The sequence below is a fragment of the Acinetobacter sp. ANC_7654 genome (assembly GCF_056779855.1).
In genome coordinates this window covers 288,358-346,028 of sequence record NZ_JBWYIR010000002.1, presented here as the reverse complement: position 1 = coordinate 346,028, position 57,671 = coordinate 288,358, and the positions used below count along the sequence as shown (strand labels likewise).

General features: G+C 39.5%; 57 protein-coding genes and 4 tRNA genes (2 of these 61 only partly in view). 22 read left to right on the top strand and 39 right to left on the bottom strand.

Going from position 1 to position 57,671, the window contains the following annotated elements; genetic code table 11:
- From AC1M86_RS03890 to AC1M86_RS03870, 5 genes are all read left to right on the top strand, one after another.
- Nucleotides 1-526: the 3' portion of an esterase/lipase family protein gene (locus tag AC1M86_RS03890; RefSeq protein WP_092766675.1), read on the top strand. 458 nt of this gene lie to the left of the window's left edge; only the last 526 of its 984 coding nucleotides appear in the window; its start codon lies off the left edge, out of view; the stop codon is at nt 524-526.
- 221 nt (nt 527-747) lie between these two features.
- The gene (locus AC1M86_RS03885) at nt 748-1,737 is read left to right on the top strand and encodes a lipase family alpha/beta hydrolase (RefSeq protein ID WP_481607273.1); all 990 of its coding nucleotides are present in this window, start codon (nt 748-750) and stop codon (nt 1,735-1,737) included.
- Between the two features lie 158 nt (nt 1,738-1,895).
- The gene (locus AC1M86_RS03880; RefSeq protein ID WP_481607272.1) at nt 1,896-2,870 is read left to right on the top strand and encodes a lipase family alpha/beta hydrolase; all 975 of its coding nucleotides are present in this window, start codon (nt 1,896-1,898) and stop codon (nt 2,868-2,870) included.
- Nucleotides 2,871-3,120: 250 nt separating this feature from the next.
- A complete protein-coding gene (locus AC1M86_RS03875; RefSeq protein ID WP_481607271.1) occupies nt 3,121-4,077 on the top strand; it encodes a lipase family alpha/beta hydrolase in 957 nt (318 codons plus the stop codon).
- Nucleotides 4,078-4,219: 142 nt separating this feature from the next.
- Nucleotides 4,220-5,200 (top strand): esterase/lipase family protein, encoded by a 981-nt coding sequence (locus AC1M86_RS03870; RefSeq protein ID WP_481607270.1) that lies wholly within the window; start codon nt 4,220-4,222, stop codon nt 5,198-5,200.
- A gap of 61 nt (nt 5,201-5,261) precedes the next feature.
- Here the strand turns inward: AC1M86_RS03870 and rplS are convergent, their stop codons facing one another.
- The 12 genes from rplS to ispH all read right to left on the bottom strand — a co-directional run bounded on the left by rplS (nt 5,262) and on the right by ispH (nt 16,018).
- Nucleotides 5,262-5,633, bottom strand: coding sequence for a 50S ribosomal protein L19 (gene rplS / locus AC1M86_RS03865; RefSeq protein ID WP_004787066.1), 372 nt, complete (start codon nt 5,631-5,633; stop codon nt 5,262-5,264).
- 179 nt (nt 5,634-5,812) lie between these two features.
- Complete coding sequence (gene trmD / locus AC1M86_RS03860; protein ID WP_481607269.1) at nt 5,813-6,553, bottom strand: tRNA (guanosine(37)-N1)-methyltransferase TrmD; 741 nt, start codon at nt 6,551-6,553, stop codon at nt 5,813-5,815.
- A 26-nt stretch (nt 6,554-6,579) separates the two neighbouring features.
- Nucleotides 6,580-7,128, bottom strand: a complete 549-nt coding sequence (gene rimM, locus AC1M86_RS03855) for a ribosome maturation factor RimM (protein WP_035264305.1) — start codon at nt 7,126-7,128, stop codon at nt 6,580-6,582.
- Nucleotides 7,129-7,146: 18 nt separating this feature from the next.
- A complete protein-coding gene (gene rpsP, locus AC1M86_RS03850) occupies nt 7,147-7,404 on the bottom strand; it encodes a 30S ribosomal protein S16 (RefSeq protein ID WP_035264308.1) in 258 nt (85 codons plus the stop codon).
- A 144-nt stretch (nt 7,405-7,548) separates the two neighbouring features.
- Nucleotides 7,549-8,013, bottom strand: coding sequence for a type IV pilin protein (locus AC1M86_RS03845; protein WP_481596170.1), 465 nt, complete (start codon nt 8,011-8,013; stop codon nt 7,549-7,551).
- Nucleotides 7,997-8,494 (bottom strand): type IV pilin protein, encoded by a 498-nt coding sequence (locus AC1M86_RS03840; RefSeq protein ID WP_180028919.1) that lies wholly within the window; start codon nt 8,492-8,494, stop codon nt 7,997-7,999. Before AC1M86_RS03840 ends, AC1M86_RS03845 begins: the two co-directional genes overlap by 17 nt.
- 9 nt (nt 8,495-8,503) lie before the next feature.
- On the bottom strand, nt 8,504-12,175 hold the full coding sequence (locus AC1M86_RS03835) for a PilC/PilY family type IV pilus protein (RefSeq protein WP_481607268.1): 3,672 nt from the start codon (nt 12,173-12,175) through the stop codon (nt 8,504-8,506).
- Between the two features lie 12 nt (nt 12,176-12,187).
- Nucleotides 12,188-12,931, bottom strand: coding sequence for a pilus assembly protein PilX (locus AC1M86_RS03830; protein ID WP_481607267.1), 744 nt, complete (start codon nt 12,929-12,931; stop codon nt 12,188-12,190).
- The gene (locus tag AC1M86_RS03825; RefSeq protein WP_481607266.1) at nt 12,928-13,965 is read right to left on the bottom strand and encodes a PilW family protein; all 1,038 of its coding nucleotides are present in this window, start codon (nt 13,963-13,965) and stop codon (nt 12,928-12,930) included. Before AC1M86_RS03825 ends, AC1M86_RS03830 begins: the two co-directional genes overlap by 4 nt.
- A complete protein-coding gene (gene pilV / locus AC1M86_RS03820; protein ID WP_228143086.1) occupies nt 13,965-14,483 on the bottom strand; it encodes a type IV pilus modification protein PilV in 519 nt (172 codons plus the stop codon). The genes AC1M86_RS03825 and pilV overlap by 1 nt, the downstream gene beginning before the upstream one ends.
- Nucleotides 14,483-14,914 (bottom strand): pilus assembly FimT family protein, encoded by a 432-nt coding sequence (locus AC1M86_RS03815; RefSeq protein WP_481607265.1) that lies wholly within the window; start codon nt 14,912-14,914, stop codon nt 14,483-14,485. Before AC1M86_RS03815 ends, pilV begins: the two co-directional genes overlap by 1 nt.
- 153 nt (nt 14,915-15,067) lie before the next feature.
- Nucleotides 15,068-16,018 carry a 4-hydroxy-3-methylbut-2-enyl diphosphate reductase gene (ispH, locus tag AC1M86_RS03810; RefSeq protein ID WP_092766665.1) on the bottom strand — a complete coding sequence of 317 codons (951 nt, stop codon included), beginning with the start codon at nt 16,016-16,018 and terminating at the stop codon, nt 15,068-15,070.
- 134 nt (nt 16,019-16,152) lie between these two features.
- Between ispH and gmk the strand changes: the two genes are divergently transcribed.
- From gmk to bfr, 6 genes are all read left to right on the top strand, one after another.
- On the top strand, nt 16,153-16,773 hold the full coding sequence (gene gmk, locus AC1M86_RS03805) for a guanylate kinase (protein ID WP_035264330.1): 621 nt from the start codon (nt 16,153-16,155) through the stop codon (nt 16,771-16,773).
- Between the two features lie 75 nt (nt 16,774-16,848).
- Nucleotides 16,849-17,130, top strand: a complete 282-nt coding sequence (gene rpoZ / locus AC1M86_RS03800) for a DNA-directed RNA polymerase subunit omega (RefSeq protein WP_035264331.1) — start codon at nt 16,849-16,851, stop codon at nt 17,128-17,130.
- A 203-nt stretch (nt 17,131-17,333) separates the two neighbouring features.
- A complete protein-coding gene (locus AC1M86_RS03795) occupies nt 17,334-19,436 on the top strand; it encodes a RelA/SpoT family protein (protein WP_481607264.1) in 2,103 nt (700 codons plus the stop codon).
- Nucleotides 19,437-19,512: 76 nt separating this feature from the next.
- Entirely contained in the window at nt 19,513-19,896 is a 384-nt protein-coding gene (locus AC1M86_RS03790; protein WP_035264336.1) for a RidA family protein, read from the top strand.
- Between the two features lie 153 nt (nt 19,897-20,049).
- Entirely contained in the window at nt 20,050-20,244 is a 195-nt protein-coding gene (locus AC1M86_RS03785) for a bacterioferritin-associated ferredoxin (protein WP_035264349.1), read from the top strand.
- Nucleotides 20,245-20,474: 230 nt separating this feature from the next.
- A complete protein-coding gene (gene bfr / locus AC1M86_RS03780; protein ID WP_481607263.1) occupies nt 20,475-20,939 on the top strand; it encodes a heteropolymeric bacterioferritin subunit Bfr in 465 nt (154 codons plus the stop codon).
- A gap of 36 nt (nt 20,940-20,975) precedes the next feature.
- Here bfr and AC1M86_RS03775 read toward each other — a convergent pair whose 3' ends face one another.
- The 16 genes from AC1M86_RS03775 to tpiA form a co-directional block, all read right to left on the bottom strand.
- A complete protein-coding gene (locus AC1M86_RS03775) occupies nt 20,976-22,604 on the bottom strand; it encodes a PglL family O-oligosaccharyltransferase (RefSeq protein WP_481607262.1) in 1,629 nt (542 codons plus the stop codon).
- A 62-nt stretch (nt 22,605-22,666) separates the two neighbouring features.
- Nucleotides 22,667-24,298: a PglL family O-oligosaccharyltransferase gene (locus AC1M86_RS03770; RefSeq protein ID WP_481607261.1), complete on the bottom strand. Its 1,632-nt coding sequence runs from the start codon at nt 24,296-24,298 to the stop codon at nt 22,667-22,669.
- Between the two features lie 33 nt (nt 24,299-24,331).
- Nucleotides 24,332-24,781, bottom strand: coding sequence for a pilin (locus AC1M86_RS03765; RefSeq protein ID WP_481607260.1), 450 nt, complete (start codon nt 24,779-24,781; stop codon nt 24,332-24,334).
- Nucleotides 24,782-24,962: 181 nt separating this feature from the next.
- A complete protein-coding gene (locus tag AC1M86_RS03760) occupies nt 24,963-25,523 on the bottom strand; it encodes a TPM domain-containing protein (RefSeq protein ID WP_481607259.1) in 561 nt (186 codons plus the stop codon).
- Nucleotides 25,517-26,581, bottom strand: a complete 1,065-nt coding sequence (locus AC1M86_RS03755) for a TPM domain-containing protein (protein WP_481607258.1) — start codon at nt 26,579-26,581, stop codon at nt 25,517-25,519. The genes AC1M86_RS03760 and AC1M86_RS03755 overlap by 7 nt, the downstream gene beginning before the upstream one ends.
- A gap of 30 nt (nt 26,582-26,611) precedes the next feature.
- Nucleotides 26,612-27,202: a LemA family protein gene (locus tag AC1M86_RS03750; protein WP_092766659.1), complete on the bottom strand. Its 591-nt coding sequence runs from the start codon at nt 27,200-27,202 to the stop codon at nt 26,612-26,614.
- 151 nt (nt 27,203-27,353) lie between these two features.
- A complete protein-coding gene (locus AC1M86_RS03745) occupies nt 27,354-27,758 on the bottom strand; it encodes a ribosome-binding factor A (RefSeq protein ID WP_035266025.1) in 405 nt (134 codons plus the stop codon).
- Entirely contained in the window at nt 27,758-30,472 is a 2,715-nt protein-coding gene (gene infB / locus AC1M86_RS03740) for a translation initiation factor IF-2 (RefSeq protein WP_035266024.1), read from the bottom strand. The genes AC1M86_RS03745 and infB overlap by 1 nt, the downstream gene beginning before the upstream one ends.
- Before the next feature lie 14 nt (nt 30,473-30,486).
- A complete protein-coding gene (gene nusA / locus AC1M86_RS03735) occupies nt 30,487-31,971 on the bottom strand; it encodes a transcription termination factor NusA (protein WP_035266021.1) in 1,485 nt (494 codons plus the stop codon).
- Nucleotides 31,972-32,010: 39 nt separating this feature from the next.
- Complete coding sequence (rimP, locus tag AC1M86_RS03730) at nt 32,011-32,535, bottom strand: ribosome maturation factor RimP (protein WP_035266019.1); 525 nt, start codon at nt 32,533-32,535, stop codon at nt 32,011-32,013.
- Between the two features lie 202 nt (nt 32,536-32,737).
- Nucleotides 32,738-32,814: transfer RNA gene (locus tag AC1M86_RS03725), tRNA-Met, on the bottom strand.
- Nucleotides 32,815-32,905: 91 nt separating this feature from the next.
- A tRNA-Met gene (locus tag AC1M86_RS03720) sits at nt 32,906-32,982 on the bottom strand.
- A gap of 81 nt (nt 32,983-33,063) precedes the next feature.
- A tRNA-Met gene (locus AC1M86_RS03715) sits at nt 33,064-33,140 on the bottom strand.
- 48 nt (nt 33,141-33,188) lie between these two features.
- Nucleotides 33,189-33,273, bottom strand: a tRNA-Leu gene (locus AC1M86_RS03710).
- A gap of 53 nt (nt 33,274-33,326) precedes the next feature.
- Nucleotides 33,327-33,656 carry a preprotein translocase subunit SecG gene (gene secG / locus AC1M86_RS03705; RefSeq protein WP_035266018.1) on the bottom strand — a complete coding sequence of 110 codons (330 nt, stop codon included), beginning with the start codon at nt 33,654-33,656 and terminating at the stop codon, nt 33,327-33,329.
- A 13-nt stretch (nt 33,657-33,669) separates the two neighbouring features.
- Complete coding sequence (tpiA, locus tag AC1M86_RS03700) at nt 33,670-34,461, bottom strand: triose-phosphate isomerase (protein ID WP_035266016.1); 792 nt, start codon at nt 34,459-34,461, stop codon at nt 33,670-33,672.
- Between the two features lie 261 nt (nt 34,462-34,722).
- On the opposite strand from tpiA, the gene pilB reads away from it, so the two are divergent.
- The 4 genes from pilB to coaE are packed head-to-tail and all read left to right on the top strand — an operon-like array spanning nt 34,723 to nt 39,183.
- Nucleotides 34,723-36,432, top strand: a complete 1,710-nt coding sequence (gene pilB, locus AC1M86_RS03695) for a type IV-A pilus assembly ATPase PilB (RefSeq protein WP_481607257.1) — start codon at nt 34,723-34,725, stop codon at nt 36,430-36,432.
- A gap of 20 nt (nt 36,433-36,452) precedes the next feature.
- Nucleotides 36,453-37,679 (top strand): type II secretion system F family protein, encoded by a 1,227-nt coding sequence (locus AC1M86_RS03690; RefSeq protein ID WP_035266014.1) that lies wholly within the window; start codon nt 36,453-36,455, stop codon nt 37,677-37,679.
- A complete protein-coding gene (locus AC1M86_RS03685; protein ID WP_035266012.1) occupies nt 37,679-38,539 on the top strand; it encodes a prepilin peptidase in 861 nt (286 codons plus the stop codon). Before AC1M86_RS03690 ends, AC1M86_RS03685 begins: the two co-directional genes overlap by 1 nt.
- 41 nt (nt 38,540-38,580) lie before the next feature.
- Nucleotides 38,581-39,183 carry a dephospho-CoA kinase gene (coaE, locus tag AC1M86_RS03680; RefSeq protein ID WP_481607256.1) on the top strand — a complete coding sequence of 201 codons (603 nt, stop codon included), beginning with the start codon at nt 38,581-38,583 and terminating at the stop codon, nt 39,181-39,183.
- A 16-nt stretch (nt 39,184-39,199) separates the two neighbouring features.
- Here coaE and AC1M86_RS03675 read toward each other — a convergent pair whose 3' ends face one another.
- The 3 genes from AC1M86_RS03675 to ppnP all read right to left on the bottom strand — a co-directional run bounded on the left by AC1M86_RS03675 (nt 39,200) and on the right by ppnP (nt 41,339).
- Nucleotides 39,200-40,126, bottom strand: a complete 927-nt coding sequence (locus AC1M86_RS03675) for a DMT family transporter (RefSeq protein ID WP_092766655.1) — start codon at nt 40,124-40,126, stop codon at nt 39,200-39,202.
- 6 nt (nt 40,127-40,132) lie between these two features.
- On the bottom strand, nt 40,133-40,879 hold the full coding sequence (rlmB, locus tag AC1M86_RS03670; RefSeq protein WP_035266007.1) for a 23S rRNA (guanosine(2251)-2'-O)-methyltransferase RlmB: 747 nt from the start codon (nt 40,877-40,879) through the stop codon (nt 40,133-40,135).
- A gap of 136 nt (nt 40,880-41,015) precedes the next feature.
- Nucleotides 41,016-41,339 carry a pyrimidine/purine nucleoside phosphorylase gene (gene ppnP / locus AC1M86_RS03665; RefSeq protein WP_092766653.1) on the bottom strand — a complete coding sequence of 108 codons (324 nt, stop codon included), beginning with the start codon at nt 41,337-41,339 and terminating at the stop codon, nt 41,016-41,018.
- A gap of 316 nt (nt 41,340-41,655) precedes the next feature.
- On the opposite strand from ppnP, the gene recN reads away from it, so the two are divergent.
- From recN to ruvX, 3 genes are all read left to right on the top strand, one after another.
- Nucleotides 41,656-43,323 carry a DNA repair protein RecN gene (gene recN / locus AC1M86_RS03660; protein ID WP_481607255.1) on the top strand — a complete coding sequence of 556 codons (1,668 nt, stop codon included), beginning with the start codon at nt 41,656-41,658 and terminating at the stop codon, nt 43,321-43,323.
- An 81-nt stretch (nt 43,324-43,404) separates the two neighbouring features.
- The gene (locus AC1M86_RS03655) at nt 43,405-43,959 is read left to right on the top strand and encodes a YqgE/AlgH family protein (RefSeq protein ID WP_035266003.1); all 555 of its coding nucleotides are present in this window, start codon (nt 43,405-43,407) and stop codon (nt 43,957-43,959) included.
- Entirely contained in the window at nt 43,952-44,395 is a 444-nt protein-coding gene (gene ruvX, locus AC1M86_RS03650) for a Holliday junction resolvase RuvX (RefSeq protein WP_481607254.1), read from the top strand. The genes AC1M86_RS03655 and ruvX overlap by 8 nt, the downstream gene beginning before the upstream one ends.
- Nucleotides 44,396-44,411: 16 nt before the next feature.
- Here the strand turns inward: ruvX and AC1M86_RS03645 are convergent, their stop codons facing one another.
- Nucleotides 44,412-45,035, bottom strand: coding sequence for an alpha-ketoglutarate-dependent dioxygenase AlkB family protein (locus AC1M86_RS03645; protein WP_481607253.1), 624 nt, complete (start codon nt 45,033-45,035; stop codon nt 44,412-44,414).
- 135 nt (nt 45,036-45,170) lie between these two features.
- Between AC1M86_RS03645 and AC1M86_RS03640 the strand changes: the two genes are divergently transcribed.
- Nucleotides 45,171-46,973 (top strand): ABC transporter ATP-binding protein, encoded by a 1,803-nt coding sequence (locus AC1M86_RS03640; protein ID WP_481588591.1) that lies wholly within the window; start codon nt 45,171-45,173, stop codon nt 46,971-46,973.
- A gap of 3 nt (nt 46,974-46,976) precedes the next feature.
- On the opposite strand, the gene AC1M86_RS03635 is transcribed toward AC1M86_RS03640, so the two are convergent.
- The 5 genes from AC1M86_RS03635 to uvrC all read right to left on the bottom strand — a co-directional run bounded on the left by AC1M86_RS03635 (nt 46,977) and on the right by uvrC (nt 51,435).
- Nucleotides 46,977-47,510: a DUF4269 domain-containing protein gene (locus AC1M86_RS03635; RefSeq protein WP_481607252.1), complete on the bottom strand. Its 534-nt coding sequence runs from the start codon at nt 47,508-47,510 to the stop codon at nt 46,977-46,979.
- A gap of 98 nt (nt 47,511-47,608) precedes the next feature.
- On the bottom strand, nt 47,609-47,977 hold the full coding sequence (locus AC1M86_RS03630; protein WP_481607251.1) for a hypothetical protein: 369 nt from the start codon (nt 47,975-47,977) through the stop codon (nt 47,609-47,611).
- 57 nt (nt 47,978-48,034) lie between these two features.
- Nucleotides 48,035-48,622 carry a CDP-diacylglycerol--glycerol-3-phosphate 3-phosphatidyltransferase gene (gene pgsA, locus AC1M86_RS03625; protein ID WP_035265993.1) on the bottom strand — a complete coding sequence of 196 codons (588 nt, stop codon included), beginning with the start codon at nt 48,620-48,622 and terminating at the stop codon, nt 48,035-48,037.
- A gap of 103 nt (nt 48,623-48,725) precedes the next feature.
- A complete protein-coding gene (locus AC1M86_RS03620) occupies nt 48,726-49,520 on the bottom strand; it encodes an acyl-CoA thioesterase (RefSeq protein WP_035265992.1) in 795 nt (264 codons plus the stop codon).
- A 115-nt stretch (nt 49,521-49,635) separates the two neighbouring features.
- Nucleotides 49,636-51,435 carry an excinuclease ABC subunit UvrC gene (gene uvrC, locus AC1M86_RS03615; protein WP_180028652.1) on the bottom strand — a complete coding sequence of 600 codons (1,800 nt, stop codon included), beginning with the start codon at nt 51,433-51,435 and terminating at the stop codon, nt 49,636-49,638.
- Between the two features lie 228 nt (nt 51,436-51,663).
- On the opposite strand from uvrC, the gene AC1M86_RS03610 reads away from it, so the two are divergent.
- Complete coding sequence (locus tag AC1M86_RS03610) at nt 51,664-52,710, top strand: AAA family ATPase (RefSeq protein WP_180028651.1); 1,047 nt, start codon at nt 51,664-51,666, stop codon at nt 52,708-52,710.
- A 35-nt stretch (nt 52,711-52,745) separates the two neighbouring features.
- Here the strand turns inward: AC1M86_RS03610 and AC1M86_RS03605 are convergent, their stop codons facing one another.
- Nucleotides 52,746-53,699, bottom strand: a complete 954-nt coding sequence (locus AC1M86_RS03605) for a hypothetical protein (RefSeq protein ID WP_481607250.1) — start codon at nt 53,697-53,699, stop codon at nt 52,746-52,748.
- Nucleotides 53,700-53,828: 129 nt separating this feature from the next.
- Entirely contained in the window at nt 53,829-54,743 is a 915-nt protein-coding gene (gene lpxO, locus AC1M86_RS03600; RefSeq protein WP_035265982.1) for a lipid A hydroxylase LpxO, read from the bottom strand.
- Between the two features lie 505 nt (nt 54,744-55,248).
- On the opposite strand from lpxO, the gene fadB reads away from it, so the two are divergent.
- The gene (gene fadB / locus AC1M86_RS03595; RefSeq protein ID WP_092766638.1) at nt 55,249-57,402 is read left to right on the top strand and encodes a fatty acid oxidation complex subunit alpha FadB; all 2,154 of its coding nucleotides are present in this window, start codon (nt 55,249-55,251) and stop codon (nt 57,400-57,402) included.
- 12 nt (nt 57,403-57,414) lie between these two features.
- Nucleotides 57,415-57,671: the start of an acetyl-CoA C-acyltransferase FadA gene (fadA, locus tag AC1M86_RS03590; RefSeq protein ID WP_035265978.1), read on the top strand. 916 nt of this gene lie beyond the right edge of the window; the window shows 257 of its 1,173 coding nt (coding positions 1-257); it begins with the start codon at nt 57,415-57,417; its stop codon lies off the right edge, out of view.

Here is a 57,671-nt window from a genome sequence, read left to right as displayed (position 1 = left end):
CGCGTCAGATGTATTAAAAATCGCAGATAAAACAGGAACATCAGAGCTACTGAATGTTCTCATCAGCACTTTTGGTAAAGTCATTATGTGGGCGCAAGGTCTTCCTGCTGATACGTTCCCACATGATGCGATGGCCGCTGGTGTGAGTACATCTGTTGAAGGAACTGCCTTGTTTAATCAAAAATTCCCTCTCGGTTTACCATTAACCCACTGTGGCGAAGGTGCTTATCAAGAAAAAGGAATTCATTTATATTCAATGACAGGAAACAAGCCTTTTACGAATGCCTTGGATCTAGGTGACCCTGTCATGGTTCTACTTGACCGTTTGTCGGTTCATAAAGCAGGAAAAAATGATGGCATCGTTCCAGTTTGTAGTGCCCATTTTGGTAAAACTATTCGTGATGACTTTCCGTGGAATCATTTAGATGAGGTGAACTTGCTGTTCGGAATTAAAGGATTTTTTGCTCCTGACCCAGTTGCAGTTTATAGACAGCACGCCAACCGCCTTAAATTACAAGGACTTTAAATCTCTAGCTCTTTAATTGAGTAATTGCTTTCAAATTCATTAGGCTGGATTTGAAAGCAGATTCAAATCTTCATCAAGATAGTTCATTGATCAAATCTACCTCTCTTTTTTAACCTTAAAAATTTACCATTCATCTATTCGATATTTAAAATGTGATTTACATCACTATAATCAATTTAACTCTAGGATTAGGGTTTGATAATAAAAAGTTGAGGATGATGATGAAATACAACAAAATTATGGCGTGCCTACTTACGTCTGCAGCTTGCTTAACGACTCAATTATCTAATGCTTCTGCATTAGAAGTGAAACCTGTAACCTCGACACTTGGCAAATACAATACCTACGCAAAAACTAAATACCCAATCGTATTTGCACACGGACTAACAGGATTTGTCCGTCTTGGTACAGAGAGCTTTGGTTTAGATTATTGGCACCAAATCCTGCCAGATCTAGCGCGTAATGGTGCTAATGTCTGGCCTACACGAGTATCTCCATTCAACTCCAACGAAATTCGTGGAGAGCAATTGCTTCAACAAGTTGAAGATATTTTAGCCATTACTGGTGCACAAAAAGTGAACTTAATTGGGCATAGTCAAGGTGGACCATCAATACGTTATATTGGTGGAACAATTCCTGAACATGTGGCATCCATGACCACTGTCGCTGGTGTAAATAAAGGATCACCTATGGCAGACTTTATCTTGCGTTCAGAAGGAACAGGACTTGATACTGTGCTTGCGACAGCGATGAATTTTGTCTCGGGAGCAATTGTTTGGGCACAAGGATTAAATGCGAAAAGCCTACCACATGATTCGCTTGCCTCGGCTAAAAGTTTATCTACAGCAGGCTCATTAGCATTTACACAACGTTTCCCTGCTGGTGTACCAACCACAAAATGTGGTGAGGGTGCATATCAAGTCAATGGCATACGTATGTATTCATTTACTGGTAATACACCGTTTACCAATGCCCTTGATCCATCGGATTATGCAATGCAAGCGGCATCTTTCATTGTATCTAAGGAAGGTGCAAATGATGGTTTAGTCCCAGTTTGCAGTGCTCGCTTCGGACAAACGATTCGGGATGATTACCGTTGGAATCATTTAGATGAGGTCAATCAAATGATGGGAATGACTAGCATTTTTGCAGCAGATCCAGTATCGGTTTATCGACAACACGCAAATCGTTTGAAACTTCAAGGACTATAATCTTCTCAAGCCTCCATACGGTCATCACGAAATTATGGAGGCTTATCTTAAAAATCGTTCCCTAAAATTTAAATCCACTTTTCTTTCCTCTTACTTCGCTATACTCTTATTGTGACAACGGAAATTGTCGAGTATTTCAATCCATCTAAGGAATAGAGATGAGAAAATTTATTTTGGGGACATGCCTCTCTTTCGCATGTTTAATTGGCACGAGTTACGCTGCTACAGCACCTGAACAAGTGACTTCAAAATTTCAAACTACTTATGCAAAAACCCAGTATCCAATCGTATTTAGTCACGGAATGTCTGGTTTTATCCGTATTGGCACTGATCCACTCGGTGTAGATTATTGGTATCAAATTTTACCTGATCTCGCCCGTAACGGTGCAAATGTATGGGCTTCCCGTGTATCGCCATTTAACTCATCAGAAATTCGGGGTGAGCAACTTTTACATCAAGTTGAAGAAGTCATTGCACTCACTGGATCGCCTAAGGTCAATCTAATCGGTCACTCTCACGGCGGGCCCACAATTCGATATGTCGCAGGTGTAAGACCTGAATTAGTCGCATCAATGACAGCGATTGGGGCACCACATCAAGGCTCACCAGTGTCTGATTTTATATTAAAAATTCGTGATACAGCACCAATCCTTGAAACACCTATTGTGGCTGTAGTCAATCTACTGTCTAAAGCTATTATTTGGGCACAGGAACTTGATCCAGTATCCTTCCCTCATGACTCACTTGCGGGAGCCAATAGTTTGAGCTTAGCAGGATCAACAATATTTAATCAAAAATATCCTATAGGCGTTCCTCAAAACTCATGCTCTGAAGGTTTATATCGTGAACAAGGAATATATAACTATTCCTTTACGGGTATCGGAACGGTCACAAACCCACTTGATGTAGACTCAGCTTTAAAAATTACCAGTTTATTAATTGATGGTGGTCAAGAGAATGATGGTCTAGTTTCACGCTGTAGTGCGAAATTCGGTAAAACCATCCGTGATGATCTTAATTGGAATCATCTAGATGAAGTCAATCAAGTGCTTGGTTTAAAAAGTGTCTTTGCGCCAGATCCAGTCTCGATGTATCGTCAACATGCAAATCGCCTTAAACAACAAGGTCTCTAATATATTTTTTTGTCTGCACTCATCTCTAGATGGGTCCAGACTGTTTAAATAGCCCTCATTAGCATGACATATCTATCCTATAAATGAGTCACCCATCCAATTTATATCAATAAATTTGCACTTTATCTCTTTTTTATAGACTTAAGTCACAATTTTAGTATCTTAAATTATGGCGATGGATATCGCCTGAATCATAAAAATAAACGAATCACTGAATGAGTATCGAAAATGAAACTAAAAAAAAATAGTCATGAGCCTATGCATAGGTTCATGTTTTCTTCCTGTTGCACAAGCCTCAACGCAAATTAAAGATTTAGCCGTTAACCATACCGTCAAAACACCTAAATCAAATTATGCACAAACCCAATACCCTATTGTGCTTGCCCATGGCTTATTTGGCTTTGGTAGTATGGTCGGTGTTGACTACTTTTATCAGATCACTCCTGATCTTGCTCGAAATGGTGCAAACATCTGGCAAACACGTGTTTCAACGATGAACTCAAGTGAAGTGCGAGGCGAACAAGCACTGAGTCAAGTTGAAGAGATACTTGCCATTACCGGTAAGCAAAAAGTGAATTTAATCGGACATAGTCATGGTGGTCAGACTGTTCGATATATTGCAGGTGTTATACCTGATCATGTCGCATCTGTTACGACAATTGCTTCTGGAAATCAAGGAGCAAGAATGGCTGATATACTAGAAGGTGTTCTGGTAGGTAATATTTTAGAAGCACCTGCTCGCGCGATTTTTGACAATCTGGTATCGCCAGTGATTACATTCGCATCTGGTCTTGATCCAAAAGTCTTTCCTTATGATGCTAAAGCAGCCCTACAAAGTTTAGGAACGAAAGAATCACTCAAATTTAGTCAGAATTTTCCAAATGGTGTACCTACAACCCAATGTGGTGAAGGGGCTTATCGTGTCAACAATACTCATTATTATTCATTTATGGGTAACTCTCCATTTAATACCGCTTTAGATCCATCTGATTATGGCATGTTAGCTTCTTCTCTTTTGGCTGAAAAAGATGGAGATGGAATTGTAGGGCGTTGCTCTGCTCGATTTGGCAAGGTCATTCGTGATAATTATAAATGGAATCATTTAGATGAAATTAACCATCTACTCGGTTTAAAAAGCATTTTTGCACCAAGCGCTGTAGATGTTTATCGTCAGCATGCAAATCGACTTAAACTCCAAGGGCTATAAAACCTAAACACAAAGGGTGAGATTTTCACCCTTTCTTTCAGTTTAATAATGATTAACATTTAGTCGGATTTATCTTATTTTTGTTTAGTTTTTTTTTACAATATTTTTTGACAATAAATATTGTCTTTTTAAGGAAGAAAAAATGAAAACAAAAAAAATGATCCCAGCACTTCTGCTAAGTCTCGTAGGATTATCTCAACTTACATATGCTTCCGGCCTGATCGATGTCGAAGCTAAATACGTAAATACCAATTATGCGCAAACTAAGTACCCTATTGTAATGGCCCATGGCTTTGCATTAGGTTTTAGCCGCATTGGTACAGCACATTTCGGTTTAGATCAGTTCTATCAAATTACCCCTGACCTCGCACGAAATGGTGCACGTGTTTTTGTCGCTCAAATGTCTCCTGTCGAATCAACTGTGGTTCGTGGTGAGCAACTGTTACAACAAGTGGAAACAGCTTTAGCTATTACGGGTAAAGACAAGGTCAATTTGATCGGCCATAGTCATGGAGGACCTACTGTACGTTACGTTGAAGCCATTGCTCCTAAGAAAGTTGCCTCTCTAACTGCTGTTGCAGGCAGTATTAAGGGCTCTCCCCTAGGAGATACTTTCGTAAATAGTAAAGTGCTTAATAGTGTAGCAAAATTAGTTATTGGTGATATTTTGGCACCTGCAATTTCAATTATGGAAGGTAATCCAAGTCTTAGCGTTAATTACGAACAATCCATGTATGATCTTTCTGTAAAAGGTTCTTTAGAATTTAATCAAAAGTTCTCTTCTGCTGCGATCCCAAAAGACTGTAATTCTAACGGTTCATCACAAACGGCTAACGGCGTATATCATTATTCTTGGATTGGTTCTTCAAAGGTGACCAATGTTCTCGATATTTTAGATACCGCAATTGTTGTCTTAGGGACAGCGATTATGCCTAATGAACGCAATCACGATGGTCTCGTGCCTATTTGTAGTGCTAAATACGGCAAAGTAATTCGTGATAATTACAACTTAAATCATTTTGATGAAGTCAATCAAATACTTGGGCTTAAAGGCTTCTTTGCTCCTGATCCAGTATCAATCTTTAGACAACATGCCAATCGTTTGAAGATTCAAGGTTTGTAAGTTTTGATCATAAAAAAATGCGCCAAAAGGCGCATTTTTTTGCTTCGAAGCAAGGCTAAAATTAACCTTGTTTACGAGCTGGTAACTTTTCACGAATACGTGCAGCTTTACCAGAAAGTTCACGTAGGTAATAAAGTTTAGCACGACGAACGTCACCACGACGTTTAACTTCGATTTTAGCTACGATTGGTGAATGAGTTTGGAAAACACGCTCAACACCAACACCGCTAGAAATTTTACGTACTGTGAACGCAGAGTTCAAACCACGGTTTTTCTTAGCGATTACAACGCCTTCGAACGCTTGTAGACGTTCACGGTCGCCTTCTTTTACTTTTACTTGGACAACTACTGTGTCACCTGGTGCAAAAGCTGGGATGTCTTGTTTAAGCTGAGCATTTTCTACAGCTTGTACTAAAGGATGCTTACCGCTCATGGGGTATCTCCAATATGTGTGGGTCAGAAGAGGTCTGATATCCACTGGGGCTAGAGGCTAAGGCGCATAGACCCGATTGACTTTCCCTTCATGCTTGACCGCTTCAATGCATAAAGAGCCTATTTAATACTTCAAGCAATATGCTTGAGGTCATATTTGCTTAAATAAATCTAAAAGATTTATTTTTGCGAATCTTTGAGCCATTTCTTTTGCTGCTTCGTCAACTCAACTTTTTCAACCAATTCAGGTCGACGTTCAAGCGTTCGTTGATAGCGCTGCAAAAAACGCCATTTTTCAATATTTGCATGATGACCTGATTTTAGTACCTCAGGCACATCCAAACCTTCAAAATGATCTGGCTTTGTATATTGCGGACAGTCGAGTAAACCATCCACAAATGAGTCTTGAACGTGTGATTGTGCATCAGACATTGCACCCGGAAGTCTCCGAATAATACTGTCCAATAAAACCATCGCAGGCAGTTCTCCCCCAGATAAAACGTAATCCCCTATGGACCATTCCTGATCAACATATTTTTGGATCAAACGCTCATCAACACCTTCATAACGACCACACAATACAATTAATCCGTCATATTGCACGAAATCTTGTACTGAAGGTTCATTTAAGGTTTTACCTTGTGGCGACATATACACCACAGGTACATGAACAGCACCTGCTCGCGTTGCAAGCTCTTTGGCACGATGAATTGCTTTTGCCAATGGCTCAGCCATCATCACCATACCAGGACCACCACCAAATGGACGCTCATCCACTCGTTTGTAGTTCCCTGTTGCAAAATCACGAGGATTAATACAATGAATTTGCATTAAATCGCGTTTCGCTGCGCGACCGCTAATACCAAAACTTGTAATCGCTTCAAACATTTCAGGAAAAAGCGTAATGACTGCAAAAAACATCGCAGACTCCCGTATTTCCGAAAATATTAGTAATCTACGCCCCAATTGACATAGATACGACCAGTTTCGAGATCAACGCGTTGCACCACATCTTTATGCCATGGAATCATTCGCTCTTCGCCATCGACACTGTCAGCAGTTGCGCGAACTACCATCACATCGTTAGCACCTGTTTCAAACAATTCGTGGATTTGACCAAGATTGACTTCTTGCTCTTCATCATCCAGACCTAACACTGTTAGACCCTTTAGATCAGACCAATAATACTCGTCCACGCCTGGTTGAGGCAGTTGCGATTTAGAAATCCAGATATTTGCGCCAACTAAATTGTCTGCTGCAGTACGATCACTCACACCTTTCAGCGAAACAACTAAGCCTTTACCATGTGGCTTCCAACGTTTCACATCTACAATTTGCCAACCTGCTTTGGTCTCGATGTACCAAGGCAGATAGTCAAATATGTTGCTCATAGGTTCTGTGTTGGAATAGACCCAGAGCCACCCATTTAATCCATAAGCTGAACGTAGCTGTCCAATCTGAATACGATCTTCGGGAACATTCTGTGTTGGTGTCATGGGCTAGCTTCTACCGTATTAAACAGCAGCTGCAGCTTTTTTAGCTTGAGCAGCTAATGAAGCAACACGTTCAGAAGGTTGAGCACCTTGAGCAACCCAGTGAGCGAAACGATCAGCATCTAAACGAAGTTTTTCTGCTTTACCTTGAGCTGTAGGGTTGAAGAAACCGATACGTTCGATGAAACGACCGTCACGTGCATTACGGCTATCAGTCACGATGATTTGATAGAACGGACGTTTTTTAGCACCACCGCGTGCAAGACGAATAACAACCATGATAGAACCTTATAGTTTTTACGGATTATCCCTGCACCGACCATCGATACATTTCAAACCCCTTTCATAGAGGGCAGTATTTTACGTGAACTTTGATCCGATTGAAAGCTCAAAAATTATTTATCCACATTTTTGAATTTAAATTTATTTTCCATCCCAGTTTGTACTTGAAGAAGGTGTACAAGAAGCTGCTTTCACCCAACATTTTTCATTGGCTTCATTTATGACAAAGTGACCATCTGTTTGCATCAATTTTCCACTCACAGGCACTGCACTCAACACCCAACTGTTGTTGGTTACATCTGATATACCAACCGTATAGACAGGATCATAATACGGAACTTCAACTCGATTTTGCGCATTGGTCTGAAATCCCAATTCAGCCAACGTGACTGCTTTGCCATCCGGTTTAATATAACTGTAATTCGCAACCTGATAGTGCTGAAGTCGAGCTGCAATATCTGCCAATGTGGTTTTTACTTCGACACGTTTAGTTTTACGAACATATTCTTGGTAGGACGGATAGGCAATCATGGCTAAAATTCCAATGATGACCACTGCAATCATAATCTCTACTAAAGTAAATCCTGAATTACCATTGTTTTGCATTTGCACCACATCCTGTATATGCATTGACTTCTTTTAAGTCATTTTCCACCAAATATTCTGTTTTACAACGAATACCCTGACTCGTCGCCAAAAACGCATCATAGCCTGTCTGCGTTGGTACAGCTCGAATCCCCCATGCCCGTCCCAAGCCCTGATCTGAACTTAATAAGGTTTTAGGTGTTTTTTCACTGATATCGGCAATACTAATCACATATTTTGGTTTCTTCGCATCAGGCAGGGAAATACTCGTCATTGAAGTATCTTGATCGTAGATATACTTCGCATCAAAACCTCGATAGGAAAAACTACGACTTTTATAGCGTTCAAGTTGTTCAATAATTTTGGATACTTCTTGCTGAGCCTGTGCAGCAGCATTACGTTTTAAATAACTTTGGTAAGATGGCACTGCGATTGTCATCAATATGGCAATTATCACTACAACAACCATCAACTCAATCAGCGTAAAACCTTTTTGATTCATGGTAACCACCTACTGACGCTCAAACCAGTTATAAGCTTTCAGCACTTTGGTTGTGATGTAGTTGGTATAACCACCGCCCAGCAAAGTCGTTTTCTTTTTACCATTCTGGACAATAGGTACGCTGTTTAGCTTACTAATCCCATCAGACTTAGTGTCTGAGATTTCTGCCACAATTTTATTTTGAAGATTAGACGTTGATCCAGCATCTCCACAAACACCATACGGCAAGCAAAGCTTTAAGGTACGACTTGCTCCTTTAATGCCCCCAGTACATTGGTTCGGTTGTTGTGACGACGCATCATTTGGATTGTATAAAGACACATATAAATCTGAATGACTTTGACTATTTGCGATCGCAATATAACCATTTAATGCTTTAACTGTACCAGTATTCGCTGTTTCGTTTTTAGACGTTGTTCGTTGCAGCACATAGAACCAACCACGCTTATTACGGTTCATCAGATGTGGCACTGTTGTACCTGATAAATTAGACCATGCAGTTAAATGAGCTTCGGTAAGGTTTTGTGTTTTAGCAAAATTCGCTTGAAATAAATTCGGTTGTGCCAAGTCATAATCATGTAACACATAGACTCGATTGTCATAAATATTGCTGGTATTTAAAGGAAAGCTGCGATTTCCTGACGCAATACTCACCGCACCAAATCGCTCACCATTCAGATCATGGATGGTCAAAGCAGGCATTTCATAAAAACGTTGGTGATACGCACTAAAATCAGCAAGACGTGTCACTCGTCCAAACGCGGTTGTATTCGTTCCAAGACGATTATTGAGATCGACGCGCCACACTTGCCCACCTAAATCACCAAAATATAGGTGATCGATCAAACCATCCGTATTGCGGTCAAATGCTTTAATTTGACTGACCACACTATATTTCATCTCAGCATGCTTAACATCAACACTGGTTTGATTCGATTGGTTGCCATAGCGTGCATTCCACAATAATTCGCCCGTTTCAGCATCAAAAATATAGACGCCCGCCCCTTGATTAGCTCGTTGACCAGTTAATACAGATTGAGGCTGATAACCATCCGTTTCATAGGCCATATCATAGCCACCACCCACAATCATGACCGTTTTAACTTTGCCGTCAAAACGAATTTTAGCAATGGTAGGTTTAGACCAACTATATCCCATAGCTTTTAAGGCATCTGATTGATTTGTGCCGCTCACTGATGTTGATTTACTCTTTATCGTTCCAGAACTTGGATCAACATGGAAAAGTAATTCAGGTTGGTTCGGATTTTTCATATCCAAGGCATAATAACTACGCCCACCCATGCGCATACCACCATAAATGTTGGCTTTCGCAGCAATAAACTTATTGTTGTTCTGATCAATCTTATATTGAACATCTGAAGTCCATGATCCATCCATGCCATAAATAGGATGCGCAGATGACAATAATGTATTGGACTGTTCAAGTAACGCGTCTCGTCGACTTGGATCTTGAACCATTTCATGAGGTAAGAAACTAAATGCCTCTTCACCAGTTTCTTGATCCACAACATGCAATAATCCTTGCATCGTCCCAAATACCACGTAATCTTTTCGATGAGTCGCATTACGGGTATTCGCTAAAATGGTACCAGACCCCGCGTTATATTTTGCTTCGAGCGTCACCAACAATGGTTCCGAGTGAACAACGCCTCCCATTTGCTGCATCACCTTAAGATCTTTAACCTTATTTAGATCATTCCAAATGTATCCAGCAGGTAAGCTACTTAAGTAGTTTTTATCAAGTCGATAACCCAAAGCCGACAGTAAATAGGGTTGATATACATTTTGTCGCCACCCCGACTTGGTTGAATCAATATAGGTCGCGGCTAGCACATTCTGTGTCGTTAATTTCGTCAGTTGTCCATTCTCAGAACCTACCAATCGTTTTGCTTGATCACCCGTTGTGGCAATCGTTGCATTGGTGAATAAAGGGCGCGTTTTTATTTTGTCTGTAGCAGTAACACCTGCTAGTGGTGAAGGTGTGACAATCCGAGAGAACACGCCCCCTTGAATTGCACTCAAACCATCATCTATTCCAGTATTGTTCCAAAAATCCTGCGTATTGGTTCGTATTGCACCTGATCGATCAAGTACCTCTTTCCCCGCACGATCAATCATCACAGCTTGAGCATTAATACTGTATTTCTTTAAGTTCCCTAACCATAATTGATGTGTGGAAGCCAATACCGAATTTGCTGTGCTCACCTGTGGTTGAAACTGCGGTGCGAACACATAAGGATATGCTGAACTTGTTGATAAACGGTCAAATGGCACCACATAAGTACCAAAACTAGCAGCCTCAAAGTTACCGTGAGAGACGGCAACCAAGAAGGTATTCAATGCATTCTGAATATCTTCACCAGAAGTCGCTTGGGTATACCCCCCAATTTCTTGGCGAGTCCCGTAGGTATCCCCTTTACCAATCACATTCCCCAACTGTTTTAATGCTTGAGCATTCATACTATTGGAAATGTCATTTCCAGAACCTGTATAGCTACTATCAAAAGTACAATGATCGTATAGCCCGTCATTGTCATAATCACGACAGGTTTCTCGTGGATGCTTTTGGAATAAGGGACCAAAACCTACAGTAGATGTATAAACACGCTTCTGATTCGCATCGCTGGTCATCTGTGTTTGATTTGCCAAACGCTGAACCATCTTACCTACGCAAGCCCATGAACTACGGTTTTGCCAGGTGGTTTGATTGGCTGACACAGCATTACCAATATCATCTTCATAAAAAAGATATGGCTGCGTCGCCATTTCCTTAAACTCACCATTGAAGGTCGCGGCACCACTGGCACCTTTGGCATTACCGTAATTGTAATAGACATCTTTTAAGGGCGAGCCTTCACAAGTAAAGCTGTCATCTGCCAACGCATTTTGCATGACAGGGAGTACCGTCTTTGGTCTCAAACCAACTGGCGCCCCATCTGTTAAGAAAAAAACACCTTGCGTACTACATTGGGCATCACTGTTATTCAACTTGTTGAGTGGCGCTCTATAACTACCATCCGCTTTGCGAATGTCCGCTGGCGCAAATGATGCTCCAGATAAACCACGGCTATAATTAGAATATTTAGATGAAGGAAGTAAATCGATGCCTTTTAGGTTAGCCCCAAAGGTACGATTTCCTAGTAAATACGCATAAGTTTCTGAGAGTAATAGTGGTGTGGGCGTACTACCTACGGCTCCAATACTATTAATTTTATTGATTAAATCCGTACGGTGAGCAGGTGTAAGTTGTTTTGCTTCTAGTAAGATTTTAGATGAACGAGCATTTTCACCATAGCTTAACCAATCTTCTGTTGTCCCTATTTCACCCGTTGACGTAAACACCGACACCCCAATATAAACATTATCTGGAATACGATAATTTCCTGATAAGTCCTTTGCATTTAAGGCATCTACCAATGAGTTTTTTAAGGCATTTAAACGGCTAACACTTTGACCTTTATAAGTTGCATCTACTGCACTCATACTCATCGAGTTATCAATCGCCAACATGATAATCGGATTATTTTTTGCTACAGGATTTTGATAAATTTGTAGATCACTGGCGTTCATTTGCATTGGGATCGCACCCAATGCCATCACGACTGCAATACTTTGCGCAATCATCTTTTTTGTAAAATGATTCTTTATCTTTTTATTCACAACACATCCCCATTAAGATTCAGCGCGCTGATAAGCATCAAAAATGTAACTTTGAATTTGGGTGTTATACGGCACACCAATTTCCTTTAAACAGGACGAAATGGTTTGTGCATTACCCACCAATGGTGCTGTATGTGGTCGGCGCAAACAAAGATGGATTTCATCCGTTAAATCTGTCGAAGACAATGCGGGTAAGAGCGATGTTGAATAGACTGTTATTTTTTTAGTATCAGAAGGTTGTCCTATACTTTCAGTGTCAGTTCCAACGTTTGCGTTTGAAAGTGGGATATCATGATCACTGTCTGATGGAGGGCTTACGATTACAGACACCTGAGTTAATTGCGCCTTACGAGCACTGGCATAATCCCCATCATTTGATAAGGAACAAAACCCAGAAACACCATCGACTGAGACATCACTCATTGCTTCATTCCAACGCAATACACTACTGTTGGAAACATTAAACATCGCACTATTGGATTGGTTTCTAAAACAGAATACGACTTCGTTACCTTCATTCTGAATCGAGTAACCAATTAAGCTCAGAGGGTTACCACTGGAGGCAGCATAGCCGCCATGCCCCAATCGATAAAAAACAGTATCGGAAGATTGCATTAACAATTGTTGCGCTTGGCTGTTGGTGGTGATATTCAAACTCACCATACTTTGTCGAATCGCCCAAGTACCAATAATGGTGAGCAGAACTAACATAATCAGTACCACAATCAGCGTTGCACCACGTTGATGTTGAATCATAAGCCCTCCGCTGAATCCATCACACTCATACCATTTCGAATCGCGATCGTTTGTGTAATGACTTGTCGAATAAATTTAGTCGCGACGGTTTTTTGTGCTTTTTTTAATTTTACTTTTTGATCAAGAACTTCAAATTCTTGATGAGGAGAAATTGCTTGATTTTGACCTACATTCTCAGATGACCTTACTAATAAACCGACCTGTATTGAATTAATGCGTGGACGTGGATAAACATTGAGCTTTTTATAATCTTCAATACTTATATATCTTTGCTGTGCCGTATTATCGTCATTAGAAATCCCCAACAGATAGTGAAAGTGATCAACACGATGCATCAAAATTTCACCATTCGTTGTTCCAAAGACAGTCTTTTTATTATTAAAATTTTTTAAAATTTGAGTGCTGTTACGCGTGTACCACCCTGCTTCACAGGCCAAGACCAATGCATCGTGTGGTTCTTTTTGAATATTTGCATTTGCATCTTTACGTAGAAAAAAACGTTGAACAATATATCGTCCAGCATCGTAATTATTACCTTCACAATCCACACCTTGTGTATCAGCATAAAACTGCATGACCAATTGGTCGCTCATTCCCGCTTGAGCAGGTTGTGAAGATTCAGCTGAAACCAACTCTATATTACTCGGCATACCAGATTGCGATACAGGCACAACCTCCGTATTTGGAATATTTCGTGAAATATTGACAGGAATATTGGTCGCATTAAATGCCAAATCACCAGATGTAGGCACCACTGGAGACTGAGCTGAAGTGATAACAATGCCACCATGCGTCAAACGATCATTAATGATATTTACTTGACCATAATTTGCTTTACGAATTTCATAAGTAAGAAAGCGCAGACCAAAGTTGCCGTTATCTTGAACCTCCGACATCCCTTTCTGCATCGTGAATCCCATCTGCCCTGTAAAAAACAGATGTACCGCAGCAGCGGTAATCAATAATCCAAGCACCAAAGCGATCATAAGCTCGACTAGCGTCAAACCTTTTTGTGTATACCTAAGATGCTGCATCAATAAAGCTCCATAACGATGCATTGCGCTTTTGGTAAATAACTTCCACCATGGGTACATGCATCTTTTGCAGAAGCATCATCGATAGGTTTTGTTTTTCCCCAGGCTACGTAAATGCATCGGCGAGATTGCAAATTATTACTGACTTGGCAATTCGGCATTTTGATACTCATACCAAGACCATTGGCATTTTTTATTATCTGGGCAGCATCATAATGGGCAAAATCGGCTGCTTGAACACATGGATTCGTCGTTCCTTTTTGCACACATGATTTGGCTGTAGTTGTTTGTGTTTCTGCATTTATTCTAGCTTGATACTGAGTATAAGCATTTGAGTTCGCACGTATCTTCTCAGATAAGTCACGCGCTAAATTCATGGCTTGTAATTTAGACATTGCTTCATGTGAAGCATCAATTGCGCGCATTTGTAAAAATGAAAACCCCAATACCCCAATGGCCAAAACCAATAAGGCAACTAGAATTTCAATCATTCCTACCCCCTGTTGCGCAGCACGCATTAGCATGTCCCCTCTGCTTTTAAATATTGTGTTCCCATTCTTGTAATTGCTATCGTTTTAGAAACACCTAACACCTTATTACAAATAGAAAAATTTATGTCAGATGTAAAGTCAGAAATTCCCCCATCCATCCAGAATGTGACTTTTTCTTGTGATGAAGTCAATTTATTTTGCTCTTTGGGTGTCCAATGAAAGATTGTATTGCTATCTGATTGATTCGACTGAAGATCTACAGTCACATCTTTTCTTAACAATGTTGCTTGATTACGCGCCATCATCAGCACGCTTGATAATTCACGCACATCTGAATTTAGGCGATATTGCGCAACAAGATTTTTAAAAGATGGAATAGCCATGGTTGCTGTGATTGATAGCACAATTGTGGTAATCAGCAGCTCAATAATGGTAAAGCCCCGTTGTAAGTCTTTCATATTCAAACTTTTGTATTTATTTATTAATGTTACAAAAGTAATATTTTATAATTATAAAACCAACACAGTTATGACAAATGGTATGAAAATGAGGATAAGATCACGATTTTGCAATCTGTTCACTTATCCTGCTATGTCATTGATAATTCATTATTAAGCTTGAGTAACTTGAATTCTCAATTCTTTAGGCAAGCTAAAGGTTATGTTCTCTTCTCGCCCATTTAATTCCTGTGGTGACGTAGCGCCCCAATCTTGTAGACGCTGAATCACTTGTTTAATCAAAATTTCAGGTGCTGAAGCACCTGCAGTAACACCGATTTTAGTGGTTTCAGCAAACCATTCTTTTTTTAGCTCATCCGCATTATCTACGAGATAAGCATGCTTACCCATTCGCTCTGCCAATTCTCGAAGACGATTAGAGTTCGAGGAGTTTGGAGAACCAACCACTAAAACGACATCACATTGAGTCGCTAAATCACGGACCGCATCTTGACGGTTTTGAGTTGCATAACAGATATCATCTTTACGTGGCCCTTGGATGGCTGGAAATTTAGCACGTAAAGCATCAATGACCTTTGCAGTATCATCAATTGAAAGTGTCGTTTGAGTGACAAATGCTAACTTATTAGGATTATTCACCTGTAAAGCAGCAACATCATCTTCATCTTCAACCAGATAAATTGCACCACCATTTTTCAGATCATATTGACCCATGGTGCCTTCAACTTCTGGATGCCCTTCATGACCAATCAGAATGGCTTCAATCCCTTCACGCGCATATTTTGTTACTTCGATATGCACTTTTGTCACGAGAGGACATGTGGCATCAAATACTTTTAATCCACGGCGCTCAGCTTCTTGTTGTACAGCTTTTGATACACCATGTGCACTAAAAATCACAATATTGTCATCAGGAACTTCATCTAATTCATCTACAAAAATTGCACCACGTTGGCGTAAATCGTCCACAACAAATTTGTTATGTACCACTTCATGACGAACGTAAATCGGAGGATTAAAGCTTTCAAGTGCACGATTAACGATCGCAATAGCGCGGTCTACACCAGCACAGAAACCACGTGGATTAGCTAAAACAATTTCCATAAGACCCTCAAACGATCGCTAAAATTTGGTCAATGAATCAGAATATTTTTTAAAACAAATGCGAATTGCTATTTAGTTTAAAAGCACTCTGCTCTAAAATAGAGAAGATATTTTATCATATCAGGAAAAATATCATGTCGGGTCTCTTGTTTGTCGTTTCAGCTGCTTCTGGAACTGGCAAAACATCATTAGTTAAAGCCCTACTTGAGCGCGTAAGCAATTTACACGTTTCTGTTTCACACACTACTCGAGGTCAACGCCCTGGTGAATTAGATGGTGTGCATTATCACTTTACCAGCAAAGAATCTTTCATTGAGCAAGTGAATCAAGGTGGTTTCATCGAATATGCGGAAGTTTTCGGTAACTACTACGGCACTTCACAAGCGACTGTAAAAGAACAACTTGCAAAGGGTCATGATGTTTTACTTGAAATTGATTGGCAAGGTGCAGAACAGGTTCGCAAACTTTTTCCTGAATCAAAACAAATTTTCATTCTTCCACCTACTCAATTTGATCTTCGCCAACGCCTATCAAACCGCGGTACAGATTCTGTTGAAGTGATTGAACATCGCTTAAGTTGTGCAGTAGAAGATATGCAACAGTACGTAAACTTTGATTACATCATCCTGAATGATGATTTTAATAAAGCTTTACATGATCTTGAGTCTGTCATTAATGCGAACCGTCTTTCATTATCACAACAGGCTCACCGACATAAAGATTTAATTCAAAAATTAATCACACCGAATTCGTGATTAAACTTGAGTCTATAGACAAAGCATTTTATACTGCGCAGTCTGTTAAAAAATTTCATACATACGAGAACTCTTATGGCACGCGTAACCGTTGAAGATTGTTTAGACCATGTAGACAACCGCTTTGAGCTTGTACTAGTGGCAAGCAAACGCGCGCGTCAACTTGCTCGTCAAGGTATCGAACCAACTGTAGAATGGGACAATGACAAACCAACAGTGGTTGCTTTACGTGAAATCGCTGAAGGTCATGTCACTAAAGATATCTTGAAACAGCGTGAGCAAGATTATCAAACGTCTAGCTTAGATTTAGCACTTTCTGCAAATAACTTAAACTTAGATGGTTTTTCTTTCCAATAAGCTTAAGCCCTGCATTTAAAAGAGCCTAGTCCAATGACTAGGCTTTTTTATTGAATTTTTTTAGAGAATGATTCGACAAAATTGAAAAAATTTGTTAAAAAAATTAGAGCTATTCTCTATTTAAAAATAGAGCATTGTAGCAATATGAATTTTTAGTAAAGTCTTTTACTTTTTACTCTCTTCCACGGATTCAAAGGTGTAGTATGCCAGGCCCATTGGTCAGCCAAGCTAAGCAACAGCTAAAAGTCATCATCGACGCGTATTTATCTGAAAAGGACGTCGACAGAGTGCTTGTGGCCTGCGATTATGCTGACATGGCGCATGATGGTATTACACGCAAAAGCGGTGAACCCTATATTCTGCATCCGATAGCCGTAAGTTGTATTCTGGCGCATATGCGTCTAGACCCAGAAACGTTGATGGCAGCACTACTGCACGATGTCATTGAAGATACCGACTTTAGCAAAGAAGACATTACTGAAAAATTTGGCAAAACAGTGGCTGAGCTGGTCGATGGTGTTACGAAATTAAGCCACTCTAGTGACAAAGAATATAATAAAGCAGCCTCATTCCGAAAAATCCTACAAGCCACATTACAAGATCCTCGTGTGATCATCATTAAACTTTCAGACCGTTACCATAATATGACAACTTTGGAAGCTTTAAGACCAGATAAACGTGCCCGTATTGCACAAGAAACTTTTGATATATTCGTGCCAATGGCACGTTTGGTCGGCATGAATGAAATGGCTGACAATCTTGAACACCTCTGTTATCAAAATCTTGATCTAGATATGTTCAATGATGTTCAAAATGCTTTGGCGCAAACCAAACCTCAACGCTGTAAGTACCAAGCCATTTGGGAAAAACATTTGAGCGATCTCTTGGAAAACTTCAATATTCCCGGGCGGATCAAAAAGAAAAACAATAACATTGAATTGCTACGCCACTTTGTTAAAAACGAAATTAACCTTCAAGAACTCACACATAGTCATGCGTTTGAAATCGTTCTCCAGACCATTGCCGATTGCGATCGTTTAGTTGAGTTGTTAAAAGATAACTTCCAAGTTTTAAATTACCAAGATCATATCCGCCGCCCTCTCCCTGGTGGCAATCAATCCTTGATGCTGCGTTTGAAAGGCGAGAAAACAACGCTTTCGCTCACCATACAAACTGAACTTATGCGTAAGGCTGCGCGATTTGGGGTGGTATTAGGTGAAAATGCTCCTCAAACATGCCGATCTGCCATTCAGGCATCTATGCAGAATTTGCATACCTTAGTCGGTGGCGACTGTGCAAAGACCACGTTTAATGATCTATTGGATTATTTACATCAAGAAAAAATATGGGTCTATACTCCTCAAGGTCACTTACATGAGTTACCACAAGGAGCGACAGCAGTAGATTTCGCCTACTCTGCAAGCTTGTTCTTAGGTAACCATGCCGTCGGCTGTAAAATTGATGGTGAAATCAAACCGCTTTCTACACCACTCTCAAGTGGTCAAGTCATTGAGGTGATTACAGATGTTCTCGCTTCACCCAACCCTGATTGGCTGAGCTTTATCAACACTCAAAAAGCGAGACGCTCTATTCAAAATATTTTGCGAGACCAAGATATTGATGAACAGCGCCTTGTCGGTCAACAAGCGTTAAATCGTGCATTAAAGTTATTTAATACGTCTATTCATGATCTAACTGATCAAAATTGGACTGAACTATTACAATGGCGCCATATTCCAACCAAGAATCATCTTTTTGAACAAATTGCTGTAGGTGATTTACTCCCACAACTTGTGGCGAACCATCTCTTTGCTCAAGATCATCATCAAGATCAAGCATCCAGTCGCCTGATCTTAGGTACTGATGGTGTAGATGTAAAATATGCCCATTGTTGTAATGCAGTGTTAGGCGATCCTATACAGGGGCATTTATCTCGCCGTGGTCTTATTGTTCACCGTGCTCGCTGTAAGAACCTTCTACACGAACAACAGTTACATCCTGAAAATATTATGCCGTTGCACTGGAAAGATGAAGGTGAATCAGAAATCAACTTCAATGCTTACTTATGTATCGATCTATTATTAAGTGATGAGCAAATTTCAGAACTGATTTATATCTGCCGTAAATCAAAAATCGGAATCGAGTCCGTTCGACAATACGAATCAAAAACCTATCTGAGTATTGTTGTTCATAGTCGTCAACAAATTGCGCAAATCATTCGTGAACTCCGCATGCAATTTGGTTTTCCGCGTATTTCACGCATGTCAGCTCCTCTTGCTGTTGAAGAAGTCTCACAAGCCTGCTAAACAAATACAGATTAGAGCTTTCACCTATAGTGTTCATCCTTTATGATGAAGCTAGATTTGAATAATGGAGAAATAGATGTCCCGCCAAGTCATTCATACTGAAAATGCACCTGCTGCAATTGGTACTTACTCTCAAGCCATTCTTGTCGGCGATACACTTTATCTTTCAGGACAAATTGGATTAGATCCATATAGCATGGAATTGGTTGAAGGCATTGAAGCTCAAATTCGTCGTGTATTTGATAATCTAAAAGCAGTTTGTGAAGCTGCAGGTGGTTCTTTAGCTGATATTGCTAAACTGAATATTTTCCTCACTGATTTATCTCACTTTCAACTGGTAAACCAAATTATGGGTGAATATTTCGCTCAGCCTTACCCTGCACGAGCAGCATTAGGCGTTGCAAGTTTACCTAAAGGCGCACTGGTTGAAATGGATGGTGTTGTGATTATTTCTAAATAATTTCAATATCTTAGAAAATACCATCTATAAGGTGGTATTTTTTTATCTAGAAAAACGATGAATTAAACAGCATTTTTAAATGAATTTCATTGACAAACGATAATAATTATCAATAATATCAACTATCGCATTTATCCTTGTGGTTGAGCAGAAATGTACGTTTGTTTATGTCGTGGAATTACAGATCAAGATATTAAAGATGCTATGGCAAATGGCGCTGAATCTTATCGTGAAATTCGTGACTTGCTTGACCTAGGCACTTGTTGTGGACGTTGTGTTCCTGAAGCACGCAGTATTATTAATGAAGAACTTGCTGAAATAGCTGCCAGAATTTCAATCGCCGCTTAACTCAGAATGTGCTAAAAAATAATAACAACTCATTCTATAACTATAATTCAGATTTCCAATTTCTCCCCCCGCTTTGACTCAGCGGGGTTATTTTTTGCAAAAGTGTATTTGATTGCGATTTTCATTTGCTGTTCAATAAATTACTCGTCAGGCTTTAGCAAGTTGGGTTAAGATAATCTCTATCGATAGCCTTCTATGATAGGCTGAATTTTGAGTTTGGAGCTAAGATCATGAAAGGCAACCGTGACGTTATTCATCAGTTAAATCAGGTGCTTTACCACCATCTTACAGCCATCAACCAATATTTCTTACATTCACGTATGTTTAATGATTGGGGCATCGAACAACTCGGTTCAGCGGAATATAAAGAATCTATCCGTCAAATGAAGCATGCAGATAAAATCATTGAGCGCATTTTATTTTTAGAAGGTCTTCCAAATCTGCAACATCTGGGTAAGCTCTATATTGGTCAACACACCATCGAAGTGCTGCAATGCGATGTTCGGAAAGTAAAAGAAAATATTGAAACGATTCAAACTGCTGTGAAATTAGCAGAAGAACAACTCGATTACGTTACGCGCGATTTGTTACAAGAGATTTTAGAAAAAGAAGAAGAGTATTTAGATTGGGCGACCACTCAACTCGACCTTGTCGATCAAGTTGGTGTAGAGAATTATATTCAAAGCCAAATTTAATGATTGAAATAAAAAAATCCCCTTTCGGGGATTTTTTTATTTCAATAAGTCATCATACTCAATATGCTGCTTATGCAATGTTTCTAAAATCCATAATTGATGCTTCGCTTTTTGCTCCTTACCATTAAAAGCCAACACTTGTGCATACTTATGTAAATCATATTTTGATGCCAAGTTTGCAACCATTCGCTCTAGATCAGCAAGTTGTTGTTCTGTCATTTCAGTTTTAGGATCTAGTCCAATCCACCACACGCGCTCTTTAAATTGAGTAATCAACCAAATTTGCTTTTGCATGGTGTGTTGTTGATCTGCTGTTAAAGCTTCAGCCTTTGATGCGAGTACACTTTGCTCTTTATATAAAAAATAATCCCGTGTCGTGACTAAAGCACCCACAATCGTGATAAGAGCAACCACTGCGAACACTCGACCATTTATTTTCACTGAAGGCAATTTTGCATATTGCGCCTGAATGATGCCCAGTAAGAAACCTGCTGGAAGTAGAAAATAAGCATAATGCAAAGGAAACTCTAACATGCCATGAATGAGAATCGCACATACCATTAATGTTGCAATGATCGAGATATTATCCTTCACTCCTTTATTGAGCCACAGTAGCCAAGCTGTAAAGTACAGAAGAATAAGCCCACCTAAAATCAAACCATTCCAGACCAACAGATCTAGAATCATGTTGTGTGCACTTTTATACCAAAGTGAAACTTGGAAGGTATCGGTAATATAGTATTGCGCTAAGCCTGTTTGATTCCATCCATACCCCCACCATTGTTGATGCAGAATTGCAGCTATCATTTGTTGCCACATATCTAGACGAATATCACCTGCACCTTTTGCCACTATTGCTGAGCCTTGAACAGCAGTTTGAGTATCTGTAACAGCAAAAAGCCATTGATTAAGAGATGCTAAATTGGATGAAAGTAATATAAATAAGCCAACCCATAATGCGAGATGGATATGAGAAAATCGATTCTGTTTTTTGACTTGTTTGATTAACCAATAGATCACAATAAAAGCGCAAACGATAATACTTGTTCGAGATTGTGCTAACACCACACCAAACAGTGTGATTAAAGACATTGGCACAAGAAAAAAACTAGAAATTATTTTCTTTTCAAATAGATAAATACTACTTAATAAACTTAGAATGAGTAATGTCGCTAAATTATTCGGCTGAGCTAAATTCGCATACGGGCGATTGCCGTTAAATGAATAAATAATACCTGAAAAGAAGGTATGCATATCCAACCACTGTAGCACAGCAAATATAGCTGAAATAACTCCGACTGAAAAAAATGTTAAACAGGTAATTTTAAATACTTGTTCTCTATTTCTCTGCTCAAGGCAAAGTTGATATCCAGCAATCACCATCAACATAAAGAACAGAATATAAGCAAAACTAAATAAAGCATTGCTGAAATAGATGTTCTGTCCAAAAATAAATTGAATAAGTGGAATACTTAGAAATGGCAATAAATAAAGCTGTGGTTTTGCGATTTTTACTTTAGATTTTGCTAAATATAGCAATAAAAAAGAGACTGCGATAAACGTCAATACTTCTGAACCGAAGGTTGGCCAAGGAGAACGGTGATACGGTAAGAGCAAAGAAAGGATAAAAATAAAGACAGAAAATAGTAAAAGTAGCTTCTGCATATGAAATTCAATATAGATACACTAAACTTATTATACTCTTTAAATGAGTGAACTCAGTAATTTCAATTTTCTGAGGGTATTTCGACACTTTGTGTCTTTATAAAAAGACTTTCATAAGAATGATCAATACCATACATAACCTTAAGTATTTTCAATTGACGCTCAGCCATCTCCTTGCGCCCATTATGCGCTAATAAGATTGAATATTTGTACAAATCATAAGGAGTTAGAAAAGAATTCAAATTACGCTCAGCAAGTTCAAGTACATTCTGATTTACCTTCATATATGGATATTGTGCAATCCATCTTGCACGATCTTCATATTTATCAAAGAAAAATGATTCGTAAGGTAATTCAATTTCTGTTTTTAGTTCATTCATTTCATGAGTATTAGCAGCAACTATATTGTCCGTGATCTGTGCGTACTCTGTAAAAACTTGAACCACTATCAAGAGACCAATAATTGTAGCTAAATATCCGTACTTATTACTTATTTCAATTGTTTTAATTTTTTGCTCTGAAAGACAAATACCACACAAAAATCCAAATGGTAATAAAAAATAAGCATAATTTAAAGGATATTCAAGCATAGCATGAATTAACATTATAGAAATCATTAGCCCCGAGCAGAGTGTCTCGATACTTTTAGATTTTAAGACAAATAACCAGAACATGCGTCCAAAATATAGAATAACAATCAATCCTAAAGGAAGACCACACCATACCAAAATGTCTAAAATAATATTATGCGAACTAGATATCCATTCTCGACCATGGTAAGTATCGATTACTGCATATTGAGCTGAAGTTGTTTGTCCCAAACCATAACCCAACCAAGGCTTTTCCTTAATTGCATGAATCATTTGATTCCATATATCAAAACGTAGATATCCTGAAGTTACCCTCTCAGATATTCCATTAATTTTTACTATATTAAAATGCGAATAAAGTAAATCATTAATATAGGGTAAAGATATTACTAACATCCAAAATAAAAAAAACATACCAAGCATATAACATCTTGTTAATTTGAGAATTATTTTTTTTGATTTAAATACAACCATGATTGGAATAAAAAACATTATTACCCAAGCCGTTCTAGATTGAGTAAGCACAATACCAAACATTAAAATGATCAGAATCATGAAAAGAAAAAAATTATTTCTATTTGATTTTTCATATATATAAAAAACTGATATAAGACTTAATAATAAAAAGGTTGATAAATGGTTAGGTTGGGCAAAATTAGCATAAGGTCGTAGACCTATTAGATTATTAGTTAAATATTTAATTTCTAGGTTAAGCCATTGGGAAATAGCATATATTGATGAAATCAACCCCAAGAATATGAAAACCTTAGCAGTAATGTTAAATAAATTTTGAATATCCCCCTCTTTGACCATCGAATAAGAAATAGTCAGAGAGGCAATAAAAGAGAATAAATAAATTAAATAAAATTTAACTTCACCATTATTCGATATTAAAAAATTAGTTATTAAAAAAAAACCTGTATAAAATAAAAAAATCAATGCAAAATTTAATGGGACTCTATTTTTTTTATTTATTAAAAACAAAAAAATTAATGACAGAAATATAAATATTTCTGAAAAAAAACTTGGATATGGCTTATTATGAATAGGATTTAATATACCTAATCCATAAAAAAAAATGCTTAAAGCTAGATAAATTCTCATAAAAAAAGGGAGCTATGCTCCCTTATATATCATTTAAGACATCGGTGTAGCTGTAGTTGTACAAGTTTTAGGTTGGAACTCAGTTGCAACATTAGTCGCACATACCCAAGGCTTGATTTCACCAGTATCTGCGACATCTGCAGCACGTGTCCACTGTATAACTTTACCGTTAATTGAAGATGTACCTTTTAATTTACATTCAATTTTAGACTCTCCAGTTGCAGCCACACTTACTTTAATATCACAACGACCAGTAGTTCCCTGAACCCCCAACACAGAAGGTGTCGTTACTGAACTTGCTAAACCCTCAGCTAATTTAGCTTCTGCATTTGTTTTAGCAGGTGTAATTTCTGAAAGGCCAGCTGCAACTTGAGACTTAGCTGTGTAATTTTGATAAGCAGGAATCGCAATCGCAGCAAGAATACCGATAATTGCAACAACAATCATTAACTCGATTAAAGTAAAACCTTTTTGAGCGTTCATAACATCTCTCCTAATTTTTAAGTTCAAAGTTAACAACCTCTCCCCAAAATAGATTTTGTTGTTGCTAACTAACTGATGCTATTTTCGTATAACGCTTCAAGGTTGCCAATAAATAATTTTCAAATTTATTTTTAATGTTAATTTATGTAAAAAAGTGACATTTTTTGTCACTTTTCTTAACTCAATTTAAAATAATTGGCTGATTACTGAGCTCATTTTCTAAATCTTGCACTTTATCATCATAAAAACGATTCAAAATTTCCCCGACTTCCATCACGCCAACAATAACACCCTGTTTATAATTTTTATTTTTTAGCTCACGAATCATGTGATCACAGATTGCTTGCCAATCCTGTTGCGTTGTGGCCTTTTGAATTCCACGATCAATCACAATTTCAACTTTCTGCTCACATAGATTTAAATATATCAGTACACCACTATTAAACTCTGTATCCCATACACCTAATTCAGCAAAAAGTTGTTCTGCTCGCTGACGAGTATTCATTGAATAAGCCAAGGCACATGGAATATATCCCTCTATGACCACTTGGATCTCTCCAACATGACCTTGCTCCGCTTGTTTCACTGCCTCTGCAATCGCATTTTGATCCATTTTGGAAAAATAACGTTTAGATGCAGGCAAATAACAAAAGTGCCTAATCCAGCGCTTGAAGCTCGGTTGAGATGTTTGTTGCAACTTAGGTTCAGTGATAATTTCTGTCGTTTCAGTTTTTGTTACCATGAGCCTGACGCACCTCCCCCACCAAAGCCACCACCACCGCCACTAAATCCACCCCCGCCAAATCCGCCTCGACCGCCACTGCCGCCGCGTCCTCCGCCAGATAAAAATGCTTGGAAAATCAACTGTGCGATTGATGTAAATAATAAAAAGAAAATTCCAATACCCACAATCAAGCTGATTAAAATCCCTGAACCATAAATCATACTCGCAGCAAAAGCAGTAACGCCCGCGACCGAAGCACTTAAACGATTACCAATAATAAAAGAACCAATCACACCAGCGATTAAAATAAATAATACCGTGTTAAATGTCTTTTCCTTTGCATATTGCGCTTTTAAGGCTTGTTCTTGTCTAAGTTTCAGCTCTTCAGCAGCCTGTTGGGCAATTTCAGGATCAAGGTTAACAATTCGTTCAATTTCTCTAACCCCTGCAATTAAACCCTGTCCAAATTCATTGGCTTTAAAATAAGGGGTGATTTGTTCGCGAATGATTCGACTCGCAACGATATCTGGAATCACACCTTCCAATCCATAGCCTGTTGCGATATGTAATCTTCGATCATTAATTGCCACTGCGATTAATAAACCATTATCTTGTTGAGCAGAACCTAACCCCCAAGTCTGTGCAGTCCGCATTGCAAAATCAAAGATACCTTCCTGACCAGTTGTTGGAACGATTACGATCCCAATTTGAGCCTTACCCTCATTATATAGACCGCGAATTATTGTATCGAGTTCTGACTTTTCTTGAGGAGAAAGTATATTCGCCTGATCTATCACAGGTTCATTTAATGTAGGGAGTTGACGTTGTGTGTCTCCTTCCTGCATATCATTTGAAACAGTAACAGGAGGTGCTGGAGTTGGTTTATTTTGCTGAGCACTTGATGATGGATTTGTTGAATTGGGTTGAATCACTTTTCCCAGCACAATCGCGTCAGACTCATGATCTACTGCTGTTGCAGTTTCTGCATGAACCATTTGCAATGTACAGGTCATCGCAAAGACAAATAGCCATGAAATCAATTTCATACTATTTTGTCTAAGATGCTGAGTTCTCATGCTCATATTCATCAACTTCTAATCATTGATTTAATCAAAAGAAACATTCGGTGCCTTTTGTGCACTCGCTTCAGCACTAAAGTTTTCTTTTGCATCCATGCCAATGACTTTCGCAGTTACGACTTGTGGGAATTGACGAACATAGGTGTTGTAATCTTGGACGGTAGAAATATAGCGATTACGCGCAACTGCTATACGATTTTCTGTACCCTCTAACTGCACCTGTAAATCACGAAATTGCTCATTTGCTTTAAGGTCTGGATAATTCTCAGTCACTGCCAGCAAACGTGATAATGCACTTGTCATTTGTGATTGCGCTTCTTGGTATCGTTTAAACAATTCTGGATTTTCAAGTACTTCTTTATCAACTTTAAGCCCTGCAACATTTGCACGAGCCTCTGTGACTTCAGTTAAAACTTGTTCTTCATGTTTTGCATATCCTTTAACTACATTCACCAAATTCGGAACGAGGTCTGCTCGACGCTGGTATTGGTTTTGTACCTCAGACCATGATGCAGTCACCGCTTCATCTTTCGCTTGAAGTGTATTGTACCCACAACCTGTGAAAAGCAAGGAACTTGATAATGCGAGTACAACAGCTGATTTTTTTAAAATTTGCATGACATCAACCTCATTATTTATTTGTATTTGTTTAATTAAAAATATTGTATACGCAAATTCAAAATTGAATGTAGCATTTATTTTATGGCTTTAATTTATATAAAAACATTAATATAAAAAAAGCCACCCTAAGGTGGCTTTTTGTTTGAAATTACTCTTCGTCTTTTTTATCGTCAGCTGGAGGTAAGTCCTTCACAGCTTCAGCAATTAGACCAAACATGTAGTTTCCGTATGCATTAGTTTTATCATAATGGAAACGTAAACGAGGTGTGATACGTGTCTTAATACGACGACTCAGCTCATGGCGCAGAAAACCTGATGCTTTATTTAAAACATCTAGAGTATCTTTATTTGCTGCTTCACTTTGCTCATCACCAAGTTCACGACCCATGACCGTGACATAAACTTCAGCATAGCCTAAATCTGGGCTCACTTTCACCGCTGAGATGGTCACAAGACCACCTAAGCGTGGATCTTTCAGCTCCTGACGGATAAGTTCAGACAATTCACGCTGAACCGTGTCCGCCATACGCTTAAGACGTTGACTACCCGCCATTAAAGACTCCGTTTAATTAATTGAACATCATAGACTTCGATTTTATCGAGCACTTTGATGTCTTTATAGCCTTTGACTGCAAGACCACATTCCATACCAGCACGAACTTCTTCAACCACTTCTTTATAACGGCGAAGTGATTCAAGTTCACCTTGGAACACAACCACGTCATCACGTAAGACACGAATTGGTTTATTACGGTGTAATAAGCCCTCAAGAACCATACAACCTGCTGCCGCACCAAATTTACTTGAGTGGAATACTTCACGTACTTCAGCCACACCAAGAATTGTTTCACGATGTTCTGGTGCAAGCTTACCACTCATTGCATCTTTCACATCATCAATCAATTGATAAATGATTGAGTAGTAACGGATGTCGATACCATCTGCGTCAGCTTTTTGGCGCGCTGTATTATCTGCACGAACGTTAAAGCCTAATAAGAATGCTTCTGAAGATTCTGCAAGTGTGACATCAGACTCAGTAATCGCACCAACACCTGAACCAATGACACGCACTTTCACTTCATCAGTTGAAAGTTCAGCCAATGCAACATGAAGCGCTTCCAATGTACCGCGAACATCTGTCTTCAGAACTACATTCACAATCGGCACATCTTTTTTGCCCATTGAAGCCATTAAGTTTTCAAGACGCATTGCAGATTGACGCTCTAAACGTTTTTGACGTTCACGATCCATACGCGCATCAGCCACTTCACGTGCTTTCTTCTCATCATTTACAACAAGAACTTCGTCACCTGCCATTGGCGCTTCTGGAAGACCTAAGATTTCAACTGGAATCGATGGACCTGCAGACTTAATACGTTGACCATTTTCATCAGTCATCGCACGTACACGACCGTAAGATGCGCCTGCAAGAACGAGGTCACCTACTTTTAATGTACCATTTTGAACAAGAATCGAAGTAACCGCACCACGACCTTTATCAACACGTGCTTCGATTACAACACCTTGTGCCGCACCTTCTTCAGAAGCTTTTAGCTCTAGAAGTTCAGATTGAATCAAGATCAAGTCAAGAAGTTCATCAATACCTGCACCCGTGTGCGCAGAAACCATCGCGACAGGGACATCACCACCCCATTGCTCAGGCACGATTTCTTTAGTTGTCAATTCATTCAATACGCGATCTGGATCAGCAGATTCTTTATCCATCTTGTTGATTGCAACAATGATTGGCGTACCTGCTGCACGAGCATGGTCAATCGCTTCCGCTGTTTGTGGCATAACACCATCATCAGCTGCGACCACCAATACAACGATATCAGTTGCTTTCGCACCACGTGAACGCATCGCAGTAAATGCTGCGTGTCCCGGAGTATCTAAGAAAGTGATAATACCTTTATCCGTTGTAACGTGATAAGCACCGATATGCTGGGTAATACCGCCCGCTTCACCTTGCGCTACTTTCGCACGACGAATACGATCAAGAAGCGATGTCTTACCATGGTCAACGTGACCCATGATAGTAACCACTGGTGGACGCGTTGTTTGTGCACCACGTGCTTCTTCAGCCGCTTCAAGCAAGTTATCTTCCGCTTGAGTATCTGATACTAGAACTGGGTTATGACCCATTTCTTCAACAACTAGAACTGCTGTATCTTGGTCGATTGATTGGTTTTGAGTGACAAGCTCACCCATTTTCATGAGTGTTTTAATTACTTCACGAACCTTAATCGCCATTTTTGCAGCAAGGTCAGCAACAACAATAGTTGCACCGATTTCAACATCATAAACTTGCTTTTTAACTGGCTTCTCGAAACCATGTTTATTAGCTTGGCTTGATTTCAAACCACGTTTATGAGAGTTGTCACGGAAAGATTGCTCTTCTTGACCGCGACGACCACCTTTCTTAGGAGAACGTGCACCTGGTGTGTTATTACCACGCTTAATGTCACGGTCTTCTTTCGCGAATGAATCTTCGTATGCTTGACCAACAAGACCAGCAGCCAATGGAGAATCATCGACCACACGAATCGTTGCAGTTGCATCTTCATTAGAGTACTTAGAAGCCATCTGACGCATTTGTTCAAGCGTACGTTGTTGTGCTTCTTCAGCTGCTTTACGACGTGCTGCTTCTTCGACTGCTTTTAATTTAGCAGCTTCAGCTTCACGTGCTTTTTTCTGTTCTGCAGTTTCAGTTGGCTTAGTTGCTTGTTTAACAATCGGTTTATTTGTTGACTTGCGCTTAACCACAACCGCAGCTTTAGCAACTTCTTGCTTCTCACTCGATTGTTTCGCTGCAGCACGCATTGCATCTAAGTTCGCTTTCGCTTTACTTACTGCAGGTTGCGCCTTCTCTTCAGCTTGAGCTGGTTTAACTTCAACTTTTTGCTGTGCTTTTGCTTCAGTTTCAGCTTTTGCTTTTGCCAATGCTTCAGCTTTAATTTGTTCAGGATCTGGCTTAGTGAACGTATGCTTCTTACGAACTTCTACGTTAATAGTTTTAGCTTTACCTGATGTACTTGCTACTTTTGCAGTACTCGTAGTTTTACGTTTCAACGTGATTTTTCCTGCGCTGCCGCTGTCTTGCCCATGCGCTTTTTTCAAATGAGCGACTAAACGGTCTTGCTGTTCTACTGAGATTGTGTCTTCTGCCTTAGATTGAGGCAACCCAGCATCTCGCACCTGATCTAATAGTTTTTCAACTGGAAGACCTACGCTGACTGCTAACTCTTTAATTGACTTATCCGTCATGTATGACCTCCTCGTTAATTAAACCATGATTCACGTGCTTTCATGATCAATTGACCTGCTTTCTCAGCACCTAAACCTTCGATATCAGAGATATCATCAGTTGCCTGATCTGCTAAATCATCTACTGTGATTACACCGCGAGCCGCTAATGCATAAGCAAGCTCTGAACTCATTCCTTCCATCGCTAGAAGCTCTTCGCTCGGTTCTTGAATATTTTCTTGCTCTTTCAGTGCATCTGCTAATGCAACTTCTTTCGCACGGCTTTGTAAAAGCTCAACCGTTTCTGCATCTAATTCGATTTCATCAAATGTTTCAGCTGGAACGTAAGCAATCTCTTCAAGTGAAGTAAAGCCCATTTCTACCAATGCCATCGCAAGGTCTTCTTCAATATCAAGACGACCTACAAACATATCGAGATATTGCTGTGCTTCATTTTGTTGACGAGCACGGTACTCTTCTTCAAGCATCATATTGAGCTTGTAACCAGTTAACTCAGAAGCTAAACGTACGTTTTGACCTTGAGAACCAATTGCACGCGCCAATTGATCGCTTGTAGCAAAAATAATATCTGCTGTGCGTTCTTCTTCATCAATCACAATACCCGATACATCTGCTGGCTCTAAAGCACTTGCGATATATTGAGCTGGATCATCTGACCAAACTACAACATCAATACGCTCACCGTTCAATTCTTGCTGTACAGCTTGGATACGTGTTCCACGCATACCAATACATGCACCAACTGGATCAATACGATGATCGTTCGTTTTCACTGCAATTTTAGCACGAACACCCGGTTGACGTGCAGCAGCTTTAATTTCGATGATTTCTTCAGAAATTTCTGGAATTTCTTTTTTCATCAATGCCATTAACATTTCTGGCTTAGCACGAGAAAGTTGTAGCTGCGCACCACGACCTTCACGGTTTACGTTAAATAAAATCGCATTTACACGCTGTTTAGGACGTAAAATTTCTTTTGCGATCATTTCTTCACGTGCAAGATATGCTTCCGCATTCTCACCGAGGTCAATAATGAAACCATCTTTAGTTTGTTTCTTTACTTCACCGTAAATTAACTCACCAACTTTAGATTCATATGCATCTGCAATAAGCGCACGTTCAGCTTCACGAATTTTCTGAACAATAACTTGCTTCGCGATTTGAGCTGCAATACGACCAAATTCAATTGATTCTACTTCAAGCTCACGCACATCACCGATTGACCATTTCGCTGGATCCACATCAGAAATCGCGTCTTGGCATGCAGGCATTTCATGATCTTCATCTGCTACTACAGTCCATTGACGGAAAGTACGGTATTCACCAGTCTTACGATCGATTTCAACGCGCAACTGTGCTTCTTCAGAATTTGTGCCTTCGTAGAATTTTTTCTTCGTTGCAGCAACTAGAGCTTGCTCGAGCGCTTCGAAAATCGCTTCACGACTAACACCTTTTTCATTACTAACCGTCTCAGCAACGGTAAGAATTTCACGGCCCATAAGTCACCTACTATTCAAATTCTTTTAGTTAAGATTAATTTAGTCTTGGTAGATCAAGTTGGCCTTATCGATATTGTGACTATCGATCTCGAGCACTTGTTGCTTTTCAACTTCAACTTGGATCATTTCATTTTCTACATCTACAGCAACCAGTTTCGCTTGGAATTTACGGCGGTTATCCACTGCAGAAATCAAACGTAAAGCAACTTGTTGACCAATATATGCTTGCATCTGTTCAAGTTTAAAGAAAGTACGATCCCAACCTGGAGATGACACTTCTAATGCATATTCACCAGAAATTGGATCATGAACATCGAGGATTGCACCAACTTGTTGGGTAACACGTACACAATCTTGCACACCCACACCACGACCAAGATCAATTTCACCGTCTTCGGAAATAACAGGTTCTTTGTTTGGATCTTCAGGCTTGTCAATGTAGATACGTACTAGCGAACGCTTACCCTGAGGTGTAAATTCTAAACCCCATAGTTCAACATCGCATGCCTCAACAGCGGGTGCGATCAGTTCATACAATGCTTGGGTTTTATTTGATAACTTCATTTACTCTCGTCATTTATGTGCGATTCAATCGGCCAACAGACCGACACAGACTAACTATAGTGATAGCATGATTATTTGACCAATTGATGTCCACACTACACGATAGATAACAAAAAAGGGCGCATTCGCCCCCATTATTGCACAGAAAAGCAATGCCCACTGTGCAAAAAGGCCCACCTAGTTGTGAGCCTCTTTAGAAACTTGGTAGCGGGAGCTGGATTTGAACCAACGACCTTCGGGTTATGAGCCCGACGAGCTACCAGACTGCTCCATCCCGCATCAACGTGCAAAATTATATCTAAATTTGAATCATTTTTCAATCAGAAAAACTTTCTAATTAGACTTGATTAAGTTGCACCTTAATCAAAAGTGGTAGCGGGAGCTGGATTTGAACCAACGACCTTCGGGTTATGAGCCCGACGAGCTACCAGACTGCTCCATCCCGCATCAACGTGCAAAAAGTATATCTCAACTCAAACTTTGTTTAAGTTGCCTATTTTAAGTTTGCATCTTAATTATAGGATTGATTGGTAGCGGGAGCTGGATTTGAACCAACGACCTTCGGGTTATGAGCCCGACGAGCTACCAGACTGCTCCATCCCGCATCAACAGATTTTGCTGCAAACACCAACTTAAACTTCTGGATTATAAGTTGGTGCGGAAGGGGGGACTTGAACCCCCACGCCCGAAAGCACTACCACCTCAAGGTAGCGTGTCTACCAATTCCACCACCACCGCAGCTGTGACGCATTCTAGTGGTTTCAATGAAAAATTGAAAGCGAAATATTCAATTATTCAGCTGGTTTTGGTGCAGTTGATGAAGTTTCAGGCGATTTTTGATCAACTTGCTCAGTTGTGTTAATCGTTTTCAAACCATAAGCATCTGTCGTTTGCTGCTTCGCAAAGTAAGCCAAGCTAATACTTGTGATAAAGAATAAAGCAGTAAGTATCCCGGTTAAACGAGTTAAGAAGTTACCAGAACCAGAAGCGCCGAATACAGTCGCTGCACCGCCACCGCCAAAAGACGCACCTGCATCTGCACCTTTACCATGCTGTACTAGAATTAAAATAATCATCAATAACGCTAAAATGATGTGTAGCACCAGTACAAAAGATTGCATGATGAACTCCTAATTATTTTGATTGGGCAAATGCTTGCGCAATTTGAACAAATGATTCTGCATTGAGTGATGCACCGCCTACGAGGGCACCATTGATATCAGGGCATGCTGCCAATTCAACAGCATTCTCAGGTTTTACACTACCACCATAAAGAATTGCTATGTTTTGACCTTCAGGTGTAATTTGACTCAATCCTTCACGAATTTTAGCATGCATTGCTTGTGCATCATCCGGGGAAGCTGTTTTACCAGTTCCAATTGCCCAAATTGGCTCATAGGCGACGGTAATATGCACCCATTGCTCTGGATTCACAACACCTGCAATGTCACAAATTTGTTGTAACACCACTTGCTCAGCTTGCCCACTTTCACGCTGTTCAAGGCTTTCACCCACACAATAGATGATATGTAAGTTAGCAGCTAAAGCATTTTTTATTTTTTCATTAAGAATCGCAGGCGTGTCATTAAATATTTCACGACGTTCAGAATGTCCAATTAATACATAATCGACTTGGCTATCCTTTAAAAGATCTGCGCTAACTTCACCTGTAAATGCACCAGTACCCGCAATACGTGATACATCTTGAGCGACCACAAACACTTCATGAGCATCTGTTGCAAGTTCATTTTTTACTTGGAGTAAAGCCAATAAAGTTGGCGCAACACCAATTTTACAAACATCATGAGCGATTGAAGCTTGCTCAAGCTGTTGTTTCAAATCAGCTAAAAGCTGTTGCGTGTTAGCCTGCATTGGGTTCATTTTCCAATTGCCTACAACCCACGGAGTAATTGTCGAACCCGACATAGATCTAACCTTCTATCAAAAATGCGCACATTCTACACGGATTTTAAAAAATTAACGTAAAAATTCAATGGATACAGATTCAGCACCTAGAATTCTTTAAAAAAAGACAACATAAGACACAATAACCAACAGAATAAGTGAAAAAATTCAATTTTTTCATAGTTTTCGGATAATATTAATGATTTTAAGTATAGAATTTTCTACTTATAACCGTATAATTTTAATATTCGAATTATAAAATGAATTTAAGGCGTATTGGGGATGACTTTAGATCAAAGTGGGCCAAAATTTTCTGGGTTAAGTCGTCGTTTGGTTGATGAAGGCATTTTGACCTCCCAGCAAATGCAAAATGCTATTATTAATTCAAAAAAATCTCATCAAAAATTAGTACCTTACCTCGTTGAACATCTCAAAATACGAGCAAATACGATTGCTGAAATGGTTGCTCAAGAGTTTGGCGAGCCATTGTTCGATTTAGATGCATATAATGTTGAGTTACTACCCAAAGATATCGTTGCAGAAAATCTTGTTACAAAACATTTAATCTTACCTTTATATCAACGAGGTATATCTTTATTTGTAGCGACGAGTGATCCTACAGATATCGAAGCATTGGAAGCAATTCGATTTAATAGTAAATTAAACGTCGTTCCTATTACTGTAGAACATAATAAACTTGAAAAACTGATCGAAAAGCATTTTTCTGAAAATGAGAATTTCAATTTCGGTGATGAAGATCTTGACGTTAACGTGGTCGAGAACGATACACCGCAAAATAATAACGATGATGGTCCTTCAGGTGATGATTCCCCGATTGTTAAGTACATCAACAAGCTTTTGGTTGACGCCATTCGCATGGGTGCATCAGATTTACACTTCGAACCTTATGAAAAAACGTACCGAGTTCGATACCGCGTTGATGGTGTTTTAAGAACTATTGCAAATCCACCATTGCAACTCGCGAATCGATTAGCTTCACGCTTGAAAGTTATGTCTCAAATGGATATTTCAGAAAAGCGTATTCCGCAAGATGGCCGTATTAAGCTTAAATTATCTCGTACTAAAGCGATTGATTTTCGTGTTAACTCATTACCAACCCTATTTGGCGAAAAAATCGTATTACGTATTTTGGATCCGTCTAGTGCAATGCTCGGTATTGATGCATTAGGTTATGAAGAAGATCAGAAAGCTTTATTCCTTGAGGCACTTGAGAAGCCTCAAGGCATGTTACTGATTACGGGTCCAACAGGTTCTGGTAAAACAGTATCGCTTTATACAGGATTGAATATTTTAAATACTGAAAATGCCAACATCTCTACAGCAGAAGATCCCGTAGAAATTAACTTAGAAGGCATTAATCAGGTCAACGTCAACTATAAAGTGGGCTTAAGCTTCTCAGTCGCATTGAAATCATTCCTGCGTCAAGATCCTGATATTATTATGGTCGGGGAGATTCGAGATCTCGAAACAGCTGAAATTGCAATTAAGGCAGCACAAACAGGCCACATGGTGATGTCTACACTTCATACCAATAGTGCTCCTGAAACCTTAACCCGGTTGCGCAATATGGGGGTTCCCTCTTTTAATATTGCAACTTCGGTGAATCTCGTCATTGCTCAACGACTTGCTAGACGACTGTGTGTACACTGTAAAGTACCTGCTGATATTCCTAAACCAAGTTTATTAGAAATGGGATTCACAGAACAGGATTTAGCAGATCCAGATTTTAAAATTTATCAACCTGTCGGTTGTCCTGAGTGCCGTGATGGTTATAAAGGACGTGTCGGTATTTATGAAGTCATGAAAGTGACATCTGAAATTTCGAAGATTATTATGGATGATGGCAATGCATTAGAGATTGCAGCTGCATCTGAAAGACTGGGGTTTAAGAATCTTCGACGTTCAGGATTAATTAAGGTCATGAACGGACTTACTTCTTTACAAGAAGTGAATCGAGTGACCAGTGAATAATTAAAAATAAGGAAATCATTATGGCGGTGAAAAAAGCACAGATGATGCCAACGTTTGTATATGACGGCGTGGATCGCAAGGGAACCAAAGTTAAAGGTGAAATGCCTGCGCGTAATATTCAACTTGCAAAAGTCATGCTCCGCAAACAAGGCATTACGGTGCGTAGTATCCGCGAGAAGCGCAAGAATATTCTTGAAGGCTTAATGAAGAAGAAAGTGTCTACTTTGGACATCACCATCTTTACGCGTCAGCTTGCCACCATGATGAAAGCAGGTGTACCACTTGTTCAAAGCTTTGAAATTGTTGCAGAAGGCTTAGATAATCCTGCAATGCGTGAAGTGGTTTTGGGTATTAAAACTGAGGTCGAAGGTGGTAATACTTTTGCAGGTGCACTACGCAAATATCCTCAGCATTTTGATCAGTTATTCTGCTCATTGGTAGAATCAGGTGAGCAATCAGGTGCGCTTGAAACCATGCTCGATCGAGTTGCGATTTATAAAGAAAAAAGTGAAGTTCTCAAACAAAAAATTAAAAAAGCGATGAAGTATCCAATTGCTGTCATTGTGGTTGCAATTATTGTGACCATTATTTTGATGGTCAAAGTGGTTCCTGTCTTCTCTGAGATGTTTAGCTCATTTGGCGCAGACTTACCTGCGTTCACGCAACTCGTAGTGGCAATGTCTGAGTGGGTGCAAAAATATTGGTTTATTTTAATTATTGGTATCGCTCTGACCATTATCGGCTTTATTGAAGCCAAAAAACGTAGTCAAAAATTTGCGGATGCATTAGATCGCACGGCTTTAAGGCTGCCTATTTTTGGTGATTTGGTTTATAAAGCAATTATCGCACGTTATAGCCGTACACTTTCAACCACATTTGCTGCCGGCGTCCCTTTAATCGATGCACTCCAATCAACAGCTGGCGCAACGAATAACGTGGTATATGAGCAAGCAGTTATGCGTATTCGTGACGACGTTGCGACTGGTCAACAACTTCATTTCGCTATGCGCTCGACCAATTTATTCCCATCTATGGCTGTGCAAATGGTAGCGATTGGTGAAGAATCGGGTTCACTCGATGCTATGCTAGATAAGGTTGCAACGCATTATGAAAGTGAAGTCGACAATGCTGTCGATGGCTTAACCTCCATGATGGAGCCTTTGATTATGGCCATTCTAGGTGTCTTGGTCGGCGGCTTAGTCATCGCAATGTATCTTCCAATCTTCCAAATGGGTTCTGTGGTGTAATGAACGAAATAATTGCGTATTTAATTCAATCGCCTACAGCACTCTATTTAACTGTGGGAATCATCAGCTTATGTGTCGGCAGTTTTTTAAATGTTGTCATTTACCGCACACCTAAAATGATGGAGCAAGAATGGCGTCAAGACTGTCAGATGTTTTTACATCCCGACCAAGCCATAATTGATGAAGATAAGCTCACGCTAAGTAAACCTGCATCGACCTGCCCAAAATGTAAAACACCTATTCGTTGGTATCAAAATATCCCCGTGATAAGTTGGTTATTTTTACGTGGAAAATGTGGTGAATGTGAAAATCCGATTGGCATTCGTTATCCACTGGTAGAAGTTTTGACTGCTGTTTGCTCATTAGTGGTCGTCGCGGTATTTGGTCCAAGCCTACAAATGCTTTTTGGCTTAATTTTAACGTGGACACTGATCGCACTCACATTCATCGACTTCGATACACAACTTTTACCCGATCGATATACTCTCCCCTTGGCTGCACTTGGTTTAGCGGTAAATAGCTATGCACTCTACACCTCACCTACCTCCGCCATTTGGGGTTATTTGATTGGTTTCCTCTGTTTATGGGTGGTGTACTATTTATTTAAAATTGTGACAGGCAAAGAAGGAATGGGATATGGCGACTTCAAATTACTGGCCGCGCTTGGTGCATGGATGGGTCCATTTTTATTACCGCTCATTGTCCTACTTTCATCCTTAGTCGGTGCAATCATCGGCATCATTTTGATGAAAGTCAAAAAAGAAAATCAGCCCTTTGCTTTTGGACCTTATATTGCGATTGCTGGATGGATTGCATTCTTATGGGGTAACGAAATTATGAAGGTTTATTTAGGGGGTTAAGCTAAAATAAGCCCCATTATGATAATTACAAGGTTTTTTACATGCGCTTTATTTTGGGCTTAACAGGTGGTATTGGAAGTGGAAAAACTGCTGCAAGTCAGTGGTTTGAAACACAAGGTATTACTGTTGTTGATGCAGATATCGTAGCACGTGAAGTGGTTGAAATTGGAAAACCTGCACTACAAAAAATTAAAGATCATTTTGGGGATTGGGTGCTATTGGAAGATGGCGCACTCGACCGCAGAGCGTTAAGAGACCATATTTTTAAACATCCTGAAGCTAGAAAGATATTAGAAAATATTACGCATCCTGCAATTCGCCTATCGATTATTGAACAACTACAACGGGCGACCAGTCCTTATGCCATTTTAGTTTCCCCACTCTTATTTGAAACCAATCAACACCAACTTACTCAACGTACTTTACTGATCGATGCATCCACAGAATTACAAATCTTGCGTGCTTCGCAACGTGATCATCAAGACATTGAGCAAATTAAAAAAATAATGAGTGCGCAAATGTCTCGTGAAGAAAAATTAAAACGTGCAGACGATGTTGTTATTAATGATGGTGAACTTGATCATCTCTATCAACAACTCGCAGTAAAACACCAATATTATCTCGATATTGCACAACAAGCTTAGATTTTAAAAAAGCAGTCTAAGAAGACTGCTTTTTTTGTTGCTCAAGTTTTTGGCTTAGTGCATCTTGGCGACCCAGCCATCGCCATGGTTGTAATGCGCCTATCGCCATACCCAACAACCCAAATAACATCGCAATACTTAAAGGTTCATTTAACAAAGGCACTGCCAAAATTGCAGCTAAAAAAGGCGCTAAATTGGTAATGCTCCCTGCTTTAAAAGCCCCGAGTCTTTTAATCGCTTCCACATAAGTTAAAGTTGCAATAATGACCACAAATATGCCATGAAATATTGTCTGAAACAGTAAATGCTGAGGCTCAGGAGTACTAAGATCTTTGGGTAAAAATAACACGTAAATGGGTACATAAATCACGGCTGACCAGATGGCAACTCCACACATCGCCTGCCATGCACTCAGTTGGAATTTACGCAGTAATACGGTAAATATTGCCCAAAAAATGGCGCTCAAGAAGAATAATCCATCACCAGCACCAAAAGGAATGCCTGATTCACGATACATCAGGAGACTCATAATACCGAGCACGGTGATCATAATGAGCAAACTTGCCCATGTATGACGATCAAAAGCCTGTTTCATCAATATAAAAGCCACGATGGCAGTACAAATAGGAATACAACCATTGAGAAAAATTGCAGCATGCGCAGTCGGTGCATAGTGAAATGCGCTATAAGCCAACAAACAATAGATCACACCACCAATCATTGCCAAAATAAATGGTTCTTTTTTAAGTAAAAAAGAGGCTTCTCTACGATAAAGTAAAATCGGCATTAAGATCAAAAAAGCCAGTGAAAAACGCAGTGCCACAATGTCCCACGTATTGATGTGCCATAGCGCATTTAATCGTGCAGTGAGGGTAAATCCCCCCCAGATGCACATGGTAGTAATAAGAAAAAAATAGCCTTGGGCTCGATCTGAAAGTGCCATCTCAAATTAGGCTTGACGTTGTCTACACGCTTCGTAAAGTGCCATGCCTGTCGCCACACTCACATTCAAACTTTGTAAATTGCCACTCATTGGAATATAAACTTTGTGATCGCATTGCGCCTGAGTAATCGGTCTTAAACCAGTATCTTCAGCACCCATAATCACTGCGACAGGACCAGTCAAATCACATTCGTGAATAGGTAGAGCATGCTCATCTAACATCGTGCCAATCACTCGAACATTAAAATCATCTTTGATTTTAGCTAAAGTACGAGCCAAATTCGTCACTTGGATAAATTTAACTTTCTCTGCACCACCAGCAGCAACCTTACGAGCCGTTGGTGTTAAGCTCGCAGAACGATCACGAGGAACAACAACCGCGTGTACGCCCATGGCTGCCGCAGTTCGAATACACGCACCCAAATTATGCGGGTCCGTCACTTGGTCAAGCGCCAGTAAAAAAACATTGTCTGTACTTTTGATTAATTGCTCAAGATCATTTTCATTCAGCGTTGGATGAGGACGAACTGCAGCAACGACACCTTGATGAAAAGGTTGTCCAGCCAGTTTTTCAAGGCTGTCTCGGCTCGCTTTTTGAATACTAATTCCGAAAGGTTCAGCCAACTCAAAAATACGTTTTAAACGTTGATCTTCACGACCTTTTAGTGCAAATAGAGTCAAAACGCGTTCAGGTTCTAACTCCAACAATGACTCCACAGAATGAACGCCATAATAATATTCGGGTTTAGCCATGAACGACCTCAACTCACTAAGACAATACAATAATATAGAAAAGAAAAATCCCGCAAAGCCAACTTTACAGGATTTTATATAGCGAATAGTTTAACCGATTTGACCATTGAATGTTGGTCAAATTTTTTTTTGGTAATTAACCTTCGAAATGACAAACGTAGTCTAATACGTCATCTGTTTCGATTTTGAAACGGCTCTCACCAGGCACGTAAAACGACTGCCCTGCACGGAAAAGCTCATGTTCTTCATTGTCTGCAATTGTGACACGACATTCACCAGAAATAATTTCCATACGCTCTGGTACATGTGTTTCAAAAGTAAGCGGTTGTTCCGTCGGTAGAATAACCCCAAGTGTTTTTTTCGTACCGTCTTCAAATTGAACAGTGTGGCTAATACACGTCCCGCCAAAATAAACATTTGATTTTTTTACAACAGATACATGATCAAATTGTGATGACATGCGTATTCTCCAAATAATGCGCATTTTATAAATTTTAATTGCCGTAGTTTAATTGCGCTCGAGCAACTAATCAATCAGTGTTTTGCAATGGTTTTTATAAGCAACTTTTGTTCCCTATTGATGAAATTTAAAGATTTTTTTGATTTCTTCTATATATCTTTTGTACACAGGTAAAAGAATATATTCAGTCACTAGTAATCAACCTAATTTCAGTTAAAATGCAAACTAAAAGTTCTCATATTCAAATGTCGTGACTTGAGACTAAAACAAAATTTCTCTATCTTAGAATCCACACTTTCGCAGCTCGGATGCGTTTATGCTGACACACCTTAATCTGATCAACTTTGCTTTAGCCGATAACTTAGCCATTGATATTGATCAAGGTTTCAATGTTCTTACGGGTGAAACTGGTGCAGGTAAATCTTTATTACTCGATGCATTATCAGCGTGTTTAGGCGAGCGTACTGATACGAATTACGTTCGTTATGGTTCAGATAAGGCTGATGTTACAGCCGTATTTAGTTATCAAGATCAAAGTCCTGAAGCTGAATGGTTAAGCACTCATGAGCTGGCAGATGAATCGGGTGAAATTCACCTAAGACGGGTAATCTTTGCTACAGGTCGTAGTAAAGCTTGGATCAATGGACGTCCAAGTAGTCTGTCAGAATTAAAGGAAATTGGCAGACTCTTAGTCCAACTTTACAGCCAACATAGTCAGCAACAATTGTTAGAACCGCCCTATCCAAAACATTGGTTAGATCGTTACAGCAACTTTGGTCAACATACGCTTGCTGTCAAAGACAGTTATAACGCATGGCAAAAAAATATCCGACAGCATCAAGCTGCGCTTGATGCACAGACCACCCGCCTTCAACGCATTGAGACAATTAATCTTCAATTAGAAGAATTAGAAGAAGTGGTTCGACTTGACTATAAAGAAATTGAACAAGAGTTCGATCGCTTAAGTCATCATGAACACATCATGCAAGATTGTAGTTATGCAATCAACGTTTTAGATGAGTCTGATCAAAATATCACTCAGGAAATTTCAAGTATTATTCGCAAGCTTGAATCTCATGCAGGTCGTAGTGATTTACTCTCTGAAATTTATAACTCATTATTAAATGCGCAAAGTGAACTCGATGATGCCAGTGCGAATTTAAAACAATTCATTGACCGTCAGAGTTTTGATCCTGAACGAATGGAAGAGTTAAACACACAACTGGAAATATTCCATCGTTTAGCGCGCAAATATCGAGTACAACCCGAAGATTTAAAATCAGAATACGAACATTGGCAGGCAGAGCTAGAACAATTACATCAGCTTGAAGATCCAGAGACTTTGGCTGAGCAAGTTGAAATTTCACATCAACAGTTTATAGAGAAAGCTCAATATCTAGATGATATCCGTCGTAAAGCAGCAGAACCCTTAGCCAAACTCTTAACAGAACAAGTCAAGCAACTGGCTTTACCAGAAGCTCATTTTGAATTCCGTTTTGATCCTCTGGAGCAACCTTCATCTGAAGGGTTTAGTTTTATTCAATTATTGTTCACAGCAAACAAAGGGATCCCACCTCAACCGCTTGCGAAGGTTGCGTCTGGTGGTGAATTGTCACGTATTGCATTGGTCATGCAAGTCATGAATGCAGAGAAAACCGAAGCTGAAGTACTCGTTTTTGACGAAATTGATGTAGGTATCAGTGGTGGAACAGCTGAGATTGTCGGTCGCTTATTGGCTGGATTAGGTCAACATGTTCAAATTCTATGTATTACACATCAAGCCCAAGTTGCAGCGCAATCGGACCAACATTTGTTAGTGAAAAAACTGCAAACAGACCCTGCTAGCAGCACTATCGTTGAGCTTGATGAAGATCAACGGATATTAGAGCTTGCTCGCATGACTGGTGGTGTCGAAATTAGCGAGACCACCCTTCAACATGCAAAACAATTAAGACAATTAAAGTTTCAGACCAGCACATCTTGATTATTTTAAAAGGATTGTTGAAAACCCATAAGTCTAGTATGTTGAAGTAAAGTGATACTCAAACATAGGAGAAGCCATTAGGTGAGTAAACAATTTCTAACGCACCGTTGCCTGATTGCCCCACCTGATTTAGCAGATGATTTCTTCGCAAATAGTGTGGTCTATATCGCGCGTCATGATCATGAAGGTGCGCAGGGAATTATGATCAATCGTCCAGCTGGGATTCAGGTTAAAGAACTCTTAACAGATCTTGATATCGTTGCAGATCATGTTCACCCACATGATGTCTTACAAGGTGGTCCTTTACGACCAGAAGCGGGTTTTGTACTTCATACAGGTCAACCTACTTGGCATGCGTCCATCGCTGTAGGTGAAAACCTTTGTTTAACAACTTCAAAGGATATTCTTGATGCAATCGCACACAATGAAGGTGTTGGTCGCTATCAAATTGCTTTAGGCTATGCAAGTTGGAGTAAAAACCAGTTGGAGCAAGAAATCGCTCGAGGTGACTGGCTCATTTGTGACTCTGATATGGATTTGATTTTTAACTTACCCTATGACGATCGCTGGGACGCTGCCTATAGAAAAATGGGGGTCGATCGTACATGGCTTTCATCTGAGATTGGACATGCCTGATTCAACTACCGCTCAACTCATTATGGCCTTTGACTTTGGCACACAAAAAACAGGAATGGCTGTAGGATCGTCTATTATTGAAAGTGCTACCCCACTTTCACTTTTACCGATGAAAGATGGCATTCCCAATTGGGATGATCTTCTCAAAATTGTAAAACAGCATTCTCCAAATCTGTTTTTAGTCGGGCTACCACTGAATATGGATGATAGCGAATCGGAACTATCAACACGAGCACGTAAATTTGCCCGTCGTTTAAGACACCAAACCAATATAGAAACATGGATGGTGGATGAGCGATTAACAACTCGCGAAGCGCGTGATGAACTCGATCATTATCAGGTGCAAGGGCGTGGAAAAAAGTTGTCCGCAGACAGCTTGGCAGCCGCTTTATTTATTGAAAGTTGGTATCGTAATCCTCAAGGTATTCAACCTTAAAAGAATACTTGCCATTTCATCTAGGATAAAAATAGCGAAAGGTTAAATTGATTCTAGGCTCTAATACTTTGGTTGATTTCGCTAAAGTGTGTTTCCAAAAACGCTGTGTTTGACCTTTCATCACAATCAACTGTCCTGATTGTAGATACATTTCCGCAGTATGAATTTTATCACGATGTTTAAATCTAAATTTTCGGGTTGCACCGAGACTCAGTGAGGCAATGACGGTCTCGCCATGTTCAGGATCTCTTAATGCAGCCTCATCATCACTGTGCCATCCTAAACCTTGAGTTCCATCTTCGTACAAATTGGCCAAACAAGAATTAAATTGAACTCCTGTTATAAGTTCAATTTTTTGCTTGAGTGCTAATAATTTCAAATCCCAAATCTGTGCTTGTTTATCCATTCCTGAATAGTGATATTGATAGTTTTGGTCACCATACCATACGACTTTACGACCCGTCTTAAAATATTGGCCGTATAAAATCACTTCATCCTGTTTCCAAGCCAAACCTTCTAAAAAATAATCGAAATAATCCTGTGATTCAGCATGAGTAAGTATAAGGCCGTAATCTTCTACAATCCCATCACAAGGTAGGAGATTTGAATTGGGTTCGGGTGCAAACAGCTCAAAGTTCATAACCAATTTGCCATGAAAATATAACCGTATATTAGCTGAATATTTCAACTGACAAATTGAAACATTGTGAACGCTTGTGACACTGGACAATCAAGCTTAGACTGGCATAAATCTAGACAATAAAAACAATCGCTTATGAATTTATGGCAACTTTTTCTAAAACTTAAACCTTTCGTTCGACCTTATCGCTTTTTAGTGATTGCCACTCTCTTTCTTACGCTCATCGGCTCATTCACAGCTCAAGTGAATGCACTCACTTTGCAGTATGCGGTTGATGAAATTAATGCGCTGGTTGAGAATGGCTTTGGCTTAGCCGAAGGCTGGAATATCCTGATTACCATTACAGCGATATTATTGGGTAAAGAAGTGATTAATGCTTTTGTCCAATTCGGACAAAAGTTTTATGGTGAAAAACTTAGAATTTTTATTTCACAAGATTTAGCACAAGGCATCATTGAAAAATTTCTGACCTATAGATTAGCTTTTTTCAACGAAGAGAATAATCAGGCGGGAAAATTACAAACACGAATCGATCGTGGTATTGGCTCTCTGACTCGTCTAGTTCAAATATTCTTTATTGACATTTTGCCGTTATTTACCAGTGCGATCGTGGCTTTAGGATTAATGTACTACGCCAACTTTTATGTTGGCTTGGTGGCGACCACTATCGTTCCAATCTACTTCTGGTTAACTTATAAACAAGCACAAAAACTCGGAGGCTGGCGTCGAAATTTACGTGATGGTCGAGAAAAGAAAAGCCAAGGTATCCTCGGAATTATTAATTCAATTACGGTTATCAAATCTTTCAACCGCGAGTCAATAGAATCAACCAAACAACTCAAACTACAAAAAGAACTCACAGATAATCAAATGCAAACCCGTCAAGTCAGCTTTTTATTTGATGGGTTAAAAACCTTTATTGAACAAATAGGTATTGTTTTAATCATCATCCTAACTGCGTATTTTGTGCTTGATGGTCAGATGAGCATCGGTATGATCATGTTTCATGTACTGTTGTTCAATAATGTATCCGCGCCAATTCGCTCCTTACATCGTATATATGATGAAGTGAATGATGCCATGATCTATTCAGAAAGCTTCTTTAAAATTTTAGAAGCAGATGATCAAATTGAGCCTACAGGTCAACTCAAACCGCAAATTCAAGGAAAATTTACGCTGAAAAATGTTGAATTCTTTTATCCAAATGGTCACCACGCACTAAAGAATATCAATATGGAGATTCGACCCAATAAAATTACTGCATTAGTTGGCTTATCAGGTGCGGGAAAATCAACCTTAATCAGTCTTTTAGATAAATTTTATGAACCTAATCAGGGGTGTATCGAACTCGATGGCATCGATCTCAATCAAATTGATACACAATATTTGAGAGATCATATTGGATTAGTCCTACAAAAAAATCATATTTTCCAAGGGACTATTCTTGAAAATATTCGCTATGGTAAAACAGATGCTACTGAAGAAGACGTGATCATTGCTGCTAAAAAAGCATCCATTCATGAGCAAATTTTACAACTTCCAGATGGCTATCATTCCGATGCATTGCAACTCTCTGGAGGACAACAACAGCGTATTGCGATTGCTCGTATGTTCTTGAAAAATCCACCGATTATCTTTTTAGATGAACCGACAGCGAGTTTGGATGCCATTGCTTCGGAACAAATTAAACAAAGCCTTGATGAGATTAAACAAGGACGTACTGTCATTATTATCTCGCACAGCCTGTCGCAAATTATTGATGCGGATTACACCTATGTCATGAAAGAAGGCGAAATTGCCGAGCATGGAGAACATGATGCTCTTTACCATCAAGACGGTGTATATAAACAAATTTTTGATGCGATGGCTAAAAGTTTGAATATCGAAAAAATTGCAAAAACTTTTGAAGACGATGGGGATGAGGAAACCCATAGTTAAAGTTTAATCTAGGTAACCTTGGCATTGAAGCAGTTGAATCAACACACAGTCATCTGCTTCATAGAGCTGACTTAACTTCGTGTAAGGATCACCATCGAGCGCTAATATTTGTGCAAATGCAGGTTCAGTTTTTATATCTTTTTGCTTAAGGCGAATGATTTCCTGTTTAAATTGGTCATTTGCCAAATCTAATATTCTATGTTCAACGTAGAAGTGCTGGAATCCCACCTGCTGATGAATTGGTGTTGTAGAACAAAATATCTCAATTGACCAAGCACAATATTCGAATCGGCAAATCCAAGTATCACGTTCAAAATAACTTCGCTCAATGCACCATGCCTTATAGGTTTGAAATAATTTTAGTGTTTCAATCAAATGATTCTCTTGCTCAATCGGATAACTACAAATGTGGTCGATATCACTTTGTGCTATTGCAATTCCTAAAGGTGGCGTACCGACCACTGTAACTTGATACCGCTTGAGTATTTCCAAAAGGTTTAAGTCATCAATGACTTTTTGAAAGTGTATTTTTTTCATTGTTATTTTTAATCTCTAAGATGATTCAACTTTAAAGCGGTTGAATCTCCCAATATGAATTACTTTAACCCTCAGCAGAAAAGCTTAAGCAATTAAGGTTATTTTTGATTTTCGATAACATCTAACGTATAAACAGTTTTAATATAATTTCGATACTGCGTTGAATAAGAGATTTCCAAACAACGCATAAGGTATGCTTTCTCTTTTGAATATTGATAGCTGCCTAACGCTTCTTTGAGCGCTTGATCAATATAATTTTGCACTTGTTTTGCCGCCTCATGGCTATGCTCACCGAGTTGAAAATATCCACCTCTCGCAATATTTGCTTCATTTGCATAAATCTCGGAATGAGATAGACAATACGCGATTCCATCATTATGCAAATACTCTTGTGCCATTGATAAATCATCCGCATAAATGCTTGAACTCGACAAGATACTCAAAGCAATAGCAAATTTACTTCTCATTTTTTAAATCACGTTCTCAACGAAATAAAAAAAGCGCCTTTTGGCGCTTTAAATACATTAGGGTTGTTTTAGATATGGCCATGCCGCTCTTAAATAAATAAACATGGACCACAGTGTTAAAATTACAGCGGTATATAACAAACCATATGCAACTAATTCAAGTGGTTTCCAATTGAGTAAGAACACGGAAATAGCAATCATCTGAAAAGCTGTTTTATATTTGCCAACCGTAGATACAGCTACATTGGTACGTGCACCGAGCTCAGCCATCCACTCACGTAAAGCAGAAACCGTAATCTCGCGTGAAATAATCACAATCGCAGCAAAAGCCATCGAAATTGTAGGTTGCCATTGCACCAAAACAATCAATGCTGCCGCGACCATTAATTTATCCGCAACAGGATCTAAAAAACGTCCGAATGCAGAAGTCTGATTCAATGTTCTTGCCAAGTAACCATCAAACCAATCTGTGACAGCAGCAATCACAAAAATTGCAGTCAGAATGATATGACGCGTCATACCCCCTTCATGCCCACCCACACCAATCGCAGGAGGCCAATAGGCAATAATTAAAAAAACAGGTATTAACGCAATACGTGCTAGCGTCAAGATATTTGGTATATTCAGGATGCGACCTGTAGACATAGACACCGCCAGTTTGCCCCAATTACAGCTAAAATTTGCAATAAAAACTTGAGCTTTGATTCTTTAATCCGCTTACTTTAAACGATTCACTACCCGCTGTCGACTAGGCAAAAATCGCGACAGTCTGTCTACAAATTGCAACGAGACGGTCATTATGGTCCCAAATATGGGCATATTCAGTAGAATAACCATGCGCAGAATGATCTGTAAATACTTTATATTTAAACCAATCTCGTCGGTCAGCTTGAATAGGTTCTAACAGCGTCACATACCAAGAAATTGAACTTCCTGGTGCTGGTTTTTTTAATATAGGAAAAATTCCTGCAGGCCAAATATCTAACATTGCTATAAATTCAGGCATGCTCAGCGGACCTGCTTCAAATCTAGATTCTGCATATCGAAACCACCCACCAAAATCGGGCTTTTCAGCAGCCGTACAAGGGTATTTCCCTTCAGCCCAAATCAGATCATAGTTCTGATAGCATTGCGGCATAAGAGGATGATAAGGCAACTTAACTAAACTTTCAGGCGAATCATACTGTGGTGCTGTGCGAGTTTGATCCATATTCACAACTGATTCACGGTCTGAACCAAAACTTGCCAGCAGAATTCCCTGTACAGCATCATCCTGCCAAATCCGAGCCTCAATATTAGTCACAGATTTACCTTGCCTTAAAATTTCCACTGTCACTTTGACTGGCTTTTCCTGAACAGGACCCACAAATACCACACTGGTGCTCAATAATCTTTTTTGAGGGTCATGAATCATTTGTGTTGCTTTGTGTAGCATCATCGCCGTGGTTAAACCACCAAAAATGGTACGACCTTGCAACCAACCCTCAGGGATCCCCACCCATTCTTGTTGATCAATTTCTTGAAATACCTGTCCAAATGACATGTGCAACCCTTTTATTTTAAATTTCTTATCGCGCTAGCATGCTGAATTTTCAGATTGAGGTAAATGATCAATGACTCGCAGGTCAATGATCATTTTGGCAAATTGATATGCATGATTACTCATGCAAGATTTTGTACACAGTCCGAGCGAGATTTGCACCAAAACCTGGGACTAAATTCAGATCCTTTTCAGAGGCTTTTAATACCCCTTGAATCCCACCAAAATGTGTTAATAAATCACGGCGACGTTTTGGTCCTAGCCCTGGAATAGCTTCTAAAACTGACTGCCCACGACGTTTATCGCGCTTGGCACGATGTTTAGTAATGGCAAATCGATGCGCCTCATCACGAACCTGTTGAATTAAATGTAGCGCTTTATGGTCTTCAGGCAGTTGAATCTTTGTACCATCAGTGAAATGTAAGGTTTCCAAACCAGGCTTACGCCCTTCCCCTTTTGAAACCCCCACCATGAATGCATCCAATCCAAGATCTTGCATGACCTGCATTGCCATATGTAATTGCCCTTTACCACCATCGATGAGAAGCAAATCTGGCAGCATTGCTTTCTTATAGCGTCGTGTTAAAGCCTGACGCATGGCAGCATAATCATCACCGCCAGTGATATCTTCGATAGCAAACTGACGGTAATCGCGCTTGCGAGCCCCTCCACTATCAAAGACAACACAAGAAGCGATCGTTGCTTCGCCCATCGTATGGGATATATCAAAACATTCGATACGATCAATTGGACGTCCGACCACCTCTTCTAACTGATGAAAACGTTCATTCAATTCATAATGGTTAGCAAGTTGTCCTTTAATGGCATGCTGTACATTCATGGTCGCAAGCTCGAGCCATTCTGCACGGGTTTCTCGAACTTTTGATTTAATCAGAATTTTTTTGCCAAAATTTTGTTGTAGTGCCTCTTCTATGTCTTTCTTGTCTGGCAGCTCTACGTTGACGATTAATTCTGTTGGAATCTCATCGGCAACTTGGAAATAAAAGTTCGCGATAAAATCTGCCAGCATTTGTCCCAAATCATCGCCCAACATATCTGGGAAATAACTTTTTCCTCCCAACATCTTGCCATTACGCACATGCATAATCTGAACGCACGTTACCCCCGCTTGGTATGCGATCGCCAATATATCTGCTTCACCTTTGACTTTATAAATCGCTTGTTGAGTTTGGACATCACGCAATAATGCCATCCGATCACGATAAAAAACGGCTTTTTCAAATTCAAGAGCTTCTGCTGCCGCTTCCATTTTGGCAATTAATTCTTGATTAAGCTCACGTGTGTCCCCTTGTAAAAAACGAATAGAGTTATCAACATCATCTTTATAATCTTCAGGTGATATCATACCCACACATGGAGCTGAGCAACGTTTAATTTGATACTGCAAACACGGTCTTTTACGTTGCGCAAAATAACTATTTTCACATTGGCGGACATTGAATAATTTTTGTAAGACCACCAATGTATCACGTGCATTATAAGCACTTGGATAAGGTCCAAAAAATTTACCTGCTTGATGTTTCCCCTTACCACGACCTGCTGCAATACGTGGATAAGGCTTATCACTGGACACAAAAATATAGACGTAAGATTTATCATCTCGCAGCATGATGTTATACGGCGGTCGATGAAGCTTAATTAAGTTTTGTTCAAGAAGTAATGCTTCCGTTTCTGAGCGGACCACCATGGTTTCAATATCATGAATGCGGGCAACTAAAGCCTGTGTTTTGGGATGCTCAATGGTTTTAACAAAATAGCTAGAAACACGATTTTTTAAATTCTTCGCTTTTCCCACATACAACAACTCTCCATCTTTACCTAACATGCGATAGACACCAGGCAAAGTCGTAAGATTGGCTAAGATTTTTTCAATGTGTTCACGTGCGTTTTCGTTCACAAGCAGCCTTTAATGTAGAGTCAGTCATTCATGCAACAGCATGAGCTTATTGTGATGGTAACGCGCTCTATTTCAAGTGCATTTCGGTAGACGATTTTAAAACCTTGTTGATCCAACAGTTCAGGGCAATGATCGCAGATTTTATAATCAGCTGATTGTTAAAAAGTCTGAGTTGTTAAATTCAAGTTTGATATGCTTTTCAACTGATTCATTCATGGATGCGCCAACATGACTGCGACCGATCGTGCTTTTCACGCCATACAACCTGCACTCTCATCCCATAGTCCTTCAGAAAAAGATCGACTCATTGGAAAGTCTCGCTTTCATTTTGAACCAGCCAAAGTGATGCAGTTATTGCGTGATCGTATCATTGGGCAAAATCCAGCCTTAGATGAAATCGAAAAAATGCTTCACGTAGTCAAAGCTGACTTTTCAAGTCCTGAACGCCCTTTGTCCGTCACCTTGATGCTTGGACCAACAGGTGTTGGTAAAACAGAGACTGTTCGTTTGATTGCTGAAGCGATTTATGGTCGTCCTGATGCATTTTGTCGTATCGATATGAATACACTGGCTCAAGAACATTATGCAGCCGCTTTAACAGGCGCTCCGCCTGGATATGTCGGTTCGAAAGAAGGTCACAGTTTATTCGATGAAACTGCGATTAATGGCTCTCATACCCGTCCTGGCATTATGCTGTTTGATGAACTTGAAAAAGCCTCTCCCGAAGTGATTCGTGGCTTAATGAATGTGTTGGATACAGGTCGTCTAACCCTTACTGCTGGAACAAAAACGATTGATTTTCGTAATTGTATGATCTTTATGACCAGTAATGCAGGAGCACGCGCAGCACAACAATATTTAGATAAATTAAATGTTTTACCGCAAAAACTTCAAAATCTATGTTTAAAACGCCTACCCACGAAAGCCATTATTGAAAAAATACTGCATCGCAGTTTTGATCCCGAATTTCTGAATCGAATTGATCGTGTCCTTCATTATCAACCTGTTCAAGATGATGCACTCCCTAAATTGGTTGATATTGAACTGGAAAAACTCAATATTCGTTTGCAACATCAAAAACGTCAGGTTCATTTATCAGACCTTGCCAAAGCATATTTCTATCAGGGTCATGATATCCGCTTTGGTGCACGTCATTTAGCACGTAAAATAAGAACTGAACTAGAACCCATTATTGCGATCTACTTTCTAAAGCATCCAGATCAACTTCATCTCAAGCTGGATTGCAAAGACGGTCAGCTCACGATCATCAATTAATAAAAAAAGCCCATTATGGGCTTTTTTTAAACAAATCATCTTAAACCAGGAATCGTGACAAAGGATTCTGCTGCCGTTTTATTATAATACGTACACCCTTTTTCAATATTTGCCATTAACAACTGATAACGCTGTCTATTTTCTGCAACATCATCGTTCATTAACAATTTTTCATAGAGTTTATATTCATCATCAGTCGTACGCTTCAAAGTTTGATGATATTCAGCAGGATATAGTTTGCTTTCAAATTCAATGGCTGTTGAATCATCTAAACTAATCTTCATACTGGTGTCAAAAATACTGCTAAAATTCATACCCATCCAACGATCTTTAGCGAGTTGAAATTTAACAATTGGATTTTTGTCATTTAAAAGATCAAGATACAGCAAGTTATCTTCATAAAATTGGTTAAAACTCTCTTCCAATGGTTCACTCGTGTTTGGATAGAGTTGTAAATAATCTACTCTGTTTTGTTCTGCTTTCTTTCTATAACAATAGCTACCTGAAGAAAAATTTTTAAGACCATCTTTGGCGATAAACAATCTCACATTAGGGCTCAAATCATTTCGATCAATGTTGCGATAACCTGGTAAAACTGTATCAAAAACATTTTTACCCGATAGGTTTACACGCTCCATTTCGATATCCGTTTGGATGTCACCAATGATATTCATCGTCCAATGACTAGGACTATTCACACTGAGCGTATTTTGGGCTTGATCATAGGTTTGATAGATACGATTTCGCGTAACAATCACACTATTCAACGGTTTAAAACTATCCGTATAAGTAAATTGTCCATTTTGAAATTCAATATAATTTAAGCCGAATCGATCATTAGAATTATAGTAAATTGAATAGAGTTGATCACCGTTTCGAAATTGTGTACTCGGTGATGATTCATACGAATCTCCCGACCCACCGCCGCCACAGGCACTTAAAAAAAACGGTAAAATACTTAGTACTAATATTGTTTTTTTGAGATTCATTTGAATTTTCTTTTGTATATTTTACACACAAAAGCATAGCTTTTATTGAACCACTTCTCAATTTTAATTTACATCATTTTAAGTAAAATTAAAAAATGCGCCCTGAGGCGCATTTTGATCTGAATGCTCTTAAAACACATAAGGTCGAATAAAAATCAGGAAGAATATCCCTAACATCAAGAACCATTTTAAAAAGTAATATAACTGACGGTTCTTCGCTTTCAGTGCTTTTGCTTTCACACGCAAGCGATAAATATAACCAAATGCTTTGTTCAGACCACCCGTTTGATCCCCTGCTTCATTCGGTGAACTTGCCGCAGTCATTACATTTTTACCAAACCAATGATTAAACCGTTCCATCCAACGTGTCTTTAAAGGGCGCTCTACATCAGCAAAGAAAATAATACGATTTTGATCCGTCGTGTTTTCTGCATAATGAATGTAGGTTTCATCAAACACAACGCTTTCACCATCTCTCCATGAATACCGCTGACCATCTACATCAATAAAGCAACGATCATCATTTGGCGTCAACAACCCTAAATGATAGCGTAAAGATCCCGCATAAGGATCACGATGACGAACCAAGCGACTATCAGGAGCAAGCTCAGTAAACATCGCCGCTTTAATGGTCGGTAATGTTTTAAGCAATGCTGTCGTTTTAGGGCACAGTTCTGCTGCTGAAGGATGTGCAGAGTCATACCATTTTAAATAAAAACGCTTCCAACCAGTTTTAAAAAATGAATTAAAGCCTAGGTCATCATATTTTTCAGAGGCTTTGATCCCACCCTGCTCATATAAAGCTTTGGCTTCATCACGAATCATTTCCCAATTTTCATCTAACACTTTTAAATCTTTAAAATGCTGTGTGTCGATATAAGGCTGGTTTGGCACCTTAGAGAACATATACATCAAAAAATTAATAGGTGCCAAAATGGTCGAATGATCAAAGAATTGACGATAGAACGAATGTCGTACTTTTCCACGACGTTGAATATACAGTGCCGATATGATGAATATCGCGAGAATAATCCACTTGATCATTGATTGACTCGGTTTATCTTTGGTTAGCGGGTTAAATGAGGAGATGCTGCACCTAAATTGGAAATGAATTGTTCCAATTTAGATGTATAGATAATCACGTAAATTGTATAACGACTACCCCAAACAACGAAACATTGTGTTCTACAAATAGACTTTTGATGGCTTTATATTTCAGTTTATTGACTTTTATGACGAAATTTAAAGTGCAAAATAACTTGAAATTACCTACCTACCCCAGATATAAGTTGAAGTGTTTTTAAATAAAATGCCAATTGAAACAATCGCTTTATTGTAAGAAGAACAAACTCTACATTCGCATCTGCTGTTTTATAACGCATGCTGGTGCAATAAATAGATGACCATTGCGTCACGGCTTGATACAACTTGTTATGTTCTTTTTCGATATAGTTATCGTAAGATTAGCGAAGCTTTAATGTGCGCAGGAAATACGCACTTGCTTCACAACATCAACTTAGAAGTCCTCCAAAAAAAAGGAGATCAGGGCATGATCCACGCTGGCAATGCCATTACCGTCCAAATGCTTTCGGACGGAATTGCAGAATTCCGCTTTGACTTACAAGGTGAGTCGGTTAATAAATTCAACCGCGCAACAATTGACGACTTTAAAGCTGCAATTGCTGCTGTTCAATCAAACGCTGAGATCAAAGGTCTTATCGTTACATCTGGTAAATCTACATTTATCGTTGGTGCAGACATCACTGAGTTTGGTGAAAACTTTGCGCAAGGCGAACAAGTCATTGTAGATTGGGCGATGCCTGTTCATGAAATTTTCAATTCATTCGAAGATTTAAATATTCCTAAAGTTGCTGCAATCAATGGTATGGCATTGGGCGGCGGTTTCGAAATGTGCTTGGTGTGTGACTATCGCGTGATGTCAGAATCAGCACAAGTTGGTCTTCCAGAAATTAAACTTGGGATCATTCCTGGTTTCGGTGGTACTGTTCGTCTAAGCCGTGTTATCGGTATCGATAACGCTGTTGAATGGATGGCAATGGCGAACCCGAAAAAAGCACCTGCTGCACTTAAAGATGGTGCGGTCGATGCGGTGGTTGCTGCTGATAAATTACAAGATGCTGCGATCTCTATCGTTAAACAAGCAATCGAAGGTCGTTTAGACTGGAAAGCGAAGCGTCAAGAAAAATTAGATCCTATTAAGTTGAATCCATTAGAACAAATGATGGCTTTCAACTCATCTAAAGGTGTGGTACTTGCGAAAGCTAATCCTGCACAATACCCTGCGCCAAAATTATTGCTTGATTCTATGCAAGCGGGCTCAAGCTTAGATCGTGCTGGTGCACTTCGCCAAGAAGCTGAACACTTTGCAAAAGCAGCGGTAACGCCACAAGCAGGTGCGTTGATTGGTTTATTCATCAACGACCAAGTTGTGAAGAAAACTTCGAAAAAATATGAACAAGGCGCTCACCCTGTAAATCAAGCTGCAGTACTTGGTGCAGGTATCATGGGTGGTGGTATTGCTTATCAAGCGGCAAGCAAAGGCACACCAATTATCATGAAAGATATTGGTAACCCACAACTTGCTTTAGGAATGAAAGAAGCAAACGGTCTTCTGACTAAACAAGTTGAACGTAAGAAAATCAAGCCTGCTCAAATGGGTGAAACGCTTGCACGTATCCGTCCGACATTAAGCTATGATGAGTTTAAAGAAGTCGATATCGTGATCGAAGCGGTAACTGAAAACCCGAAAGTGAAAGGCATCGTACTCAAAGAAACAGAATCTAAAGTACGTGAAAACACGATCATTGCATCAAACACTTCTACGATCTCAATCACGCGTTTGGCTGAAAACCTTGAACGTCCTGAGAACTTTGTTGGGATGCACTTCTTTAACCCAGTGCATATGATGCCTTTGGTTGAAGTGATCCGCGGTGAAAAAACTTCACCTGAAGCGATTGCAACGACTGTCGTACTCGCTCAAAAAATGGGTAAAACTCCTATCGTTGTCAATGACTGCCCGGGCTTCCTTGTAAACCGCGTATTGTTCCCTTACTTTGGTGCGTTTGACCTTCTTCTTAAAGACGGCGCTGACTTCCAACAAGTCGACAAAGTGATGGAAAAATTTGGCTGGCCAATGGGTCCTGCATACTTAATGGACGTTGTCGGTATTGATACTGGCGTTCACGGTGCAGAAGTGATGGCTGAAGGTTTCCCTGACCGTATGAAGCCTGATTTCAAAGGTTCAATCCAAACAATGTATGAAGCACAACGTCTTGGTCAAAAGAACGATGTTGGTTTCTACAAATATGAATTGGACAAGAAAGGCAAGAAAGCAAAAACTGTTGATCCAACAGCGTATGACGTGATTGCTTCTGTCGTGACTGGTGAAAAACGTGAATTTGATTCTCAAGAGATCATTGACCGTATGATGATTGCTTTCTGTAACGAAACTGTTCGTTGCTTAGAAGACAACATCGTTGCAACACCAAACGAAGCAGATATGGCAATGATCATGGGTGTAGGCTTCCCTCCATTCCGTGGTGGTCCATGCCGTTACATCGATCAAACTGGTGTAGCTGAGTATGTTGCGCTTTGCGACAAGTATGCGCATTTAGGTAAGGCTTATGAAGCGCCACAAATGTTGCGTGACATGGCTGCTAACAACAAAAAATTCTACGGTTAAGGAGCAACGTGAATGGCTACTTTAAATCCACGTGACGTTGTCATCGTTGATGGCGTACGTTCAGCAATGGGTAAAACCAAAAATGGTATGTTCCGCAATGTACGTGCCGATAACTTATCTGCTGAATTAGTTCGTGCATTGGTTGCTCGTAACCAGTTTGATGTGAACGAAGTTGAAGATGTGATCTGGGGTTGTGTGAACCAGACTCTAGAGCAAGGCATGAACATCGGTCGTAACATCGTGTTATTGGCAGACTTACCAAAAACTGT

Excerpts from the sequence above, each read along its gene's own strand:
- AC1M86_RS03760 (WP_481607259.1), bottom strand. The coding sequence starts at position 25,523 with ATGGTAACAAAAACTGAAACGACAGAAATTATCACTGAACCTAAGTTG.
- infB (WP_035266024.1), bottom strand. The coding sequence starts at position 30,472 with ATGACGGATAAGTCAATTAAAGAGTTAGCAGTCAGCGTAGGTCTTCCA.
- AC1M86_RS03610 (WP_180028651.1), top strand. The coding sequence starts at position 51,664 with ATGACTGCGACCGATCGTGCTTTTCACGCCATACAACCTGCACTCTCA.
- AC1M86_RS03815 (WP_481607265.1), bottom strand. The coding sequence starts at position 14,914 with ATGAAAGACTTACAACGGGGCTTTACCATTATTGAGCTGCTGATTACC.
- AC1M86_RS03635 (WP_481607252.1), bottom strand. The coding sequence starts at position 47,510 with ATGAAAAAAATACACTTTCAAAAAGTCATTGATGACTTAAACCTTTTG.
- recN (WP_481607255.1), top strand. The coding sequence starts at position 41,656 with ATGCTGACACACCTTAATCTGATCAACTTTGCTTTAGCCGATAACTTA.
- AC1M86_RS03785 (WP_035264349.1), top strand. The coding sequence starts at position 20,050 with ATGTACGTTTGTTTATGTCGTGGAATTACAGATCAAGATATTAAAGAT.
- rlmB (WP_035266007.1), bottom strand. The coding sequence starts at position 40,879 with ATGGCTAAACCCGAATATTATTATGGCGTTCATTCTGTGGAGTCATTG.
- AC1M86_RS03770 (WP_481607261.1), bottom strand. The coding sequence starts at position 24,298 with ATGAGAATTTATCTAGCTTTAAGCATTTTTTTTTATGGATTAGGTATA.
- rimM (WP_035264305.1), bottom strand. The coding sequence starts at position 7,128 with ATGACACCAACACAGAATGTTCCCGAAGATCGTATTCAGATTGGACAG.
- coaE (WP_481607256.1), top strand. The coding sequence starts at position 38,581 with ATGCGCTTTATTTTGGGCTTAACAGGTGGTATTGGAAGTGGAAAAACT.
- AC1M86_RS03675 (WP_092766655.1), bottom strand. The coding sequence starts at position 40,126 with ATGGCACTTTCAGATCGAGCCCAAGGCTATTTTTTTCTTATTACTACC.
- ispH (WP_092766665.1), bottom strand. The coding sequence starts at position 16,018 with ATGGAAATTGTTTTAGCTAATCCACGTGGTTTCTGTGCTGGTGTAGAC.
- AC1M86_RS03640 (WP_481588591.1), top strand. The coding sequence starts at position 45,171 with ATGAATTTATGGCAACTTTTTCTAAAACTTAAACCTTTCGTTCGACCT.
- AC1M86_RS03745 (WP_035266025.1), bottom strand. The coding sequence starts at position 27,758 with ATGGCGGGTAGTCAACGTCTTAAGCGTATGGCGGACACGGTTCAGCGT.
- pilV (WP_228143086.1), bottom strand. The coding sequence starts at position 14,483 with ATGCGTGCTGCGCAACAGGGGGTAGGAATGATTGAAATTCTAGTTGCC.
- lpxO (WP_035265982.1), bottom strand. The coding sequence starts at position 54,743 with ATGATCAAGTGGATTATTCTCGCGATATTCATCATATCGGCACTGTAT.
- AC1M86_RS03825 (WP_481607266.1), bottom strand. The coding sequence starts at position 13,965 with ATGCAGCATCTTAGGTATACACAAAAAGGTTTGACGCTAGTCGAGCTT.
- pgsA (WP_035265993.1), bottom strand. The coding sequence starts at position 48,622 with ATGTCTACAGGTCGCATCCTGAATATACCAAATATCTTGACGCTAGCA.
- AC1M86_RS03880 (WP_481607272.1), top strand. The coding sequence starts at position 1,896 with ATGAGAAAATTTATTTTGGGGACATGCCTCTCTTTCGCATGTTTAATT.
- AC1M86_RS03690 (WP_035266014.1), top strand. The coding sequence starts at position 36,453 with ATGGCGGTGAAAAAAGCACAGATGATGCCAACGTTTGTATATGACGGC.
- AC1M86_RS03750 (WP_092766659.1), bottom strand. The coding sequence starts at position 27,202 with ATGCAAATTTTAAAAAAATCAGCTGTTGTACTCGCATTATCAAGTTCC.
- AC1M86_RS03795 (WP_481607264.1), top strand. The coding sequence starts at position 17,334 with ATGCCAGGCCCATTGGTCAGCCAAGCTAAGCAACAGCTAAAAGTCATC.
- AC1M86_RS03765 (WP_481607260.1), bottom strand. The coding sequence starts at position 24,781 with ATGAACGCTCAAAAAGGTTTTACTTTAATCGAGTTAATGATTGTTGTT.
- rpsP (WP_035264308.1), bottom strand. The coding sequence starts at position 7,404 with ATGGTTGTTATTCGTCTTGCACGCGGTGGTGCTAAAAAACGTCCGTTC.
- AC1M86_RS03645 (WP_481607253.1), bottom strand. The coding sequence starts at position 45,035 with ATGAACTTTGAGCTGTTTGCACCCGAACCCAATTCAAATCTCCTACCT.
- nusA (WP_035266021.1), bottom strand. The coding sequence starts at position 31,971 with ATGGGCCGTGAAATTCTTACCGTTGCTGAGACGGTTAGTAATGAAAAA.
- AC1M86_RS03685 (WP_035266012.1), top strand. The coding sequence starts at position 37,679 with ATGAACGAAATAATTGCGTATTTAATTCAATCGCCTACAGCACTCTAT.
- AC1M86_RS03830 (WP_481607267.1), bottom strand. The coding sequence starts at position 12,931 with ATGATTCAACATCAACGTGGTGCAACGCTGATTGTGGTACTGATTATG.
- pilB (WP_481607257.1), top strand. The coding sequence starts at position 34,723 with ATGACTTTAGATCAAAGTGGGCCAAAATTTTCTGGGTTAAGTCGTCGT.
- AC1M86_RS03870 (WP_481607270.1), top strand. The coding sequence starts at position 4,220 with ATGAAAACAAAAAAAATGATCCCAGCACTTCTGCTAAGTCTCGTAGGA.
- rimP (WP_035266019.1), bottom strand. The coding sequence starts at position 32,535 with ATGAAGTTATCAAATAAAACCCAAGCATTGTATGAACTGATCGCACCC.
- trmD (WP_481607269.1), bottom strand. The coding sequence starts at position 6,553 with ATGTTTTTTGCAGTCATTACGCTTTTTCCTGAAATGTTTGAAGCGATT.
- rplS (WP_004787066.1), bottom strand. The coding sequence starts at position 5,633 with ATGAGCGGTAAGCATCCTTTAGTACAAGCTGTAGAAAATGCTCAGCTT.
- AC1M86_RS03630 (WP_481607251.1), bottom strand. The coding sequence starts at position 47,977 with ATGAGAAGTAAATTTGCTATTGCTTTGAGTATCTTGTCGAGTTCAAGC.
- AC1M86_RS03845 (WP_481596170.1), bottom strand. The coding sequence starts at position 8,013 with ATGCAAAACAATGGTAATTCAGGATTTACTTTAGTAGAGATTATGATT.
- AC1M86_RS03840 (WP_180028919.1), bottom strand. The coding sequence starts at position 8,494 with ATGAATCAAAAAGGTTTTACGCTGATTGAGTTGATGGTTGTTGTAGTG.
- bfr (WP_481607263.1), top strand. The coding sequence starts at position 20,475 with ATGAAAGGCAACCGTGACGTTATTCATCAGTTAAATCAGGTGCTTTAC.
- ruvX (WP_481607254.1), top strand. The coding sequence starts at position 43,952 with ATGCCTGATTCAACTACCGCTCAACTCATTATGGCCTTTGACTTTGGC.
- AC1M86_RS03790 (WP_035264336.1), top strand. The coding sequence starts at position 19,513 with ATGTCCCGCCAAGTCATTCATACTGAAAATGCACCTGCTGCAATTGGT.
- AC1M86_RS03775 (WP_481607262.1), bottom strand. The coding sequence starts at position 22,604 with ATGCAGAAGCTACTTTTACTATTTTCTGTCTTTATTTTTATCCTTTCT.
- AC1M86_RS03620 (WP_035265992.1), bottom strand. The coding sequence starts at position 49,520 with ATGTCATTTGGACAGGTATTTCAAGAAATTGATCAACAAGAATGGGTG.
- secG (WP_035266018.1), bottom strand. The coding sequence starts at position 33,656 with ATGCAATCTTTTGTACTGGTGCTACACATCATTTTAGCGTTATTGATG.
- fadB (WP_092766638.1), top strand. The coding sequence starts at position 55,249 with ATGATCCACGCTGGCAATGCCATTACCGTCCAAATGCTTTCGGACGGA.
- gmk (WP_035264330.1), top strand. The coding sequence starts at position 16,153 with ATGTCGGGTCTCTTGTTTGTCGTTTCAGCTGCTTCTGGAACTGGCAAA.
- ppnP (WP_092766653.1), bottom strand. The coding sequence starts at position 41,339 with ATGTCATCACAATTTGATCATGTATCTGTTGTAAAAAAATCAAATGTT.
- rpoZ (WP_035264331.1), top strand. The coding sequence starts at position 16,849 with ATGGCACGCGTAACCGTTGAAGATTGTTTAGACCATGTAGACAACCGC.
- AC1M86_RS03605 (WP_481607250.1), bottom strand. The coding sequence starts at position 53,699 with ATGAATCTCAAAAAAACAATATTAGTACTAAGTATTTTACCGTTTTTT.
- AC1M86_RS03755 (WP_481607258.1), bottom strand. The coding sequence starts at position 26,581 with ATGAGAACTCAGCATCTTAGACAAAATAGTATGAAATTGATTTCATGG.
- tpiA (WP_035266016.1), bottom strand. The coding sequence starts at position 34,461 with ATGTCGGGTTCGACAATTACTCCGTGGGTTGTAGGCAATTGGAAAATG.
- AC1M86_RS03885 (WP_481607273.1), top strand. The coding sequence starts at position 748 with ATGAAATACAACAAAATTATGGCGTGCCTACTTACGTCTGCAGCTTGC.
- AC1M86_RS03875 (WP_481607271.1), top strand. The coding sequence starts at position 3,121 with ATGAGCCTATGCATAGGTTCATGTTTTCTTCCTGTTGCACAAGCCTCA.